The 57,671-nt window shown below is 50.4% G+C and carries 54 protein-coding genes and 2 riboswitches (2 of these 56 only partly in view); of the genes, 41 read left to right on the top strand and 13 right to left on the bottom strand.

The features are described 5' to 3' along the window. A protein-coding gene (locus PGL01S_RS07830; protein ID WP_127493164.1) for an NAD(P)/FAD-dependent oxidoreductase crosses the window boundary here: on the bottom strand, positions 1 to 414 show its 5' end (the start). The gene continues 588 nt to the left of window position 1, outside the view; the window shows 414 of its 1,002 coding nt (coding positions 1–414); it begins with the start codon at positions 412 to 414; its stop codon lies beyond the left edge, outside the window. 355 nt (positions 415 to 769) lie between these two features. Between PGL01S_RS07830 and PGL01S_RS07825 the strand changes: the two genes are divergently transcribed. The 3 genes from PGL01S_RS07825 to PGL01S_RS07815 all read left to right on the top strand — a co-directional run bounded on the left by PGL01S_RS07825 (position 770) and on the right by PGL01S_RS07815 (position 3,193). Further along, positions 770 to 1,963 (top strand): NAD(P)/FAD-dependent oxidoreductase, encoded by a 1,194-nt coding sequence (locus PGL01S_RS07825; protein WP_015846384.1) that lies wholly within the window; start codon positions 770 to 772, stop codon positions 1,961 to 1,963. Next, positions 1,963 to 2,223, top strand: coding sequence for a hypothetical protein (locus PGL01S_RS07820; RefSeq protein ID WP_127493161.1), 261 nt, complete (start codon positions 1,963 to 1,965; stop codon positions 2,221 to 2,223). Before PGL01S_RS07825 ends, PGL01S_RS07820 begins: the two co-directional genes overlap by 1 nt. Before the next feature lie 481 nt (positions 2,224 to 2,704). Beyond that, positions 2,705 to 3,193 carry an NUDIX domain-containing protein gene (locus tag PGL01S_RS07815; RefSeq protein ID WP_127493158.1) on the top strand — a complete coding sequence of 163 codons (489 nt, stop codon included), beginning with the start codon at positions 2,705 to 2,707 and terminating at the stop codon, positions 3,191 to 3,193. A 239-nt stretch (positions 3,194 to 3,432) separates the two neighbouring features. Here PGL01S_RS07815 and hemQ read toward each other — a convergent pair whose 3' ends face one another. Further along, positions 3,433 to 4,179 carry a hydrogen peroxide-dependent heme synthase gene (gene hemQ / locus PGL01S_RS07810; protein ID WP_127493155.1) on the bottom strand — a complete coding sequence of 249 codons (747 nt, stop codon included), beginning with the start codon at positions 4,177 to 4,179 and terminating at the stop codon, positions 3,433 to 3,435. A 158-nt stretch (positions 4,180 to 4,337) separates the two neighbouring features. Here hemQ and PGL01S_RS07805 point away from each other — a divergent pair, with 158 nt between their 5' ends. The 12 genes from PGL01S_RS07805 to PGL01S_RS07750 all read left to right on the top strand — a co-directional run bounded on the left by PGL01S_RS07805 (position 4,338) and on the right by PGL01S_RS07750 (position 16,876). Further along, positions 4,338 to 4,625 carry a YuiB family protein gene (locus PGL01S_RS07805; RefSeq protein WP_127493152.1) on the top strand — a complete coding sequence of 96 codons (288 nt, stop codon included), beginning with the start codon at positions 4,338 to 4,340 and terminating at the stop codon, positions 4,623 to 4,625. Between the two features lie 209 nt (positions 4,626 to 4,834). Further along, a complete protein-coding gene (locus tag PGL01S_RS07800) occupies positions 4,835 to 6,355 on the top strand; it encodes a replication initiation and membrane attachment family protein (protein WP_127493149.1) in 1,521 nt (506 codons plus the stop codon). Between the two features lie 23 nt (positions 6,356 to 6,378). Continuing rightward, complete coding sequence (dnaI, locus tag PGL01S_RS07795) at positions 6,379 to 7,335, top strand: primosomal protein DnaI (protein WP_127493147.1); 957 nt, start codon at positions 6,379 to 6,381, stop codon at positions 7,333 to 7,335. 357 nt (positions 7,336 to 7,692) lie between these two features. Beyond that, positions 7,693 to 9,435 carry an ABC transporter substrate-binding protein gene (locus PGL01S_RS07790; protein ID WP_127493144.1) on the top strand — a complete coding sequence of 581 codons (1,743 nt, stop codon included), beginning with the start codon at positions 7,693 to 7,695 and terminating at the stop codon, positions 9,433 to 9,435. A gap of 143 nt (positions 9,436 to 9,578) precedes the next feature. Beyond that, positions 9,579 to 10,550 (top strand): ABC transporter permease, encoded by a 972-nt coding sequence (locus tag PGL01S_RS07785; RefSeq protein ID WP_127493142.1) that lies wholly within the window; start codon positions 9,579 to 9,581, stop codon positions 10,548 to 10,550. Further along, the gene (locus PGL01S_RS07780; RefSeq protein WP_127493140.1) at positions 10,547 to 11,518 is read left to right on the top strand and encodes an ABC transporter permease; all 972 of its coding nucleotides are present in this window, start codon (positions 10,547 to 10,549) and stop codon (positions 11,516 to 11,518) included. The genes PGL01S_RS07785 and PGL01S_RS07780 overlap by 4 nt, the downstream gene beginning before the upstream one ends. Continuing rightward, the gene (locus PGL01S_RS07775) at positions 11,485 to 12,510 is read left to right on the top strand and encodes an ABC transporter ATP-binding protein (RefSeq protein WP_127493138.1); all 1,026 of its coding nucleotides are present in this window, start codon (positions 11,485 to 11,487) and stop codon (positions 12,508 to 12,510) included. The genes PGL01S_RS07780 and PGL01S_RS07775 overlap by 34 nt, the downstream gene beginning before the upstream one ends. After that, positions 12,507 to 13,496 carry an ABC transporter ATP-binding protein gene (locus PGL01S_RS07770; RefSeq protein WP_127493136.1) on the top strand — a complete coding sequence of 330 codons (990 nt, stop codon included), beginning with the start codon at positions 12,507 to 12,509 and terminating at the stop codon, positions 13,494 to 13,496. Before PGL01S_RS07775 ends, PGL01S_RS07770 begins: the two co-directional genes overlap by 4 nt. 220 nt (positions 13,497 to 13,716) lie before the next feature. Continuing rightward, positions 13,717 to 14,829: a sulfate ABC transporter substrate-binding protein gene (locus PGL01S_RS07765; protein ID WP_127493134.1), complete on the top strand. Its 1,113-nt coding sequence runs from the start codon at positions 13,717 to 13,719 to the stop codon at positions 14,827 to 14,829. Between the two features lie 35 nt (positions 14,830 to 14,864). Next, positions 14,865 to 15,704, top strand: a complete 840-nt coding sequence (gene cysT / locus PGL01S_RS07760) for a sulfate ABC transporter permease subunit CysT (RefSeq protein ID WP_127493132.1) — start codon at positions 14,865 to 14,867, stop codon at positions 15,702 to 15,704. 14 nt (positions 15,705 to 15,718) lie between these two features. Further along, complete coding sequence (gene cysW, locus PGL01S_RS07755) at positions 15,719 to 16,603, top strand: sulfate ABC transporter permease subunit CysW (protein WP_127493130.1); 885 nt, start codon at positions 15,719 to 15,721, stop codon at positions 16,601 to 16,603. Positions 16,604 to 16,657: 54 nt separating this feature from the next. Continuing rightward, positions 16,658 to 16,876 carry a YezD family protein gene (locus PGL01S_RS07750; protein WP_127493128.1) on the top strand — a complete coding sequence of 73 codons (219 nt, stop codon included), beginning with the start codon at positions 16,658 to 16,660 and terminating at the stop codon, positions 16,874 to 16,876. 59 nt (positions 16,877 to 16,935) lie between these two features. Here PGL01S_RS07750 and PGL01S_RS07745 read toward each other — a convergent pair whose 3' ends face one another. After that, positions 16,936 to 17,082: a hypothetical protein gene (locus PGL01S_RS07745; RefSeq protein ID WP_015846369.1), complete on the bottom strand. Its 147-nt coding sequence runs from the start codon at positions 17,080 to 17,082 to the stop codon at positions 16,936 to 16,938. A 360-nt stretch (positions 17,083 to 17,442) separates the two neighbouring features. On the opposite strand from PGL01S_RS07745, the gene uvrC reads away from it, so the two are divergent. Beyond that, complete coding sequence (uvrC, locus tag PGL01S_RS07740) at positions 17,443 to 19,323, top strand: excinuclease ABC subunit UvrC (RefSeq protein WP_127493126.1); 1,881 nt, start codon at positions 17,443 to 17,445, stop codon at positions 19,321 to 19,323. Positions 19,324 to 19,350: 27 nt separating this feature from the next. On the opposite strand, the gene PGL01S_RS31025 is transcribed toward uvrC, so the two are convergent. The 3 genes from PGL01S_RS31025 to PGL01S_RS07725 form a co-directional block, all read right to left on the bottom strand. Beyond that, positions 19,351 to 19,869 carry a hypothetical protein gene (locus PGL01S_RS31025; protein WP_174806535.1) on the bottom strand — a complete coding sequence of 173 codons (519 nt, stop codon included), beginning with the start codon at positions 19,867 to 19,869 and terminating at the stop codon, positions 19,351 to 19,353. Between the two features lie 104 nt (positions 19,870 to 19,973). Further along, positions 19,974 to 20,462 (bottom strand): hypothetical protein, encoded by a 489-nt coding sequence (locus PGL01S_RS07730; RefSeq protein WP_127493124.1) that lies wholly within the window; start codon positions 20,460 to 20,462, stop codon positions 19,974 to 19,976. A gap of 168 nt (positions 20,463 to 20,630) precedes the next feature. Beyond that, positions 20,631 to 22,226 carry a CPBP family intramembrane glutamic endopeptidase gene (locus PGL01S_RS07725; protein WP_127493122.1) on the bottom strand — a complete coding sequence of 532 codons (1,596 nt, stop codon included), beginning with the start codon at positions 22,224 to 22,226 and terminating at the stop codon, positions 20,631 to 20,633. Positions 22,227 to 22,475: 249 nt separating this feature from the next. Then, positions 22,476 to 22,637, top strand: a riboswitch (cyclic di-AMP (ydaO/yuaA leader). Positions 22,638 to 22,707: 70 nt separating this feature from the next. Here PGL01S_RS07725 and PGL01S_RS07720 point away from each other — a divergent pair. Both PGL01S_RS07720 and PGL01S_RS07715 read left to right on the top strand, forming a co-directional pair. Further along, positions 22,708 to 24,048, top strand: coding sequence for a TrkH family potassium uptake protein (locus PGL01S_RS07720; protein WP_127493120.1), 1,341 nt, complete (start codon positions 22,708 to 22,710; stop codon positions 24,046 to 24,048). A 17-nt stretch (positions 24,049 to 24,065) separates the two neighbouring features. Continuing rightward, complete coding sequence (locus PGL01S_RS07715; RefSeq protein ID WP_015846363.1) at positions 24,066 to 24,728, top strand: potassium channel family protein; 663 nt, start codon at positions 24,066 to 24,068, stop codon at positions 24,726 to 24,728. Positions 24,729 to 25,094: 366 nt separating this feature from the next. On the opposite strand, the gene PGL01S_RS07710 is transcribed toward PGL01S_RS07715, so the two are convergent. Next, on the bottom strand, positions 25,095 to 25,973 hold the full coding sequence (locus PGL01S_RS07710) for a LysR family transcriptional regulator (protein WP_127493118.1): 879 nt from the start codon (positions 25,971 to 25,973) through the stop codon (positions 25,095 to 25,097). Between the two features lie 331 nt (positions 25,974 to 26,304). On the opposite strand from PGL01S_RS07710, the gene PGL01S_RS07705 reads away from it, so the two are divergent. From PGL01S_RS07705 to sdhB, 3 genes are read left to right on the top strand one after another with little or no spacing between them, the layout of a single operon-like run. Further along, positions 26,305 to 26,976 (top strand): succinate dehydrogenase cytochrome b558 subunit, encoded by a 672-nt coding sequence (locus tag PGL01S_RS07705; RefSeq protein WP_015846360.1) that lies wholly within the window; start codon positions 26,305 to 26,307, stop codon positions 26,974 to 26,976. Positions 26,977 to 27,003: 27 nt separating this feature from the next. Next, positions 27,004 to 28,761, top strand: coding sequence for a succinate dehydrogenase flavoprotein subunit (gene sdhA / locus PGL01S_RS07700; RefSeq protein ID WP_127493115.1), 1,758 nt, complete (start codon positions 27,004 to 27,006; stop codon positions 28,759 to 28,761). A 2-nt stretch (positions 28,762 to 28,763) separates the two neighbouring features. Then, positions 28,764 to 29,522 (top strand): succinate dehydrogenase iron-sulfur subunit, encoded by a 759-nt coding sequence (sdhB, locus tag PGL01S_RS07695; RefSeq protein ID WP_015846358.1) that lies wholly within the window; start codon positions 28,764 to 28,766, stop codon positions 29,520 to 29,522. A 171-nt stretch (positions 29,523 to 29,693) separates the two neighbouring features. Here the strand turns inward: sdhB and PGL01S_RS07690 are convergent, their stop codons facing one another. Then, positions 29,694 to 30,002, bottom strand: a complete 309-nt coding sequence (locus tag PGL01S_RS07690; protein WP_236013489.1) for a winged helix-turn-helix transcriptional regulator — start codon at positions 30,000 to 30,002, stop codon at positions 29,694 to 29,696. Positions 30,003 to 30,197: 195 nt separating this feature from the next. Here PGL01S_RS07690 and PGL01S_RS07685 point away from each other — a divergent pair, with 195 nt between their 5' ends. Beyond that, positions 30,198 to 30,596 carry a DoxX family protein gene (locus tag PGL01S_RS07685; protein ID WP_127493112.1) on the top strand — a complete coding sequence of 133 codons (399 nt, stop codon included), beginning with the start codon at positions 30,198 to 30,200 and terminating at the stop codon, positions 30,594 to 30,596. A gap of 75 nt (positions 30,597 to 30,671) precedes the next feature. On the opposite strand, the gene PGL01S_RS07680 is transcribed toward PGL01S_RS07685, so the two are convergent. The 3 genes from PGL01S_RS07680 to PGL01S_RS07670 form a co-directional block, all read right to left on the bottom strand. After that, on the bottom strand, positions 30,672 to 31,517 hold the full coding sequence (locus tag PGL01S_RS07680; RefSeq protein WP_127493110.1) for an EamA family transporter: 846 nt from the start codon (positions 31,515 to 31,517) through the stop codon (positions 30,672 to 30,674). Positions 31,518 to 31,730: 213 nt separating this feature from the next. Continuing rightward, a complete protein-coding gene (locus PGL01S_RS07675) occupies positions 31,731 to 32,540 on the bottom strand; it encodes a histidinol-phosphatase (protein WP_127493108.1) in 810 nt (269 codons plus the stop codon). A gap of 41 nt (positions 32,541 to 32,581) precedes the next feature. Further along, entirely contained in the window at positions 32,582 to 33,484 is a 903-nt protein-coding gene (locus PGL01S_RS07670) for a LysR family transcriptional regulator (RefSeq protein ID WP_127493105.1), read from the bottom strand. Positions 33,485 to 33,671: 187 nt separating this feature from the next. Here PGL01S_RS07670 and PGL01S_RS07665 point away from each other — a divergent pair, with 187 nt between their 5' ends. Together PGL01S_RS07665 and cysK are read left to right on the top strand one after the other, a co-directional pair. Then, entirely contained in the window at positions 33,672 to 34,988 is a 1,317-nt protein-coding gene (locus PGL01S_RS07665; protein WP_127493103.1) for an MFS transporter, read from the top strand. A 62-nt stretch (positions 34,989 to 35,050) separates the two neighbouring features. Next, positions 35,051 to 35,986 (top strand): cysteine synthase A, encoded by a 936-nt coding sequence (gene cysK, locus PGL01S_RS07660; RefSeq protein WP_127493101.1) that lies wholly within the window; start codon positions 35,051 to 35,053, stop codon positions 35,984 to 35,986. A 949-nt stretch (positions 35,987 to 36,935) separates the two neighbouring features. Here cysK and corA read toward each other — a convergent pair. Continuing rightward, positions 36,936 to 37,871 (bottom strand): magnesium/cobalt transporter CorA, encoded by a 936-nt coding sequence (gene corA / locus PGL01S_RS07655; protein ID WP_127493099.1) that lies wholly within the window; start codon positions 37,869 to 37,871, stop codon positions 36,936 to 36,938. Positions 37,872 to 38,233: 362 nt separating this feature from the next. Next, positions 38,234 to 38,336: riboswitch (SAM riboswitch) on the top strand. A gap of 103 nt (positions 38,337 to 38,439) precedes the next feature. Between corA and metA the strand changes: the two genes are divergently transcribed. The 10 genes from metA to PGL01S_RS07610 all read left to right on the top strand — a co-directional run bounded on the left by metA (position 38,440) and on the right by PGL01S_RS07610 (position 49,560). Continuing rightward, on the top strand, positions 38,440 to 39,357 hold the full coding sequence (gene metA / locus PGL01S_RS07650) for a homoserine O-acetyltransferase MetA (RefSeq protein ID WP_127493097.1): 918 nt from the start codon (positions 38,440 to 38,442) through the stop codon (positions 39,355 to 39,357). Between the two features lie 45 nt (positions 39,358 to 39,402). Next, the gene (locus PGL01S_RS07645) at positions 39,403 to 40,563 is read left to right on the top strand and encodes an aminotransferase class I/II-fold pyridoxal phosphate-dependent enzyme (protein ID WP_127493095.1); all 1,161 of its coding nucleotides are present in this window, start codon (positions 39,403 to 39,405) and stop codon (positions 40,561 to 40,563) included. A gap of 6 nt (positions 40,564 to 40,569) precedes the next feature. Continuing rightward, positions 40,570 to 41,742: a trans-sulfuration enzyme family protein gene (locus PGL01S_RS07640; RefSeq protein ID WP_127493093.1), complete on the top strand. Its 1,173-nt coding sequence runs from the start codon at positions 40,570 to 40,572 to the stop codon at positions 41,740 to 41,742. Between the two features lie 153 nt (positions 41,743 to 41,895). Continuing rightward, a complete protein-coding gene (gene mqnC / locus PGL01S_RS07635; RefSeq protein ID WP_127493091.1) occupies positions 41,896 to 43,035 on the top strand; it encodes a cyclic dehypoxanthinyl futalosine synthase in 1,140 nt (379 codons plus the stop codon). 127 nt (positions 43,036 to 43,162) lie between these two features. After that, positions 43,163 to 44,182, top strand: coding sequence for an FkbM family methyltransferase (locus PGL01S_RS07630; protein ID WP_127493089.1), 1,020 nt, complete (start codon positions 43,163 to 43,165; stop codon positions 44,180 to 44,182). Positions 44,183 to 44,853: 671 nt separating this feature from the next. Next, positions 44,854 to 45,801: a putative sporulation protein YtxC gene (locus tag PGL01S_RS07625; protein ID WP_127493087.1), complete on the top strand. Its 948-nt coding sequence runs from the start codon at positions 44,854 to 44,856 to the stop codon at positions 45,799 to 45,801. A gap of 372 nt (positions 45,802 to 46,173) precedes the next feature. Then, a complete protein-coding gene (gene thrS / locus PGL01S_RS07620; RefSeq protein WP_127493085.1) occupies positions 46,174 to 48,111 on the top strand; it encodes a threonine--tRNA ligase in 1,938 nt (645 codons plus the stop codon). A 60-nt stretch (positions 48,112 to 48,171) separates the two neighbouring features. After that, positions 48,172 to 48,762 (top strand): 3D domain-containing protein, encoded by a 591-nt coding sequence (locus PGL01S_RS07615; RefSeq protein ID WP_127493083.1) that lies wholly within the window; start codon positions 48,172 to 48,174, stop codon positions 48,760 to 48,762. A 76-nt stretch (positions 48,763 to 48,838) separates the two neighbouring features. Then, positions 48,839 to 48,970, top strand: a complete 132-nt coding sequence (locus PGL01S_RS31435; RefSeq protein WP_268960382.1) for a hypothetical protein — start codon at positions 48,839 to 48,841, stop codon at positions 48,968 to 48,970. A 212-nt stretch (positions 48,971 to 49,182) separates the two neighbouring features. Continuing rightward, on the top strand, positions 49,183 to 49,560 hold the full coding sequence (locus PGL01S_RS07610; protein ID WP_127493081.1) for a hypothetical protein: 378 nt from the start codon (positions 49,183 to 49,185) through the stop codon (positions 49,558 to 49,560). 52 nt (positions 49,561 to 49,612) lie between these two features. Here the strand turns inward: PGL01S_RS07610 and PGL01S_RS07605 are convergent, their stop codons facing one another. Next, positions 49,613 to 50,908, bottom strand: a complete 1,296-nt coding sequence (locus PGL01S_RS07605) for an ammonium transporter (protein ID WP_127493078.1) — start codon at positions 50,906 to 50,908, stop codon at positions 49,613 to 49,615. A 315-nt stretch (positions 50,909 to 51,223) separates the two neighbouring features. Here PGL01S_RS07605 and liaF point away from each other — a divergent pair, with 315 nt between their 5' ends. The 7 genes from liaF to PGL01S_RS07570 form a co-directional block, all read left to right on the top strand. Further along, a complete protein-coding gene (liaF, locus tag PGL01S_RS07600) occupies positions 51,224 to 52,333 on the top strand; it encodes a cell wall-active antibiotics response protein LiaF (protein WP_236013565.1) in 1,110 nt (369 codons plus the stop codon). Positions 52,334 to 52,339: 6 nt separating this feature from the next. Continuing rightward, a complete protein-coding gene (locus PGL01S_RS07595; protein ID WP_127493076.1) occupies positions 52,340 to 53,386 on the top strand; it encodes a sensor histidine kinase in 1,047 nt (348 codons plus the stop codon). Then, a complete protein-coding gene (locus PGL01S_RS07590) occupies positions 53,373 to 54,038 on the top strand; it encodes a response regulator (RefSeq protein WP_127493074.1) in 666 nt (221 codons plus the stop codon). Before PGL01S_RS07595 ends, PGL01S_RS07590 begins: the two co-directional genes overlap by 14 nt. A gap of 91 nt (positions 54,039 to 54,129) precedes the next feature. Next, positions 54,130 to 54,543: a YugN-like family protein gene (locus PGL01S_RS07585; protein WP_127493072.1), complete on the top strand. Its 414-nt coding sequence runs from the start codon at positions 54,130 to 54,132 to the stop codon at positions 54,541 to 54,543. Between the two features lie 220 nt (positions 54,544 to 54,763). Further along, positions 54,764 to 56,398, top strand: a complete 1,635-nt coding sequence (locus PGL01S_RS07580) for a S1C family serine protease (RefSeq protein ID WP_127493070.1) — start codon at positions 54,764 to 54,766, stop codon at positions 56,396 to 56,398. A 78-nt stretch (positions 56,399 to 56,476) separates the two neighbouring features. Then, a complete protein-coding gene (locus PGL01S_RS07575; protein ID WP_127493068.1) occupies positions 56,477 to 57,169 on the top strand; it encodes a response regulator transcription factor in 693 nt (230 codons plus the stop codon). Positions 57,170 to 57,175: 6 nt separating this feature from the next. After that, positions 57,176 to 57,671 carry the 5' end (the start) of a sensor histidine kinase gene (locus tag PGL01S_RS07570; RefSeq protein WP_127493066.1) on the top strand. 1,022 nt of this gene lie beyond the right edge of the window, so only the first 496 of its 1,518 coding nucleotides appear in the window; it begins with the start codon at positions 57,176 to 57,178; its stop codon lies off the right edge, out of view.

The following is a 57,671-nucleotide window of genomic DNA, read 5'->3' as shown; positions in this document are numbered from 1 at the left end:
CACGGCTTCGGGCAGCTCCAGCTTGCGCGGCTCGAAAGCGCCCACGCCCCCCGTAATAATAACGGCTTTTGCATAATGTACGGCTTTATTGGTAATGACTTCAAATAAACGTTCGCTCTGTTTGTTCACTTCAACGACTTTTTCTTCTAATAATATTTCCGGCTGAAAAAGACTGATTTGCTCAATTAACCGATCAACAAGCTCTTGGGCTGTAACTTTCGGGAACCCGGCCACGTCATATATGTACTTCTCCGGATAAAGGGCTGCTAGCTGACCGCCTAGCTGAGGCATGCTCTCGATAATTTTAACGGATGCCTGGCGCATTCCGCCATAAAAGGCTGCAAACAGGCCGGCAGGCCCGCCGCCAATAATGATAATATCTGCAAGGTTATTCGGCTGCTCTACGGATGACATGGAAAGCACCTCCAATATATTGATGATCTGCTTTCTATTATATGCCTGGCGTTTCCAAGAAGGAAATATTAATTTGTATGCTGCTCTAAAGTTTTTCGTATATTTTGCTCTTGAAGTTTAAGTGAAAACTATGTAATATTTCTGATGTATTGTATGTATGGCGCCGAATTTGGACAGTCAACAGTAGATAAATAGGACTGCAACGCGGGTATTTATAGCGTACAATCGGAGCGATAAATCGGACCAAAAAATGACACAATTCGCTGGGGTAGAAATATAGATCCAGCACGGATTGTGTAATTTTTCACAAACAAAAAGACACATAAACAAGCTAAGGAATGGATGGGATCATACGATGAGCAACATACCCAAAATTGTCATCTTAGGAGCTGGCTACGGCGGTGTGCTTACTGCGCTGCGGTTGCAAAAAGAACTTAATTATAACGAGGCCGACGTCACTTTGGTGAATAAGCACGACTATCATTATATTACAACGCATTTGCATATGCCTGCTGCGGGAACGGATAATCCTGAGAATGCGCGCGTCAGCATTTCCAAGCTGATTGACGAATTCAAGATCGACTTCGTGAAATCGACGGTCGTTCAAATTCGTCCGCAGGACAAAAAGGTTATTCTCGAAGATGGAACTCTTTCGTATGATTACTTGGTCATCGGTCTTGGCGGCGAGCCGGAAACCTTCGGCATTCCTGGGCTTGGCGAATATGCAATGAATATTAGAAGCATCAACTCCGTCCGCCTCATCCGCGAGCATATCGAATATCAATTCGCGCGCTTCAAGCGCGAACCGCATCGTACCGACTACCTGACCTTTATCGTAGGCGGAGCGGGCTTTACCGGCATCGAATTCATTGGTGAGCTGTCCGACCGTATCCCTGAGCTGTGCAAGCAGTTCGACGTCGATCCCGCACTCGTGAAAATTTATAATATTGAAGCTGCTCCAACCGCGCTTCCGGGCTTCGATCCTGAACTCGTGGAATACGCGATGGACGTATTAACCAAAAAAGGCGTAACGTTCCGCATCGGAACGGCGATCAAAGAGTGCACGCCGGACGGCGTCGTCGTTGGCGAAGGCGAAGAAATCAAATCGCAGACGGTTATTTGGACCGGGGGTATCCGCGGCAATCGTCTGATTGAGGATGCAGGCTTTGAAACGATGCGCGGACGCGTAAAAGTGGACGACAACCTGCGCGCGCCAGGCCATGAGAATATTTACATCGTGGGCGACAATTCTCTGATGTTTAATCCTGAGGGCCGTCCATACCCGCCAACCGCTCAAATCGCCATGCAGCAAGGCGTCGTATGCGCGCATAACCTGATTGCTTCGATCCGCAACCAGCCTTTGAAGGCCTTTGTCTTCAGCAACAAAGGCACGGTGGCGTCGCTTGGCAAAGGCGAAGCGATTGGCATCGCCTTCGGCAAGAAATACAAAGGCCGCACGGCTGCTTGGCTGAAAAAGATGATCGATCTCCGTTACCTGTTCATTATCGGCGGTATTCCGCTTGTGCTGCGGAAAGGGAAGTTCCTGTAATGCGCCACTGCAGCGTTCAAGTCCGGGGATTATTGACCCGGGATGAGCTCGACCGATACAATGCGTTGATGGAGGTGGGCTCGTTCCTCGAGTCCCAGCAGCGTTATGATCTGTCGTATACGGTGCAAAAAGAAGTGGATATTCTCATTCTGCCCGCCATCGAGCGGCTGAAGGAGAAAGGCCGCGAGCGCGACCGAGCGACCGAGCTCTATCTCGAACAAAAACGCCTCGGCCTCCTGGACGAGGACGACGAAGATTAATAAAAAGCTTTCGCTTCGGCGACAATGTCATTAAGTTAAGCAAACTTAACGACATTGCGCTTCGGTGAAAGCTTTTTTGTTTTGTATCGGACGTTTGTCAGATCCGCGACTTCGCCCCGGCTTCGCTTCGCGATCTAACGAAACGTCGTATCGTTATTTGCCGCAAATAGGCCATTTTTCAAATCTAACAAAACGTCATATCGCTATTTGCCCTTTTTCGGGCATTATGATGCTTATAAGCGGTAAATAGCGATACCAGGTTTCGTTAGAATTCCCAAACCGCTAAATTCGAGCGAATAGCGATACGTAGTTTCGTTAGCTGAGGCTTTTTTTTGTGGAGGTTCCGGACTGTGTTCGATACACAGAGTTGCAGGAGTATTATTGTTATTAACTATAAGCTCTATCGAGTCTATATATTTCAGTTATTACCAAGGTTGGTCTTATGCTGTAACCAAAGCAGGAATGTTGGGAGGCGGCAAAGGTGACATATCCATTTTCGATTTCGGTTGGGGGAATCGTGCGCAAAGCGGATGAGGTTTTGCTGGTTCAACAAAATGATGGAGCTAATAAAGGATTATGGCTGCTGCCGGGTGGATTTGTTGAAGCAGGGGAATCCTTAGAGGAAGCTTTGATTCGGGAAGTTCAGGAGGAGACGGGGCTGTCCGCTGTCCCAACAAGAATTGTGGGCATCCGAAGCGGAGTGAGGCAAGTGGGGGATGTTAGGGAGACGGGGATTTATATTGTTTTCGAAATGGAGTATGTATCCGGCGAACTAATGGCATTGGATCAGAACGAGATCTCCGATCTGCGATTCCAAAGTCCGTCTCAGGCTTTAAATGACCCACAGGTCATTGATCTCGCAAAACAATTCATCCAATCAGCCAACGGTTCTAACCCTGGCCTGCTCAAATCATCCAGCCCAATAACCACCAAGACGAAATACCAGTCTTACGACGTCTATCTATCTTAAAAAAATAACGCCACCGGAATTACCCGGTGGCGTTATCGGTCTTATAAAAAGGTTAAGCGAGGATGGAGCAGCTCAAATGATTCTGGAGAAAGATTTATGCTTCCGAAGTAGCTTTCTTTCAGAAAGCTTTTAAGTGTTCGCCTTTGTTCACGGATTCCAACCTATTAACCATTAATCAAGGAATCCGTGAACAACAGCGATCGGAAGAACATTTGACTGTGTAGGCTCGCTCTAACCTATTACAGCGAGAGCATCGCCTTAAACTTCTCGTCCGTCAGCAGATTCCCTACAAAGAATTCGCCAAAATCGCCGTAACGCGCGCTGACTTCGTCAAAGCGCATTTCGTATACGAGCTTTTTGAACTGAAGGGCATCGTCGGCAAACAGCGTAACGCCCCATTCCCAATCATCGAAACCAACGGAGCCGGTGATAATCTGTTTCACCTTGCCGGCATATTTGCGGCCGATCATGCCGTGGCTGCGCATCATGTTGCGGCGGTCTTCCATGCTCAGCATGTACCAGTTATCGTTGCCGGAACGGCGTTTGTTCATCGGGTAGAAGCAAATATGCCTTGCTTTTGGAAGGGATGGCTTCAGACGCGCCACAACCTCCGGATTTTGCATCGGGTCGCTGCCCGGGGAATTGACGTAGTTGCTAAGCTCAACAACGCTCACATACGAGTGAGCCGGCTGCGTGAACTCGGCGAACAGCGTTTTGTTAAACGCGGTTTCGATCTCGTTCAGCTCTTCCAGCGTTTCGCGCAGGTGCATAAACACGAAATCGGCTTTTTGGCCAACGATGGAATAAACAGCCGTGCTGCCTTGCTTGTTTTCGTCAACGCTGCTCCATTCCTTAAGGAAGGATTGAAGCTCGTCCAACGCCTGGCTCCGTTCTCTATCGCTTGCAAGCCGCCATGCCGCCCAATCCATCGAACGGAAATCATGCAGCGCATACCAGCCTTCTAATGTAATGGCTACTTCACTCATGGGTAAATTCTCCTCTCGTCACATTGCTTTTAACATTGTATCGTAAATAAATCAGCTAGAGCAAATGGCGGACTTGTGACAAATGGACAGCTCCGATTGACTTCCTTATTTCCATTATTTAAACTGAAAAGCGAGACTTTCCATAAGGAGAAGAGGACATGCTTCAATTATTTGTAGCCACCGTGCTGTTCCTGGTCATGATGTTCGGCATCGGCTTTATTCTCAACATGCTTCTCAAAACAACGTGGTTTCCTATTTATGTCTTTATAATCGTACTGCTGCCTATCGGCATATGGTCGACATGGGATCATTCCGTTTCGTTTGTCGACAATTTCACAGAGTTTACATATGTAGATGTTATCCCGGTAATCGGCGCCTTGGCGGGTGCTTATATCAGCGGATGGGCCATTCGCGCGCTGCGCCGCGGCGGCTATAAAATGTTCTAAATCATTCAACGGCTTCCGTTATTCCGAAGGGAATCACGGAGCCGTTTTCCGTTTCTAAGAAAATTATTAGTTTCCTCGTATACCGCGTTCTGCCAGGGATAGCGACGGCTGCTTGCCGCGTCACCTCATATTTCTAGTTTTGTATTCGTCCCCGGCCCTTCTTTTTATGTTAGAATAATAGAAAGTACGAATGAGATGGAGAGATGCAATTGCGCATCGGTAATCTACTGCAATATACAGAACATCACCGTTATTACATTTTTCGAGATTTTTCGCTAAGCAGCTTGGACTATAAAATGTTGTCGCTTATCTATCAGCCGATGATAGGCGCATTTGCTATTGCTTTATATCAGCAGCTTTATCATGGCATTGCCGAAGGAACGTCCGGTTATTCCGCCATTGAAACGCAGCGCAAGCTGTTCTTGGGACTTGGACTGGACATGAACGAACGCGGCAGAAAATATTTGATCGATCAGGCATCGCGCCTCGAAGCGGTTGGGCTTCTGCAGACGTCGCGGGTAGGATTGCCGGATCAGGCGGATGTCATGTACGAATACGAACTGTCGCAGCCGCTAACGCCGGGGGAATTTTTCCGCAATCAGCATTTGACCCTGCTTCTTAGGGACAAGATCGGCAAGTACGCGGTTATTTCGCTTCGCGAATCGTTTGGGGCGCAAGAGCCGGACGAGCTGGCGCAGAAGCAGTTGACCAAAGAAAACATATCGGTGCCTTTCTATGAGCTCTTCCAACTGAACACGCATTCGGTGGATCAGGAGCTCGAACAAGCTTTAACGGAAGTAGCGCCAACCCGTCAGGCTGCGCCTCGGGCACAGCTTGAGACGGCAGGTATTCCTTACGGGGAAATTATCCTTCGTTTTCCGCGAAATTCGGCGAACCGAAGTTATGTGGAGCGAATGCGCGGCAATTCCGAGCAGCTCGCGCAAGTCAATTATGTTGCTTACAAATACAATCTATCCGTTGCGGACATTTGCCGTTTATTGGATGAAGACGGCATTTTCGCTTCGAATGGCGATCTGATCGTAGACGAAATTCAACTGCGCGCGAATCAACTGTACCGCCAGGATAAGAAGCGCGAAGGAGAACGGCAAAGAACGATTGCCCGCGTGCAGGCAGCAGCCGTTCAACCAAACGAGACGGAGGAAGAGCTTGTCGAGTTTGGCGTTCAGGAAGAGTATTACATGCTTGTGCCAAGTCAATTGGCGGGCAGATGCGACGTGCAGCAATATAATATGCTCATGCGGAACGAACCGCATACCCGTTTTTTGCAGCGGTTTTTCCCTGGGGCCGTACCGGATTGGATCGAAAGATCCTTTGAGCGGATTGATCTGAATTACAAGCTCCCCGAACCGGTAATCAACGTACTTATTCATTATGTAATAGGCATGAACGATGCGCAACGCGTAACGAAAACATTCGTGGAGGCCGTTGTGTCCAACATGCTGGTAAAGCAGGTGGATACCTTCGAGAAGGCCGTTCTTTACGTCAGAGAACAAGCCGAGGTAGAGGCCGACAAGGAACGCCGGAATGCCAGAGCGGCAGCAGGTCTTCCGGGCACGAGAGGAACGTCGCGCAACAGCTCGCGCGGAGGTATTTCGCGTAAGCCTTCAATCCCGATTGTACAGGATGAAGGAGCGGGAGATACGGCAATTTCGCCGGAGAAGCTGGAACAAATGCGAAAGCTGGCCAGAAAGCTGGACGGCAAAGGTTAAACCATAAAGCGGGGTGAATACGAATGGAATCGCTTGGTGAAATGTTAAAAGCATGGCCTGGCGGTAAGTCAATGAACGATCAAGCGGAACAAAAGCTTAGAGAGCTAATGGCGGACCCTCTTGTTGAGCGTCTGTTCGTCAAGCACCCTGAGCTGGATGAACGTGCGGTACGGATGAATATGAACCGGGTTTATCAATATGTGAATGAATACCGGAATTGTTCGAACTGCCCGGGATTAAACAATTGTCCGAATGATTTCGAAGGCCATTATACATTGCTTTCTTGCGAAACGGTAAATGATCAGGTTCAATTGATTGACCGGAAGGTATCCTGCAAGAAGTTCCTCGCGCGGCGCAGCGAAGAGCAGATCAAGAGCCGGATTCGCAGCTTCTATGTGGACGAGACTGCGCTGAATAACGGTTATTCGGCCGATGAAATATTGTTCAACGATCCGAAGCGGACCGAGGCAGCCTATCAGATTCTCGCTTATATCGATAAGACGAAGGAAGAAGGTTTGCAAAAGGAAGGCTTGTACCTCGCCGGCAAGTTCGGCACGGGCAAGACGTTTCTTATGTGTTATCTGCTTCACGAGCTTGCGAAGGCGGGATACTCGGGAGCTATCGTTTACATGCCGGAATTCGTGGAAGATTTGAAATCGATGATGCATGACCAGACTAAGCTTCGCGAGACGGTAGAGATGATGAAGGAGACCGATCTTCTCATCTTTGACGATATCGGGGCCGAGAACCTGAATCCGTGGGTTCGGGACCATGTCCTTGGATCGATTCTCAATTACCGGATGAACCGGAAGCCTACCTTATATACTTCCAACTATGAGCTGGATGCTCTGGAGAGACACTTTAGCTTTACGAGCAAAGACGGCGATGAGCAGCATAAAGGAGAACGCCTGATGAACCGGATCAGGCCTTATGTTGAGGTTGTTATGGTCACGGGAGAGAATAAGCGGGGACGCAAATAAAAAAAGAGGCTGCACATTTGTTCAAATGTGCAGCCTCTTTTTTTGAACATACTTTAACTATTTACCGCGTTAATAACTTATAGTATACTCTCTTCATGGGGAGGTGAGAGAATGTTACATACTTGGAAAAATAAAGTTCAAGATGTACATCTATGGAAGACGGAATCGGTGAGCAGAAGTTTAGAATGAGTTTGCTATTAATGCCTTACTAGTAAATTATGTAGGCGACGTAAACAGAATGCAATACTTACGTTCAAAATAATCAGAAAAATTAAAAGATTTGAACAAATGAAAAGGCAGCGATGTTTAAACAGAGCATATGGACGATATCACGTTCAATTTAAAGGAGGAGATAGGATGATTACACGAAAGAAATCTATGAAGTTTTTGTTCCTATTAAGTATTCTGGTTATCCTAATCGCAGGCTGTTCCAATAAGAATACTAATAACAGCTCGAATTCCCCTTCGCCTTCGGCAACAACTGCCGATGAATCGGCTTCTCCTTCCGCGGAACCTTCAGAGGATCCCAATGCGCCTAAAGTAGGCGGAACGTTAACGGTAAGCACATTCTCCGATATTGTCTCGGTCAATCCGATTTTTGTGAATGATACGGCTTCCGGAGATATGCAATATTTGTTATTCGCCCAATTGTACGATCTGGACCGTGACGGCAACCTGGTTGTACAGCCATGGTCTCTGGCTGCCGAACTTCCGCAAATTTCGGAAGACAGCAAAACCTATACCGTAAAAATGAAAAATACGGCCAAATGGAGCGACGGTCAACCAATTACCGCAGATGATTTGGTCTTTACTATTAATACGATCATCAATCCAAAAGCGGGTGCGCCAGGCATCAGCACGTTTGACAAAGTTGGCAGCGTCGAGAAAGTCGACGACTACACCGTCAAAATTACGCTGAAGCAAGTATACGCGCCATTCCAATATTCCCTGATGCTTAATCCGGTGCCAAGCCATATCCTCAAGGATGTGAAGCCTGAAGATTTGCAGGCGAATGCATTCGGTAAAGACCCTGCCAAGACGGTGACAAGCGGTCCTTGGAAATGGTCGGAGTGGAAAGCCGGCCAGTACGTAAGCCTTGAAGCCGATCCGAATTATTGGGGCGAAGTAAAGCCTAATATTCAAAAAGTCGTTTACAAAATTTACGCCGATCAAAATACGGAGGTTCAAGCGCTGATCAAAGGCGATGTGGACACGACGCTGGCGATTCCGATCACGCAGCTTGAAGCGGTTGAGAAAAACGACAAAATCAATGTCATTAAAGGATCAACCTCGACCTACGAGTATATCAGCTTTAACTTTGACGCCAACAACTTCCCGGATAAGTTCATTCCGTTCTCTTCGCAGAAGAGCCGTCAAGCCATTGCTTACGCTCTGAACCGCCAAGGCATGGTCGATAACGTTCTGAAAGGTACAGGCGCTCTAATGAATGCACCGTTCCTTCCAGGCTCCTGGTCAGATCCGGGCGACAAAGCGGTTAATTACAATTACGACGCCGAGAAAGCAAAAGCGTTGCTGGCCGAAGACGGCTGGGTTGCCGGCAAAGACGGCATTCTCGCGAAAGACGGCCACCGCTTCTCCTTCGAGCTGCAATACAACGCCGGCAACAGCCGCCGTGAAGCGGTAGCGCAAATCATTCAGCAGAACCTGAAGGACGTAGGCATCGAAGTGAAGCCGACGGCGATCGATTTCGCAACATGGATCGATCAGAACATTACGCCTGGTAAATACCCTGCCATTCTGCTTGGCTGGTCGCTTAGCAATCCGGATCCGGACGGCGAAAGCATCTTCTCGTCGAAATACTTCCCGCCGGCAGGTCAAAACAGCGGTTGGTATAAGAACGAGAAGCTCGACAAGCTGTGGGTAGACGGTTACTCCGTCGTGGATCAAGCAGCCCGTAAAGAAATTTACAACCAAATCGCAACCGAAATTTCGACTGACTTGCCTTACGTATTCCTGTACCAATACGGCAACCCTCAAGGTATCGGACCTAAAGTGAAATTCGCGGAAGAGGATGCGCCTGTACCAACGCAGCAAACCGGATATTTCTATCATATGATCAAATGGTGGCTGGCCGAATAAGCGGCGTAATCAATCGTTTGCAGGAGAAGAGGGCGTGGCCCTCTTCTTCCTTGTAAACCAATCCGCGGCAATTCTTAGGTTTACGCTTACGAAGTAAGAATTACCTCAAAAGGCGCGGTAATTCTTTTTAGGAGGATGGGCAAATGACCGAGTTTATTATTCGCCGAACACTTCAGTCCGTCTTGGTGCTATTCCTGATTACGCTCGTGACATTCGGGCTTATCCATGCCGCTCCGGGAGGACCTTTTCAAATCATGCTGGCGCCCGGCTTATCGCCGGAAGCCATGGAAATACAGGCCCATAACATGGGTCTTGATAAACCACTTCCCATGCAATATTTAAGTTGGTTAGGTAATTTGCTGCAGGGCGACCTGGGTTATACGTTCAAGAATCATGTGCCGATTGGCGAGATTATTTGGCCAACCGTTAAAAACACTTTTATTCTGATGAGTGTCGCTTGGCTGCTGACACTGGTTATCGCTATTCCATGGGGCATCTACAACAGCACGAAGGAATACAGCCTCTCCGATCAAACGGCCTCCTTTATTTCGTATATTGGATTTGCGATGCCGACCTTCTGGTTCGGGATCATTCTTCAGCAGATCTTCTCGATAAAGCTGGATCTTCTGCCGCTGGCCGATATGTATTCCATGGATAAAGAAGGTCAATTCGGCGACTTGATGCTGCATCTTGTTTTGCCGGTGACCGTTCTTACTCTCGGTTTTCTGGCTGCTTACGTGAAATATTCGCGTTCCAGCATGATGGAAGTGCTTAATCAGGATTATATCCGTACGGCACGGGCAAAAGGGGTGCAGGAAGGGAAAGTCATCTACAAACATGCTCTCCGCAATGCGCTTATTCCGATTATTACGATTATTGCGCTTGACCTGCCGCTGCTCGTTGCCGGCGCGGCCATAACCGAAAGTGTCTTCAATTGGCCGGGAATGGGCCGTTTATTCGTACAGATGGCGGTTGCGCGAGAGTACTCCGTTCTTATGGCTATTACTCTATTGACGGCTGTTATTGTCATTTTCGGTAATCTGCTCGCTGACTTGTTGTATGCCGTCGTTGATCCACGGGTGCAGCTTGGCAAGAGAGGGGGAAGGTCGGCATGAGCGAAGCCAATTTGCAAACCTCAACGGTTATCCCGCAAGTTGAAGTACAGGCGAGTAAGCCGCTTAAGCGCCCTCCGGGCCCTTGGCGTACGGCTTGGTCCAAATTCAGGCGCAATCCTTATGCGGTCACCGGTCTTGTTGTCCTTCTGATTTTTATAATCGGCGGGGCGGCAGCGCCTTGGCTTACGAAATACGATCCGGCAAAAATCGATATGATGTTTGTAAATGTAAAAGCGGGTACGGACGGGCATTTGCTCGGCACGGACGAGTTAGGCCGGGACATCTTCGCGAGATTGCTCTATAGCGCTCGGATTTCTTTGACGGTTGGATTCTCCGTAGCTGCCGGATCTGTCATTATCGGGGCTATTATCGGATCCATATCCGGTTTTTTCGGCGGATTTATCGATACCTGCTTTATGCGGCTTGTAGACGTGATGAATTCGATTCCGTTATTGTTCCTTAATATTCTGGTGCTTGCGATCTTCGGCACCGAATTCCGTTACATGATTATCGTGCTGATCCTAACGAGCTGGATGAGCGTGGCGCGGCTTGTGCGGGGAATGTTCCTGCAGCTTCGGGAGATGCAGTACGTAGAAGCGGCAAGGGCCATCGGGGTATCGAATCTCGGCATTATTTTCAAACATTTGCTCCGCAACGCAAGCTTTCCGATTATCGTAAACGCTACTTTAATGGTGGGGTCAGCGATTTTGAGCGAATCGGCATTATCCTATCTCGGCTTAGGCATTCAAGCGCCGAAAACAAGCTGGGGGCTGATGCTGAGCAACGCGCAGGAGTTTATGCTTGTTGATCCGCTGCAGGCCGTCTATCCCGGCGTTTGCATTCTTCTGGTTGTGCTAGCCGTGAATTTTATAGGTGACGGCATTCAAGACTCCCTGAACCCGCGGCAGAAAATGTCCGAGAGGAGGATTGACAGATGGAGGAAAAGCTTCTTGAAATCGAAAATTTAACGGCCGGATTTCTGACGGTGGGCGGTACGGTTAAAGCAACCGAGCATCTGTCCATCTCCATTGAAAAAGGGAAAACCGTCTGTCTGGTTGGAGAATCGGGCAGCGGCAAAAGCGTCACTTCATTGGCCGTCATGCGGCTGATTGATTATAACGGCGGCGCGATTCTGGAAGGGAGCATCAAATTTCAAGGCGAGGATCTGGCGAAAAAGAGCCAGGATGAAATGATCCGGATTCGCGGCAACAAAATCGCAATGATTTTCCAGGATCCGATGTCCTCTCTCAATCCGGTCTATACCATAGGGGATCAGATCGCCGAGAGCATTATGCTTCACCGGAAAAAAGGGAAGAAGGAAGCCCGTAAAATGGCGGTTGACATGCTGCGACTGGTGGGCATTCCGGCTCCTGAAATCCGGGTCAAGCAATATCCCCATGAGCTGTCCGGCGGGATGTGCCAGCGGGTTGTTATCGCGATAGCCCTAGCTTGCGATCCCAGCCTGCTTATCGCAGACGAGCCAACCACGGCACTGGACGTTACGGTACAGGCGCAAATTCTCGACTTGCTCCGCAGCCTGCAGAAGGAGCTTGGCATGTCCATTCTGCTCATTACGCATGACATGGGCGTGGCCGCCGAGATGGCAGACCGCATAGCGGTTATGTACGCCGGCATCATCGTGGAGGAAGGGAGCGCAAACGAAATATTCGCACGCCCTAGCCATCCTTATACGGAAGGCCTCCTGAAATCGGTGCCGGGCTTGGAAGGCGCTCGCGGCGAAGAGTTGTATACGATACGGGGCAATATCCCCGGGTTAAGCCAGCTCCCTGAGGGCTGCCGCTTCCATCCCCGCTGCCCGTATGCGAAGGATATTTGCCGGGAGAAGGCACCACCTGTTATGGCCGTAACCGAGGATCATTACGCTTCCTGCTGGATGTATTCGGAGGAAGGCGGAGCCGCAGCATGGAAAAATGAAACGAAGCCCGAGGTGAGCCGATGAACGCGGAATACGTATTGGAGCTGCGCGGAGTGAAAAAATATTTCCCGATCCGGTCGGGTCTCCTGAACCGGGTAGTTGGCCAGGTCAAAGCGGTGGACGACGTGTCGCTGTCCATCCGCAAGGGAGAGACGTTTGGGCTTGTTGGCGAGTCGGGCTGCGGCAAATCAACGCTTGGCCGGGTTGTGCTTAATCTACATAAGGCGACGGAAGGCGAGGTTAACTTCAACGGGACGGATGTCCAGAAGTTAGCAGGATCGGAGCTGCGCCGGCTGCGGAAGCAGATGCAGATTATTTTCCAGGATCCGTTCGGATCGCTGAACCCGCGGTTTCTGGTAAAGGATATTATCGGGGAACCGCTGCGGCTGCACGAGAGGATGACGGAGCGCGAGATCGACAAGCGTGTCGTTGAGCTGATGGAGCTTGTTGGCCTCGACGCTACTCGCCGCAACCGGTATCCGAACGAGTTCTCCGGCGGTCAGCGGCAGCGGATCGGTATCGCAAGGGCAATCGCTTTAAATCCCGAGTTTATTGTCGCGGACGAAGCGGTATCCGCCCTTGACGTATCGGTGCAATCGCAGGTTATTAACCTGCTGATGAAGCTTCAGCGCGAGCTGGGGTTAACCTTTCTTTTTATTGCCCATGGTCTTAACGTGGTGCGGCATATCTCCGACCGGGTAGGTGTTATGTATCTGGGAAAAATCGTCGAGATTGCGCCAACGGAGGAGCTGTTCGCGAAACCGCTCCATCCGTATACGGCAGCTCTCTTATCGGCCATTCCAAGGCCGGACCCGACGCGGAAGCGGGAGAGAATCGTGCTGCAGGGCGATGTGCCGTCGCCGGCTAACCCGCCGTCCGGCTGCCGTTTCCACCCGCGCTGCCCGGCGGCGAAAGCCAAATGCAGCGTGGAAGAACCGCTTCTGAAGGAGCGCGAGGATGGAAGGCAAATCGCCTGCCATTTCCCGCTGGATGAAGGTTTAGCTCAATAACGCAATAAAAGCCGGGCTGCTGCCCGGCTTTTGTTGCGTCTGTTTATAAGTTTGCCTTATATAGTCAATAAATAATTTCCAATTTTCTATTGACAGATGATTGGGCGGACTGGTAATATTCATCCATAACCAACTAAACAGGTAGGAATAATATTATCTACCCGGACCACCGGATGCTAATCATTATTCGTCTGTCAATAAAAATAGGGGTGTGTTGACAATGAAGAGATTAGCTATTATCCGCTCGTTCGTACTTATTCTTACTTTTACGCTGGCCCTCGCAGCATGCGGCAATAACTCCAACTCCAATTCGAATTCCTCGAGCAGTGGAAATAAAGAAACTCCTGCAGCATCCAATGCGGGCACTGCATCGGAAGCTCCAACCGAAAAACCTAAAGATGTTGAACTCCTGAACGTATCTTACGATCCAACCCGTGAGCTGTACGTTAAATATAACGAAGCATTCTCGAAATATTGGCTGGACAAAACAGGCCAAAAGGTTACCGTTAAGCAATCCCACGGCGGCTCCGGCAAACAAGCGCGTGCCGTTATCGATGGTCTGGAAGCAGACGTTGTAACGCTGGCACTAGGTTACGACATTGACGCACTGGTAGAACCGGGCCTGATCAAACCCGACTGGCAGACAAAATTCGAACATAACAGCGCACCTTACACGTCCACCATCGTATTCCTTGTGCGCAAAGGCAATCCAAAAGGCATTAAGGACTGGAACGACCTGATCAAGGATGGCGTTGAAGTGATTACACCAAGTCCGAAAACTTCGGGCGGTGCGCGCTGGAACTATCTCGCGGCTTGGGGTTACGCGCTCAAACAAAACAATAACGATGAAGCGAAAGCGCAAGAATTCGTACAACAATTGTATAAACATGTTCCTGTACTTGATTCCGGCGCACGCGGCGCTACCACAACGTTCGTAGAAAAAGGCATTGGCGACGTATTGCTTGCTTGGGAGAATGAAGCTTACCTGTCCGTGAAAGAACTTGGTCCGGATAAATTCGATATCGTATATCCTTCGCTCAGCATTAAAGCGGAGCCTCCCGTTGCCGTCGTTGACAAAGTGGTAGACAAACGCGGCACGCGTGACGTAGCTACGGCTTACCTGCAATACCTCTACTCCGACGAAGGCCAAGAAATTGCGGCGCAAAACTACTACCGTCCAATCAACGAAACGGTTGCAGCGAAATACAAAGACCAATTCAAAGATCTTGAACTGATCACCATCGATGACTTCGGCGGCTGGAAGACGGCTCAAGAGAAACACTTTAACGATGGCGGCATCTTCGACAAGATTTACACGCCAGGCTCGAAATAATGATGGTGACCACAGATGAACGGAGCTGACTTCACATGAAAGGTTCCAAAAGGAAGTCCAAAAACGTATTGCCGGGCTTTGGCTTGTCGATGGGCTTCACGATCGCTTACCTCAGCTTGATCGTTCTTATCCCTCTCGCCGGTGTGTTTGTGAAAACAACCGGCCTGAGCTGGAACGAATTCTGGGCGATTATTACGAATCCAAGGGTAATCGCTTCTTATCGGATCAGCTTTACGACATCGTTTTTCGCCGCGCTGACCAATCTTGTATTCGGGCTGCTAGTAGCCTGGGTGCTTGTCCGATACCGGTTCCCGGGTAAAAAGATTATCGACAGCCTCGTCGATTTGCCGTTCGCTCTTCCGACGGCGGTAGCAGGCATTTCGTTGACTGCGATTTATGCCCCAAATGGCTGGGTAGGCTCGATTCTCGCGCCGCTGGGGATAAAGGTTGCTTATACGCAGCTAGGCATTACGATTGCACTCATTTTTATCGGAATTCCTTTTGTGGTCCGTACCGTGCAGCCTGTCTTGCAGGACTTCGAAAAAGAAACCGAAGAAGCGGCGGTTATGCTTGGCGCATACCGGCTGCGCACCTTCTGGAAGGTTATCCTGCCGGAGCTGATGCCGGCACTATTAACCGGGTTCGCGCTGGCCTTCGCTCGGGGAATCGGGGAATATGGCTCCGTCGTGTTTATCTCGGGCAATATGCCGATGAGGACGGAAATCGCTCCTCTCCTCATTATGTCGAAGCTGGAACAATTCGATTACGAAGGCGCAACGGCGATTGCGCTGGTTATGCTTATTGTCTCCTTCCTGCTGCTGCTGCTTATCAACTTTATGCAATGGCGGATTAACCGCCGTACGATAGCGGACTAAGGGGAGGAATAACAATGGCTGGAGCAGTTACCGCGCATTTGTCTCAAGAAGCGTCCAAAAGACCGAAGCATATTACCGAATCGGCTGGCGTAAAATGGACTTTAATCAGTATCGCCATGTTATTTCTAGGGCTGGCCGTAGCGATGCCTCTTATCTCGGTGTTTGTCGAAGCCTTCAAAAAGGGCTTTGATGTGTACAAAGCGGCAATCACCGACCCGGATGCTTTATCCGCATTGCGATTAACTTTATTGGTTGCTCTGATTGCCGTACCGCTAAACGCTGTGTTTGGGATAGCGGCTGCATGGGCGATCAGCAAGTTCCGCTTCAAAGGCAAGAACCTTCTTATTACGTTAATCGATCTACCGTTTGCGGTATCACCTGTCATTTCAGGAATGATTTATATTTTACTGTTTGGTGCGCAGGGCTTTCTTGGTCCTTGGCTCGACGAGCATGATATTAAGATCGTTTTTGCTCTTCCGGGCATTGTACTGGCTACCATTTTCGTTACCGTTCCGTTCGTAGCCCGCGAGTTAATTCCGCTCATGCAGGCGCAAGGCGTACAGGAAGAGGAAGCGGCTGCAAGCCTTGGGGCAAAAGGCTGGCAGATCTTCTGGCGCATCACGCTTCCGAATATCAAGTGGGGCTTGCTGTACGGCATTATTCTCTCGAATGCCCGGGCGATGGGGGAGTTTGGCGCCGTATCCGTCGTATCCGGCCATATTCGGGGGGAGACAAATACGCTGCCGCTCCATATTGAAATTCTGTATAACGAATACCAGTTCTCGGCATCCTTTGCCGTAGCTTCCCTGCTTGTTATGCTGGCCGTCCTGACTCTACTCGTGAAAGCCTTGTTCGAATGGAAAACGAATCAAAACGCATCGCGCGAAAAGGTTGAGTGAAAATTTTTTTAAACCTAATACCGAGTAAATCGGTTGATTATGGAGGGGTTAATAATGGCAAAACCGTTGGAAGTAGATCAATTGTGGTTGGACCGTATTCTTGAGCAAGTTAATGGGCTGCAGTATGGTTCTGTCAATATTACCGTACATGATGGACGTATTGTTCAAATCGACCGTACCGAACGTACACGTTACGATCAACCTTCCCATAAGCAGGCGCAGCCGGAGCAAAAGGCAGCTAACGGCGATAACCTTCGCGCCGTTGCCCAATAATAATAAAGCGAAAAAAGCTCCGTACCGGATATCCGGTACGGAGCTTTTCTTGTTTGTGGTTACGAAATGACGAATTTAATGATGACGGCTGCAGCAAAAATGACGGTCATAAAGCCCAGCATTCCGCCAAAGCCTGTCATAACGTCCATCAAGTCGTGGCGCGGTTCTTCATTCACATGTTCGCGCGGATCACGTACATTTTCCATTAGTGGATTACGCCTCCCTTGAAGACCATTCAAGCTTATAATAGTATACCCAACTTTACGAATAATTGTAAAGCAATTCATTGACAATTATAAAGCGAAACATGCGTTCGATATGCTAATATAAAGGAATAGATAAACAGCGCGAAGCTTACGCTTACGAAGTAAGAATTACCACAATTGCCGAGGTTCGGCCAATAGTATGGTAATTCTGAGTTTACGCTTACGAAGTAAGAATTACCACACAATTGCCAATGTCCGGCCATTCATATGGTAATTCTAAGCTTACGCTTACGAAGTAAGAATTACCACAATTGCCGATTCTCGGCCAATAGTACGGTAATTCTTTTTAGGAGGGACAAAATGGATCAGCAACAACAAAATACACCCGCCAGCAGGGCGGAAGCCGAAGAACTAATCCGCAACAAATTAGCGCTGCTTCCAGACCAGCCCGGCTGTTATTTAATGAAGAACGGGGAAGGCACCATTATATATGTAGGCAAAGCGAAGGTGTTGAAAAACCGCGTCCGCTCCTACTTCAACGGAAGCCATAACGGAAAAACGCAGCGGCTCGTATCGGAAATCCGCGACTTTGACTATATTATTACCTCGAGCAATATGGAAGCACTCATTCTCGAATGCAATCTGATCAAGCAATATCATCCAAGATACAATGTTCTTCTGAAGGACGACAAAACTTTTCCGTATATTAAGATTACGAACGAAAAACACCCGCGCCTTGAAGTTACGCGGCGTGTCGTAAAGGATAAAGGCAAATATTTCGGACCGTACCCGAATGCCTTCGCGGCTCAGCAAACCAAGAAGCTGCTGGACCGGCTTTATCCGCTGCGCAAATGCGGAACGCTGCCTGATAAAGTATGCTTGTACTATCATATCGGCCAATGTATTGCCCCTTGCGAGTACGATGTGGAGCAGGGCCAATACGATGCGATGATTCAGGAAATTACCAAGTTTCTTAACGGCGGCCATGATGCCGTAAAAGCGGAAATTCAGCGTAAAATGGAGGCTGCTGCCGAGGAGCTAAATTTCGAGCGTGCCAAGGAATACCGCGATCAGATCATCAGCATCGATGCGGTTATCGAGAAGCAGAAGATTACGATGAACGATGCCCTCGACCGCGACATCTTCGGCTACGCGGTAGAGAAGGGCTGGATGTGCGTGCAGATTCTGTACATGCGCCAGGGAAAAATGATTGAACGGCGCGGCACAACATTCCCTTATTATGGGGAAGAATACGATGACTTTATGACTTTCGTTACCCAATATTACAGCGATAACCCGGCATTGCCGAAGCAGATTTTGCTGCCGCTCCCGGCCGATGAGGAAGAAGGGACGGCTGAGTCGTCCACGGCTGCCGATGAGTTCGCAACGATGCTGCATAACTGGCTGAAGGTGAAGGTGCTGATGCCGCAGCGCGGACGGAAAAGCGAAGCCGTATCCATGGCTATCGATAATGCCAAGATTGCGCTGGCGGATAAATTCCGCCTGATCGAGCGGGACGAAGAGAGAAGCGTCCGCGCTTCGGAAGGACTAGCCGAATGGCTTGGACTGCCCGAGGTCCGGCGAATCGAGGCGTTCGATAACTCGAATATCCAAGGCACAAATCCGGTCTCGGCGATGGTTGTCTTTACGGATGGCAAGCCGGACAGGAAAGAGTACCGCAAGTATAAGGTGAAAACCGTTGTTGGCGCGGATGATTACGAAACGATGCGCGAGGTTGTGAGGCGCCGTTACGAAAGAATGCTGAAGGAGCAGCAGACTCCTCCGGATTTAATCGTAGTCGACGGCGGCAAGGGACAAATCTCCGCAGCACTGGATATTTTGCAAAATGAGCTGGGGCTTTATATTCCGGTATGCGGACTTGTGAAGGATGCAAAGCATAAGACGGCCCAATTGATGACCGGCGATCCGCCGGAAGTCGTGCCGCTGCCCCGCGACAGCCAGGAATTTTATCTGCTGCAGCGGATTCAGGATGAAGTCCACCGGTTTGCGATTTCTTTCCATCGCGAACAGCGCGGCAAATCCATGATCGCTTCCCAGCTGGATGCGATTCCGGGAATCGGAGAGAAGCGCCGCAAGCTGCTGCTTAAGCATTTTGGCTCGATTAAGAAGATAAGGGAGGCTTCAATCGAGGACTTCAAGCCTCTGTCTATTGGCGAGAAGCTGGCTTCGCAAATTTTAGCTGCCTTAAATGAAGAGGTAAAAGAAAAAGAAACGGAATGATATCCTCATTCCGTTTCTTTTTTTAATTTACTTGTCTTTACCTTTGCCTTTGCTTTTATCTTTGCCTTTGCTTTTATCTTTGCCTTTGCTTTTATCTTTGCCCTTGCCTTCGTCCTTGCCTTTTTTGCCCGATTTGTTTCCCGCTTCGGATTCGGCTGCAGCGCCAGTGCTGCGGCCACCGCTTTTGCCGCCGGGACCACGTCCGCCAAGCTGGTTGCCGCCGCCAGGAACTTGGTTGCCGGCCGTACGGTTGCCGCCGCCAGGAACTTGGTTGCCTGCCGTGCGGTTGCCGCCGCCAGGAACTTGGTTGCCTGCCGTACGGTTGCCGCCGCCAGGGCCTTGGTTGCCTGCTGTGCGGTTGGCGCCGCCAGGGCCTTGGTTGCCTGCCGTGCGGTTGGCGCCGCCAGGGCCTTGGTTGCCTGCCGTGCGGTTGCCGCCGCCAGGGCCTTGGTTGCCTGCTGTGCGGCCGCCAATGCTTTTGTTGGCTGCATCGGAGTTTTGTTTTTGTTGCTTGTCATTATCGTTGTTCTTGTGTTTGTTAGGCAAATCTATCACTCCTCTTAAACGGTAGTACTAGATTATATGACGAATGATAGATTTGCTCCTGTACGAGAGTGGATAAAAGAGCGAAATGGTTCCTTGTCCAGTCCTTACAGTGCAATGCTTGTAATTTTGTTTAGCGGTACATAGACGATATAGGTTGTTTTGTAACTGACGGCCGAGAATGCAGCGTTCCCGTTCTGAAAGCCTGCCCATTTCGCTCTATCCAGATCTTTGCCGTTATCCAGCGTTATGCGATGAATAACTTGTCCGAGCGACAGCTTGCTAAGGATGCCATAGGCATATTCAGCATTGCTTTTTCCGCCGTATTTTTCTTCTTTGTGGTAAGGAATTGCCGAATTATCGCTGTAACCCGACGATTTGTGCTCGTATTTGCAGCCATTTGATTTTTGCGGATAACAGTACGATTTTTTCCCGGAGGATTTGTGTTCATGGCAGTCGTTTTTCTTGCCGCCTGATTTGCTCTTTTTCCCGGACGATTTGTGATGGCCGCTTGACTTTTTGCATGACGACTGTTTCTCATAGCTTTTGTTGCATGAGCTCTGTTTGCGGTCATAGCCGCTGATTCTTGCAATCAATCCTATCACACTCCACATATGTTGGTTTAATAGATTATATTAAGTTGGACAGGATTTCTCTTGGACAAAATGACCGTTTCTATTAAATGGGCGGTGTGGAGTGCCGTTATTGCGAAAAAAAGGAATGTATCTTCGAAGAGATACATTCCTTTTTTATAAGGAGTCCTTTCAGACCCGTATTGGAGTGCGCCGTTTATGCCAGGATTTGATAACCCAAGCGATAATAACAGGCAGAATAGCATAGATAAGGGCTGCGGTAATATTAACGCCTCCTCCAACGCTGACCAGCTCGAAGCCCATAATAAGGCTGTCCAGGATTGCGTGGGTGAACACGGCCGTAATAAAGCCATAGCGGAGGAAAATAAGACAAAATACCGTTCCCAGAATAACAAGCTCCACGATACGCGTATAGAACGGGAAGATCGGATAGCCGACATGTCCCAGCGCCCACATGATCGTGGGAATAAGCGTAGCGATAAACGTATTTTTGAACCATTTTTTGAATAAAGCAATGCCGAACAACCGGAATATCGCTTCTTCGGATATGGCAGCGCACCAGGCCATCATCGGCATAAGCCACAGCATATCCGTATTGTAAGGCGACTGCGTAGCATCGCTGGTTGCCCAGGAGCCTGCAAGAAACTTCATGGCGACCATAATGATCGCTTGCGCGCCAAGGATAATCGCTGCAAAGAGATAGGAGAGGCCAACGCTGCGCCATACATGCTCGCCATAGCCTCGCTCGCGGAATCCCGGCCATAAGGGGCGTTTTTGCGAGCGCCACATCCCGTCACCGGCGACTAAGGCGAAGTAAACGGCGAGGCCAACCGGAATGAGCAGCACGACCGTAATCAAAACGGTAGCCTTCATCTCGGCATCCGACCGGCTCTGCTCGCCAAAGGTTGCCATGATGCCATCAAGAACGTTCAGATTGTTATAGATGTAGAATACGATAAACACCAAGCTGATAAATATCCCGCGTTTAAAGGTCGTGTGTCCCCTGTAAAGAATCGCGTAAATAAGCGATAAAACGAGGGAGATGAAGCACATGTACGCCAGGCTGACAACTGACAGCGCGCTGCCCGTCTTTTTCTGGCCTTCCACGTAAGAGACGTAATCCGCCGGTGCTTGGAAAGCTGGCTTGTACCTGGTGATCACTGCTTTATCATCAACAAGACCTACTCCGATAATCAGCTCAAGTGAAGCGTCACCAAGCGTATAACCGGTGGGGTGAAGCACGGCGTCTCCTTGGTCATTGATGTACAGGCTGTCCAATTCTTCCGGCCGGAACCCTTTCGTTTCGGCAAAAGCCTTCGCTGACGTTTGAACCGATTGAGCATTGCCGGCAGATTGACCGCCAAGCCAATGCCAGCCTGTAATACTGCCGTTAGTCATATGGACGTAGACATAAGCTTTTGTGCCGTCCTCCAGATCCAGATTGACCTGGAACGTATCGGTCGGGAACTTAGCGTCATATTTATCTTCGAACTTGCCCAGCAGCTCTTCCTTGGAGAAATAACCGTTTGCCAGACTGTCGGTCTGATAAATCGTATGGGCGGTTACGGCTGATTTGCCGAACTGTTCCCGGACGAACTTTTTCGCGGTCGACTCGGCTTCGCTTTTTGCAATAACCTTAGGAGTTGAGCTTGAGAACAGCTGGTCCCCGGCTGCAGGGCCGAACTGGGTAAAGATGAAAATAATTGCGCCTGCGACAGCAGCCCACAGGAATCTTTTCCAATCATGAGGAGCGATGGAAGGGATCATACAAAACCTCCATTTCGAATTCAGACGATGCTTCGCTACAGTAACAATACCATTATTAACCTCATTTATCCAATGCGGGCGAAAGTAGAGGATGCAAACGGAAAGCGGTGAAATAAGGACTTGCAGCCAGCAAGCAGCCAATTGTTTTGTAGGATTGCCCGTTTTTGAACGAATTCCGCTTAATTATCGCTTAGGCTCATTTTGATCGTTTCCGCAGTTTGGGCGTATAATCGTTACGTCATATTAATCGAATCGTATCAGCCGAATTTCGTTTTTGAAAACGGGGGAACCAAACCGCTGTCCGGAGCAATCCGCCAGCATGGGGTGAATTTCGAGCATTCCGCTTGAATAGGGCTGCCTTTCCAGGCCCGAATCCGTCAGCTAACCTCGTAGGCTGCGTGGAACAGGACTCATTTGCATGGGAGTTCCCGTGCTTTTTTTTATGCCCAAATGTTGAAAGATCTATTAAAAGGAGAGAAGAATGGCCAAATATCTCAATATCCTGAAATGGTCGCCGCCAAGGATTCTGGTCTTTGGTTTTGCCATGATTATCGTGATTGGAGCCGTGCTGCTGTCGATGCCCTTCGCCTCAAGCGATGGCTCGCGCCTGCCCTTTATCGATGCGTTGTTCACGGCAACCTCGGCGACCTGCGTGACCGGACTTGTTGTCGTCGATACGGGTACATACTTCTCTACCTTTGGCAAAATCATCATCCTCTCTCTTATCCAAATTGGCGGATTAGGCTTTATGACCATGGCCACGCTGATTGCGCTTGTGCTGCGCAAGAGGATTTCGCTTAAGGAACGGCTCATTCTGCAGGAAGCGATGAACCAGACGAGTATGGAGGGCATCGTCAGACTAATCCGTCGAGTGATCTTCTACTCTTTAACGATAGAGCTGGTTGGCGCTGTTCTGTTTGCCGTCCGATTCGCCTTTGACATGCCGTTTGGGAGAGCGGTATGGTTTGGGCTCTTTCATTCGATATCCTTCTTCAATAACGCAGGCTTTGATATCTTCGGCCATTTCAGCAGCTTAACGATGTACGTAGGGGACCCGCTCGTTAATATCGTGTCGATGCTGCTCATTATTTTTGGCGGATTAGGTTTTGTGGTGATGGCGGATTTGCTGGAGTTCCGGAAAAACAAAAGACTGTCGCTGCACAGCAAGGTTGTTCTCTCGACAACCGGCATCCTGATTGCCGCTGGCGCTGTTGTTATTTTCGTTTTCGAGTTTTCGAACAGCAATACGCTTGGTTCCCTCAATTGGGGCGAAAAGATTCTGGCTTCCTTCTTCCAGTCCGTAACGCCTAGAACGGCGGGGGCCAACACGCTGGATTATACCCAGCTTCGGCAGGCGACCGTCTTTTTCACCGTTATTCTGATGTTTATCGGCGCTTCGCCAGGCTCTACAGGCGGGGGAATCAAGACGACAACCTTTACCACGATGGTCGGGGCGGTTATCGCGATGATCCGAGGGCGGGAAGATATCGTTCTTTTCCATTACCGGCTTGGGAAGGACCGGATCTTCAAGGCGCTGACGATTACGATGCTGTCGCTCACGCTGGTCCTATTGGTAACGATGCTGCTGTCCACGACGGAAGACCAGCAGTTCCTGAAAATTTTATTCGAAACAACGTCGGCGTTTGGCACCGTTGGCCTAACGACGGGCATTACGCCCGAGCTGACGTTCTTCGGCAAAATAGTCATTGCGGTAACGATGTTCGCCGGACGGCTTGGTCCGCTGACGCTTGCTTACGCGCTAGGGCCAAAAACAGAGAAAGAGCTGTACCGGTATCCGGAAGGCAAAATTACGATTGGATAGGGGAATAGAGAGCAAGAATGAAAAACAATCAATTCGTGATCGTAGGCTTGGGGAGGTTCGGCTCCAGTCTTGGAAGAGAGCTTATTAAGCTGGGCTATGAGGTGCTTGGAATCGACCGGGATGAGGAAGCCGTTCAGGAGATGAGCAATGTGCTGACCTATACGGTGTCGGCGGATTGCACGGACGAAGAGACGCTGCGATCACTAGGCGTTCGTAATTTTGACTGCGGAGTTGTGGCAATTGGCGATGACATTCAGGCCAGCATACTGACGACTATATTATTGAAGGATTTGGGCGTGAAGCGGGTAGTAGCCAAAGCGATGAGCGAGCTGCACGGACGCGTGCTGGAGAAAATTGGCGTTGACCGCGTTATTTATCCGGAGCGGGATATGGGCATCCGGGTTGCCCATCAGCTTGTCTCCCCGAATCTGCTTGATTATATCGAGCTGTCGAAGGAGTATACCATTGCCGAGCTTTCGGTGCCGAAATGCCTGAACGGCAAGTCGCTTCAAGACATGAATTTGCGCGCCCGGTTCGGTTGCAGCATCGTAGCCATTAACAAGCCTTCCGGTATTATAATTGCTCCTACGGCGACGGATGTGGTGACGGAAAAGGACGTTATGGTCGTGATCGGAACAAACGACCAGATTGAACAGTTTGAAGAAACCATAATCAGGTGATGATAAGGACAGTGGGCGCCGTTAGCGTTCATTGTCCTTTTGTTTGCTCGCTGCTGAGGTGGGGAATGGATGGGGCGGGATGGCTCGGCGGGACGGGGTATCTCTTCCGGCCGCTGTTGTCATTCCTTTGCTCTGAACAGGTTTACATAGGGGTAGCAAAGGAAGTGACAAAGGCGAACGCTGCGCTCCTCCAGAGATACCCCTTTCCCGCCTCGCGCCGCACCCATCCATTCCCCCTGCGAGGGAATGAAAAAGGACAGTGAAGCGCTAAAAAGCGCTACCACTGTCCTCCCTTGCGGGAGCGAGAAGAGCGGAGAGCACAAGGGCGAAAAGCACAAGAGCGAAAGACACAAGAGCGAACCCTCTTTACTGACCCAACTCCGAGATCCAACGCCGGACCGCCGGATGAAGATCGGAAGGGTCATTGTGGATGAGACAAGTCGTTCGCTTGGTCTCTTCCAGCTCGCGGATGGGGACAACGACAAGCTCGTTGTCGGCGAGTAACTGCTTGCGCATATAGGAATGCGGGAGCAGGGTTGCCGCTCGGCACGTATGAAGAAGACGGACGATAGCCTCGAAGGAGTCGATCTCCATCCGGACATCCGGCTGAAGATGGTATTTGGCGAATACTTCGTCGGTCAGCTTGCGGTACCAGGTGCCTTTGGAGAACAAAATCATGGGCAGCCCGTTTAAATCTTCTATTGAAAGAGGCTCCTCATGCGTTACGGTTACGCTGGTCGGGATAACGAGCAGCAGATGATCGTCAAACAGCGGCACGCAGTGAAGCTGGGAATCTTCAATCATGGAAGCAACGATGGCGATATCCGCTTTGTTGTCGCGGACAAGCGTGACAATCTCGTGGGTTTTGCCGGTTACAGCTTTGATATCGAATTCCGGATGACTGGCGTTTAACGTCTTTATGAAGTCGGGTAATGTGGTTTGAAGCGTCGTTAAGCTTGCCCCGATCGTGATGGAGGTCCGTCCCGCAGCGGTGTACTCGGCAACGGAATCCATGTAACGACGGTGCAGCTTGCGGAGGTTCACGGCATACTCGTAAGTCAATTGACCGACGCGGGTCAGCTCAAGCCGCTTGCCAACGCGTTCGAACAGCTTGGCGCCTATTTCTTCTTCAAGCTTTGCTATTTTGCGGGACAAGGCCGGCTGGGATAAATTAAGCAGGCTAGCTGCTTTATTCATGCTGGAATGTTCCACGATGGCAGCAAACATATGAAATTCTTCGATCATTTTGGTCTCCCCGATCGCTTATGTGAATTGGTTATAATAAATTATAATAAATATGCAATTCCATTATAAGCTCAAAAGGAGTAGGATTAAAAGGGTGGCATACACGGAACGTTCACAATTTGAATAACGCCCACGAAGTGAAGCGTAAGCTTCGAAATTTAATCCTAGTACTTTGCGGGGACCCCATTGCAATAAAAGTCGGGAAATGAAACTTTCGCAAATGGTGTCGACTTTTGTTGACGGACTTAAAAGCCGGGGGTACAATGTAGAATGGTTTGTCAACAGCAAAAAATGTCATGGAGCGACCACAGTCTGGAAAGGAGAAGTATTAATGAAAGGAAATTCGTACTACTGGCGCAAGCTGCACTCTCTGCTTGGGGTGATTCCGCTGGGTGGTTTTATCATCGTGCATGCCCTGGCCAATTTTCAGGCGTATGAGCGTGGGCCGGAAGGCTTCACCAGAGCGGTTAATTTTATTAACGGCCTGCCTATCGTAACGCTGCTCGAAATCTTCGGTATCTATCTGCCGATTTTGTTCCACGGTGTTTACGGTTTGTATATGGCTTATCAATCGAACCTCAACTCGGGACGTTTCAAATATGAGCGTAACTGGGCATTTACGTTGCAGCGTATTACAGGGGTAATCACGTTTATCTTTATTATCTGGCACGTGTTCGAGACTCGCGTGCAGGTAGCGCTTGGCAATGTAACGCATGAAGAGCTTGGCTCGACTATGCATAATATTGCAACCAGCCCTGCTTTGTTCATTCTGTACCTCATCGGTATTCTCGCTGCCGTATTCCACTTCAGCAACGGCCTCTGGGCGTTCCTGATCAGCTGGGGTATTACGGTATCTCCGAAAGCTCAACGGGTTTCGGCGAATATCTGCATGGTAATCTTTGTGCTTGTAGCTGCGCTGTTCATCCTGTCCCTCGTAGCGTTTATGGGCGACGAGTTCAAGGAAACGGCAAGTGCCGCATTGGCATTGACCAATATCGGTTAGTAGTATTTAGACAAGGAGCGAAACGTTATGGCTAAAAATAAAATTATCGTCGTTGGCGGCGGTCTTGCGGGCCTTATGGCAACCGTTAAAGCGGCGGAAGCGGGCGTGCATGTGGATCTGTTCTCCCTCGTGCCGGTGAAACGTTCCCATTCCGTTTGCGCGCAAGGCGGCATTAACGGCGCTGTAAATACAAAAGGTGAAGGCGACTCCCCTTGGGAGCATTTTGACGATACCGTATATGGCGGCGACTTCCTCGCGAATCAGCCTCCGGTAAAAGCAATGTGCGAAGCCGCACCTGGCATTATCCACTTGATGGACCGCATGGGCGTTATGTTCTCCCGTACGCCAGAGGGTCTGCTTGACTTCCGTCGTTTCGGCGGTACGCAATATCACCGTACGGCATTCGCTGGCGCTACAACCGGCCAACAGCTGCTGTACGCATTGGATGAGCAAGTTCGCCGCTGGGAAGCAGCCGGTCTCGTAACGAAATACGAGCATTGGGAATTCCTTGGCGCCGTACTGGACGACGAAGGCATCTGCCGCGGTGTTTCGGCACAAAGCCTGCGTACGATGGAAGTACATACTTTCGTCGGCGACGCCGTTATTCTCGCATCCGGCGGTCCTGGTATCATTTTCGGTAAAACAACGAACTCCGTTATCAATACAGGTACTGCCGCATCTGCTGTATACCAGCAAGGCGTACATTACGCAAACGGCGAATTTATCCAAATCCATCCAACGGCTATTCCCGGCGACGACAAGCTGCGCCTGATGTCCGAATCGGCACGCGGCGAAGGCGGCCGGATCTGGACGTACAAAGACGGTAAGCCTTGGTACTTCCTTGAAGAGAAATATCCGGCGTACGGCAACCTTGTTCCGCGCGATATCGCAACACGCGAAATCTTCAGCGTCTGCGTTGACGAGAAGCTTGGCATCAACGGCGAGAACATGGTTTACCTTGACCTGTCGCATAAAGATCCGAAGGAGCTTGACGTTAAGCTTGGCGGCATCATCGAGATTTACGAGAAGTTCATGGGCGACGACCCGCGTAAAATCCCAATGAAAATCTTCCCTGCGGTTCACTATTCGATGGGCGGCATGTGGGTTGACTACAACCAAATGACGAACATCCCTGGTCTGTTCGCGGCAGGCGAATGCGAATACCAATACCACGGCGCGAACCGTCTCGGCGCAAACTCGCTCCTGTCCGCTATCTTTGGCGGCATGGTTGCCGGTCCTAAAGCCGTTGAATACATCAAAGGCCTTAAGAAATCGTCCGAAGACGTTTCCTCTTCGGTATTCGACCGCGAGAAGAAACGCCATGAAGACAAGTACAACAAGATCCTCGGCATGAACGGTACCGAGAATGCTTACGTTATCCACAAAGAGCTTGGCGAGTGGATGACCAACAACATGACGGTTGTACGCTTTAATGACAAGCTGCAGCAAACGATCGATAAGATCAAAGAGCTGAAGCAGCGTTACCAAAACATCAACATCAACGACTCGCTCAAATGGAATAACTCCAGCGTAGCGTTCACGCGCCAGCTGTGGAACATGCTTGAGCTGTCCGAAGCGATGACTCTGGGTGCTTTGCTCCGTGACGAAAGCCGCGGCGCGCATTACAAGCCGGACTTCCCGGACCGTAATGACGAGGACTTCCTCAAAACAACAAAAGCAACCTGGACGCCTGAAGGTCCGCAAATCTCGTATGAGGATGTTGATACTTCCCTCATCAAACCGCGTAAACGCGACTATACAGCCAACAAGAAGAAAGGAGAATAACAATGGCTCAAACGACAGCAACGAAAACCGTAAAATTCGTTATTACCCGTCAAGACGGTCCGGACTCCGCACCTTATACCGAAGAGTTTGAGATTCCTTACCGCGCCAACATGAACGTCATCAGCGGCTTGATGGAAATTCAGCGTAATCCGAAAAAATCGGATGGCGGAAACACGGCTCCGGTATGCTGGGAATCCAACTGCCTTGAGGAAGTGTGCGGTGCCTGCTCGATGGTCATCAACGGCAAGCCTCGTCAGGCCTGCAGCGCGCTGATCGATAAGCTGGAGCAGCCAATTCGCCTCGAGCCGATGCGCACATTCCCTGTCGTGCGTGACCTTGTTATTAACCGCGAGCGCATGTTCAACGCGCTGAAACGGGTTAAAGCATGGATTCCGATCGACGGTACGTATGATCTGGGCCCTGGCCCTCGTCTGGCTGAAGAGAAGCGCCAATGGGCATACGAGCTGTCCAAATGCATGACTTGCGGCGTTTGTATGGAAGCCTGCCCGAACGTTAACGATCGCAACAGCTTTATCGGCCCGCAAGCGATCTCCCAGGTCCGCCTCTTCAACGTTCACCCTACGGGTGAAATGAACAAGGCTGAACGTCTGGAGACATTGATGGAAGACGGCGGTATCGAAGGCTGCGGCAACTCGCAAAACTGCGTGCGTTCGTGCCCGAAAGGCATTCCGCTTACGACTTCGATCGCTGCGATCAACCGCGATACGACCAAACAATTGTTCAAAAAATGGCTTGGCTAAGAAGGACGCCCTCCGCAGCAGCGGGGGGCTTTTTCTTGCTCTTATTTGATAATGATAACTATTATCAATAATAGTAATGGAGTTGGCGATGAAAGTCAACTCATGCAAAAAAGCTGCGCCGGACAGGATAGGGATATCCTTAGTCCGGCACAGCTTTTTTGTTGTACAGCTTTACATCCAATGCTCGCCCCAGCTTTGAATCGATTCGATTACGGGTTGGAGCTCGCGACCCTTCGGCGTTAACTCATATTCGATTCGAACAGGCATTTCAGGATAGACAGTTCGTTTCACGATGCTTTGACTCTCTAGTTCCTTCATCCGATCCGTTAACATTTTGTCGCTCATCTCGGGGATCTGCTCTTTAATTTCCTTGAACCGTTTAGGTCCGCCAAGCATAACCCGGATGATAAGCCCTGTCCATTTCTTACCAAGAATGTCGGCCGCAGCTTCATACTTTGGGCACATAGTTGAATAATCCAACGCGATCACCCCTTTTTCTACCTATATTGTAGCATATGTTCTAAGGAAAAGTAAGTTCGTTAGCATAGCCAAATTTGGGTATTCGCTAATTTTTATTTATATACTTGACTAAAGTAAGTAACATACATTATGATAAGTGCATCAAATAGAGCGGCCGCTCAACAAACGAGAAGAGATAAAGGGAGAGGTACTATTATGATGGATACAGGATTATTGATTATACGGGTTATTATTGGTTTATTGATGATCGGACACGGCGCGCAGAAGCTGTTTGGCTGGTTCGGCGGATACGGTCTGAAAGGTACTGGCGGATGGCTGGAATCGATCGGAATGAAGCCTGGCGTATTGATGGCAGCCGGTGCAGGTTTGTTCGAGGTATTGGGCGGCGTACTGTTCGGAGCGGGGCTTTGGGTGGAAGTGGGAGCGGCATTGTTGATCCTTACCATGATTGTTGCGATTGCGAAGGTGCATGGCGCTAACGGCCTTTGGGTTACTCAAAACGGTTACGAGTACAACCTGGTTCTGATTGCCGTTCTTCTTGGCGTAGCCTTCACGGGCGCCGGTGATTTCTCGATCGACGCATTGCTGAAATAAGGCAAATTAGCAAAAGCACCTCGGGGTTCTGCGCGGGCAGACTCCGAGGTGCTTTTGCTTTGTAAGGGATAACGGTCAAATCCGGATAATAATAAGCCCTGAGATCGTCAAAATAAAAGCGGCCCATTGGGCACGGTTCAGCTTTTCCTTGTAGACGAGTATGGAGCCAGCTGCGACAACAAGGCTGTTCGTCGCGAAGATTGGCGCAGCCAGATTGGAGGGACCGGTCGCTAATGCAACGGCATACAGCTGAAGCCCGCCGTATGAGAATACGCCGGCTAGAAGTCCCAGCTTGAGGCCTGTTCGGAACGCTGCTGAGCTGCTCGCTTTGCGAAGAGGAATCGCAAACCAGATTAGAGATAAGGCGTAACCGATAAACAAAATGGGGGCGCTGGATAGACCCAGCTCTTCGGTTACTTTTAATCCGGCATTGCGAAAGGTAAAGAACAAGATCGCAGCGGTTACGTACAGGTACCATCGCGATTGCACGGAAGAGGGAGCCGATTGTTTTTTATACGAAATCAAAACCACGGCGGCAAGCAGCAATGCAATGCCCGTTGCTTCCGCATAATGCAGCTTCTCGCCGTAATACAATGTACCAAGCGCAATAACAAGCACGATATTCATGTTCGTAAGCGGGGATGTCAAGGCAGCGGGGCCATAGTCCAGCGCCTTCATAAATAAAGCATTGCCAAGAGCAGAGCCTGCTCCGATAATGATTCCGGCCAGCCATATCCGGTAATCGCTTAATTGATGAATCGTTCCTTCTACGGCTGCATGCATGCCAAAGCCCGCCGTTCCCGAGGCGTACAGCCCAAACAGCATGACCGAGACATTCCCCCGGCGCATTTGGCTTACCTTCATCCACCAGCCTGCCAGTCCAAACAGCAAGGCGCTGCCGACTGCGATTGCCAGCCACATCCGTTTGTCATCTCCTACCTGAATTTGTTACACAATTGAAATAGTTCTGTTACGGTACAAACATATTATTAGGCTATTATAATAAACAAGACCCCCTTTTAATATATCGATTTTGGACCTGTGAGCGCACAGGTCCACTTTTTTTGTCCGGAAACGGAAAATCACGAAACAAAAAAAGGCTCTGCCAGTTGGCAAAGCCGGAATTTTCATTTATTACAACGGAACGATGATTTGCTGGCGCTTTCGGTAGAAGACCCACTGCGAGAAGCCGATTTCCTTCAGGCGTTTGCGCACCAGCTCGAAATCCTCGCCTATGCGGCTTGGCTTGTGAGCGTCGGAGCCAAACGTAACATTGACGCCAAAATGAAGCGCTCTCTCGAGAATCGCATCGGAAGGGTACCAGCCGCCAACATCCTTCGTGCCGCCCGACGTATTGATTTCGATGGCAACGTCGCAATTGGCGATAACGCGGAGCGTATCGTCGATAACGTCATTCGCCGGAATATCGGAGAAGGCAGGGTAATAGCCCTTCATCGCATCGATATGGCCCAATATGTCAAACATGCCGCTGCGGGCGGATTGCTGGATCAGCTCGTAATACGCCGTTTTTTCCGAAATCTTCTTCTCGTCGGACAAGCCTTTCCAGCGGTTGCGGTTAAAGATGCTCACTCCGCTTACCTGATGGACCGAACCAATCAGGTAGTCAAACGGGATATTGCGGTAGGCATCCCGGTAAGTATCGGCATGCTGCGGGAAGAAATCCGACTCCATGCCAAGGAGTACTTCAATGCGGCCTTTATATTTCTCCTTGAGGCGCAGCACCTCGTCTACATAGCTCTGAAAATCGCTTCGGGCCATTGCGATGCCGGGAAAAGGCTGGTCCTGCTCGCTTCCGAAATACGGCGAATGGTCGGAAATGCCAATGACCTCAAGGCCAGCGTCAAGCGCGGCAATGATGTAATCTTCGATCATGCCGTCGGCGTGGCCGCAACGTTCGTGATGAGTGTGCAAATCGAATTTCATGATGAGTTCCTCCTGAAAACGAAATGATTCGTAAGTTTGGTTTACTCGCTGCCAAGAAACGATTGCTCAGGCATGCCTTTTAAGTCGCTTAAAAACTGCTGCATGGCTGTATTTAAATATCTGCCGGATTTATAGACGACAGCTACCGGGTGCTCTGGCTCAAGCTCTGCCACTTTGATGATCTTCAGTGAGCCAAGCTTCAACTCATTGGCAATGGACAGTTTGGATACGACGGCAATGCCAAGATTTATTTCAACCATTCGTTTTACTTCTTCGCTGCTCGACAGCTCCATAATAATATTCGGCTGGATATTGTTCTTCTTGAAGATTTGATCCAGGAAGCGGCGGCCAAGCGTGTCGGGCGCAAGCATGATAAAGGGGAAGTCCTTGATCATATCTATCGTAGTATGTACTACTTGGCTTAATGGATGAGCGGGAGAAGCAACGAGGACAAAGGAATCGTAATAAAGAATGGATGTGTCCATGTTCGGATTTTTTTCCGAGATGTAAGTAATGCCCATATCGACAGAACCGTTCTCTACGCTGGCTAGAACTTGAGAGGACGGCATCGTGTGGATCGTCGTTTTGATCAGCGGATACTGGTCCTGGAAGTAAGATAACACCCGGGGCAATATTTGAATGGCCATGGATGAGGTTGTTCCAAGAACAATATGGCCTTGAGGTATCGCATTCAGATCGGACAGCTTCTGCTTTAATTCTTCAACAACCGCAAGTATTCTCTCCGCGTGCTCCAAAAAAACTTTTCCGTGGTCGGTCAGGGTAACGGGCTGATTGCGATCGATGAGAACTGTCTTGAACTCGTCCTCCAGCGTCTTGATTTGAGCAGAGACGGCCGGCTGTGTCAAATTCAGCAGCTCGCCGGCTTTGCGGAAGCTCATCGTCTTGGATATGGTGAGGAGCGTTTCAAGCTGGCTAATATTCAATTCAATTCCCCCTCGAACATGATCACTATATATTATAAAGCAAATGGATGATTACAGCAAAAAAGCGAGCAAGCTTCAAAAATTCTTAAGAAGATGTTTTCGAAGCATCATGGCCGCCTACGGTTAATGTTAATTTTTTGTAGGGCAATTCATTTTTAAAAGGAATAAATGGGGGACCGTCGAACTATTGCTGAAGTATGGCCAATACCTAAAACGGGGGGCGTTTGTTCTGGATCATAGAGCATTGCGTGGCTGGAAAATGTACGACTGGGCAAACTCCGCCTTTGCCACTACGATGATGGCAGCGGTGCTGCCGGTTTATTATTCCGATGTCGCAGGCGTTCATCTGGCGGGCAACCGGGCTGAGACCTATTGGGGCTATACCCAAAGCATTGCGATGCTGCTGGTGGCCGTGTTATCGCCGATTCTTGGGGCCATTGCCGATTATACGGGCTCCAAGCTGAGATTTCTGTCCGTATTTATGCTGCTTGGCGTCTTGTCCTGCGTATTTATGGCGTTTGCCGGTGAGGGAGACTGGCTGCTGGCCTCAAGCTTGATGGTGCTGGGCTCCATAGGCTTCTCCGGAGGAAATACCTTCTATGACGCGATGCTGGCGGATGGCGTGCCGCAGGAGTCGAGGGACCGCGTTAGCTCGCAGGGCTATGCTTACGGTTATGCCGGAGGCGGCCTGCTGCTGCTTATTAACGTTATCATGATTCAAGGCTGGGAGAAGCTAGGTTTCCCAAGCAAAACGTTTGCTACCCAAATGGTCTTTATTACGGTAGGGATTTGGTGGCTGCTGTTCTCCGTTCCGATTCTTCGCTGGGTGAAGGAAACCAGGAGGCCGACTGACCATCTGGGCAAAGGTGAAATCATTCGGGCGGGCTTTGTCCGGATTGGAAAGACCTTCTCGGTTATTAAGAGATATCCCGAGCTGCTGAAATATATGGCTTCCTTCTGGTTTTTCAACGATGGCATCAATACGGTTATCGTCATGGCAACGATTTACGGAGCGGGTATCGGCATTGAGACAAGCGATCTGATTATTGCGCTGCTGATTACGCAGTTTGTCGGATGGCCATGCACGATCCTGTTCGGCAGGCTGGCCGGACGTTTCGGTTCGAAGCGCATGCTGTATTATTCCTTGATGATCTATGTCCTTATCGTTTGCCTTGGCTTCTTTATGACCAGCGCCATCCATTTCTATGCGCTTGCCATCATGGTTGGCCTTGTTCAGGGCGGAAGCCAGGCGGTAGCCCGTTCCATCTATGCCAATCTGGTGCCGCCTTCGCGGACCGGCGAGTTTTTTGGTTTTTTGGCGCTGTCGAGCAAGTTTTCCTCCTTTGCGGGTCCGTTTGTATTCTCCGTGGTAGGGACCATTACTGGTTCGAGCCGGGTCGCGATTTTGTCTCTGATTGCTTTTTTTATCATCGGAATCGTTTTATTGTGGAAGGTGAATTTGGAAAAAGGTGCGCGCGAAGCGGCAGAGGAAGAGATGGCATAAGCAGGCTTCCGCAGCTAATGCTATAATGTATAGTGATCCAATATAGAAAGGTGCGATGATGAATGCCACGCATTTACAGTAATTTGACGGAGCTGATCGGCAACACACCATTGCTCGAGCTTACTCATTACAATAAGAGTCAGGATTCGCTTGCGAAAGTTATCGCCAAGCTGGAGTATTTCAATCCGGCCGGCAGCGTAAAGGACCGGATTGGCTTTGCGATGATCAAGGACGCGGAGGAAAAAGGCAAGCTTGTGCCAGGCTCCGTTATTATTGAACCCACAAGCGGCAATACCGGCATTGCGCTTGCTTTTGCGGCGGCGGCTTTGGGCTACCGGATAATCATTATTTTGCCGGAGTCGTTCAGTATCGAACGCCGCAAGCTGCTGGAAGCGCTTGGCGCGGAGCTTGTGCTTACGCCTGCATCTGAAGGCATGTCGGGCGCAATTCGCAAAGCCGATGAGCTCGCCGCTCAAATCCCGGGCTCCTACATACCGATGCAATTCAGCAATCCCGCGAACCCCGAGATTCATAAGACAACAACCGCCGAGGAAATCTGGCGCGACACCGACGGCCAGGTGGATATCTTTGTGGCCGGCGTAGGTACGGGCGGCACGATCTCAGGCGTAGGCGAACGCTTGAAGGAGCTTAATCCAAACGTAAAGATTATTGCGGTTGAGCCGTTTAGCTCCGCGGTGTTATCGGGCGGCGAAAGAGGCCCTCACCTGATCCAAGGGATTGGCGCGGGCTTTGTGCCGGACAACTATAACGCATCCGTCGTGGACGAGATTATTACGGTCAAAAACGAAGACGCGTACCGCACTTCCCGTATGCTGGCTCGCAGCGAAGGCTTGCTGGTCGGTATCTCTTCCGGCGCGGCGGCATTCGCGGCTTCGCAATTGGCGAAGCGCCCCGAGAACAAGGGCAAAACGATCGTAGTCTTGCTCCCCGACACGGGCGAACGTTACCTGTCGGCGAATTTGTACGACGAAGCTTAATAGGGCGAGGAGCGTGAGCTCTTCGCATAGCGCAATAAGACCCCGCGAGGGTCTTATTGCGCTATAAGGGGGCTGAAGTCGCCGTGATAAGACCCTGTCAGGGTCTTATCGTCTAAGCGAGCGGCGTGAAACTGGCGGAAACGGTCAGTTGGCGATGAAATAAGACCCCGTGAGGGTCTTATTGCGCTATAAGGGGGTTGAAGTCGCCGTGATAAGACCCTGTCAGGGTCTTATCGTCTAAGCGAGCGGCATGAAACTGGCGGAAACAGTCAGTTGGCGATGGAATAAGACCCCGCGAGGGTCTTATTGCGCTATAAGGGGACTGAAGTCGCCGTGATAAGACCCTGGTAAGGTCTTATCGTCTAAGCGAGCGGTATGAAACTGGCGGAAACAGTCAGTTGGCGATGAAATAAGACCCCACGAGGGTCTTATTGCGTTGTAAGGGGGTTGAAGTCGCCGTGATAAGACCCTGGTAGGGTCTTATCGTCTAAGCGAGCGGCGTGAAACTGGCGGAAACGGTCAGTTGGCGATGCAATAAGACCCCACGAGGGTCTTATTGTGCTACGAGGGGGTTGAAGTCGCCGTGATAAGACCCTGCAAGGGTCTTATCGTGCTTATTGTATTGTGAAATCGGGCTCGTGCGCAGCACCTGAGCCCCTTTCGGCCCTCTCCCCAAAGCCGCCGGGGATTGTGGGCGGCGGTGCTGGGAGCGCGGGGCGGTCGGGGAGGGGCGCAGGGGTAAGGGGGAGATCTCCATTGAAGAGCGGAGCGTCCGCCTTTGTCTACACTTTGCAACCTTGGAATACTAATTCAGGCAAAGTGTAGACAACAGCGGCTGAAAGGAGATCTCCCCCGTCCCCGGAGCACTCCGCCCCGACCGCCCCGACCGCCCCGCAGCAAAGCAGACAGCAGCAAAAAGCCGCCCCAACACTAGGGCGGCTCCACACACTCACAACCATTTTTTCTTCCTAAACACAACCAGCATTCCTACACCCAGCGCGAGCATGATGCCAAGCAGAATGATCGATCCGCCCCGCACATGCATCCCCGGAATAAAATCGAAGTTCATCCCGTAAATCCCGGTAATAAAGGTCAGCGGCATGAAGATCGTGGTCATCGCGGTAAACACACGCATGATTTCGTTCGCCCGGGCGGAGATGGTCGACTGATAAGCTTCTCGTAAGTTTCCCATGAGCTCTCGGTACGTATCGAAGGACTCGGCGATTTTTACGGCGTTCTCGTAAATGTCGCTGAAGTATTTTTGCAGCTGGTCGTCGATCAGCTTCAAATCCCGCTTGTTCAGCGTGGCGATGAGATCCTTTTGCGGGCCAAGCACTTTCTTCAGCCACAAAATCTCGCCGCGAAGACCGATGATTTCGTTCAGATGCGTTTTTTTCGTATTCATTAATATATCTTCTTCCAGCATCTCGATCCGGTTGTCGATCCGGTCGCCAACGAGGAAGTAATTGTCGACCACGATGTCGACGAGATGGTATAAGAAATAGTCCGGCCGGTTAACTTCCTGTTCCCACAGAACGGGTTTTAGCGTGCGCAGCTCGTTCAGCTTTTGCTTCGTAATCGTAATAATATAATGACGGCCTAGAAAAATATTCAGCGCACGGAGGAAAATTTCCTCGTCATCGAACCGGATACTGTTAATAACGATAAAATATTGGTTTTCATAAATTTCGATTTTCGGACGCTGCTCTTCTTCGCTCAGGCAGTCTTCGACGGCCAGATCATGCATGCCGAACAGCGGCTGCAGGATCGCGAGGTCTTCCACGTCGGCATCAATCCAATAGAAGCCTTCCGCTGCCGGAACCAGCGTTTCATTAATGTCTTCGATCAGGGTAAATAACCCGTTGTTTACATGACGAATTTTCATCCGAGCTTCTCCTCTCTTGTGACGAGCTGCCGGATGAACGAGCAAAAGAACGGACTTAAAACGCAAACGCCCGCTTGAGCAACGATAGATCCGGCAGCTGCCGTATTCGGTTGTTGTCAGGCTTAGGTCGATCGCCTTCCATGTCTGTTTGCACTCCTTTACCCTTTATTCTTCATGAAAAATCGGCTTTTAATCCTTGTCTAGTATACTCCCCCATACACTTTACATTCAAGCGGAAAAATAGGCCGACCGCCTTCAAAAAACGCCTTCTACAGCATATGTCAATAACGTCCTTGACGCGAATGGCAGAATCCATTAAAGTTAAGAATAGAATTGGATTTCGACAACCGAATAGAACCACTTTCTTATCAAGAGCAGGCGGAGGGACTAGCCCGATGAAGCCCGGCAACCGGCGTAAGCACGGTGCTAATTCTTGCGGAAACATTAGTTTCTGAGAGATGAGGGAGGCGAGAGCTCTTTTTTTTGATGAGCGCACGACCTTTTCTCACGGCAGAAAGGGTCTTTTTGCGTTGAGAAGGCCGATATCGAAGCAAAGGAGTGAATCGCAATGCCGATTAAAGTACCTGATTCTTTACCAGCCAAAGAGATTTTGAACAATGAGAACATTTTCGTTATGGATGAAAGCACCGCTTTCCATCAAGACATCCGTCCATTACGGATTGCCATATTGAACTTGATGCCGACCAAGGAAACGACGGAAACGCAGCTTCTTCGCCTGATTGGCAATACGCCGCTGCAGGTGGAAATTGTATTGCTGCATCCGAAGACCCATACGTCCAAGAACACGTCGCACGAGCATCTGGAATCGTTCTACAAAACCTTCGATGACATTAAGGACCAGTATTATGACGGTCTTGTTATCACTGGCGCTCCGGTTGAGCATTTGAACTTCGAAGACGTGAATTACTGGGAAGAGCTGAAGGACATTATGGATTGGAGCAGACGTCAGGTGACCTCGACCTTCCATATCTGTTGGGCCTCGCAGGCCGGTCTGTACCATCATTACGGCGTACCGAAATACGAGCTGGACAAAAAGATTTTCGGCGTGTTCCCGCATACTACCGAGAAGCAGAACGTCAATCTGCTCCGCGGCTTTGACGAAATGTTCTTTGTGCCGCAATCCCGGCATACGGAAGTTCGCCGCGAGGATATCGAGAATATCGGGGATCTGGAAATTTTGTCCGAGTCCGAAGAATCCGGCGTATATATTGTAGCTTCCAAGGACGGCAGGCAAATATTCGTCAGCGGGCACTCGGAATACGATCCGCTTTCTCTGAAATACGAATATGACCGCGATAAAGCAAAAGGGCTGGAGATTGATCTTCCGAAGAACTATTTCCCGGGAGATAATCCGGAAAAGCTTCCTTATTCGACATGGCGCTCCCATGCGAACTTGCTGTTCTCGAACTGGTTGAACTATTATGTATACCAACAAACGCCTTATGATTTGGGCGCGGGTATCTAAATATTAAATTAGACATGACGAAGACGAAGGAGACGGACGAACTTTATGAAAATTGAAAGTCATCTTGCGCATATCGGTTCCGAGAAGGAGCCTGTAACGGGTGCGGTAAGCTTCCCGATTTATCAAGCAACGGCGTTCCGCCATCCTAAGCTTGGCCAAAGCACGGGGTTTGATTACGCCCGCACCAAAAGCCCGACGCGTACCGTTCTGGAAGAAGCAGCGGCTCAGCTCGAATCCGGCGACGCAGGGTTTGCCTGTAGCTCCGGTATGGCCGCTCTGACAACGATCTTCTCCTTATTCAGCCAAGGCGACCATCTGATCGTATCGCTTGACTTGTACGGCGGCACATACCGTTTGCTCGAGAAAATCATGTCCAGATACGGCGTTACGGCTTCGTACGTAGATACCAATGATCTTGACGGCGTGTCCGAGCTGCTTCAACCGAATACGAAGGCCGTTCTGATCGAGACGCCAACGAATCCGCTGATGATGATTACGGATCTGGAGCGGGTATCCGCTTGGGCGAAGTCTAAAGGTCTCCTTACTATTGTAGATAATACGCTGCTTACTCCGTTCTTCCAGCGTCCTATAGAGCTTGGCGCGGACATCGTCGTCCATAGCGCAACCAAATACCTGGGCGGTCACAATGACGTTCTTGCCGGCCTGATCGTAACGAAAGGCAAAGAGCTCTCCGAGCAAATGGCTTTCCTGCATAACTCGCTTGGCGCCGTTCTTGGGCCGCAGGACTCCTGGCTTCTGATGCGCGGCATGAAGACACTGGCGCTTCGCATGGAACGCCATCAGCTTAACGCAACGGCTATTGCGAATTATTTGCTGGAGCATGAGGCGATCGAAGATGTCTATTATCCTGCGCTGCCTCATCATCCCGGTCATGATGTGCAGAACAAGCAATCCTCGGGCAACACCGGCATTTTCTCCTTCCGTCTGAAGGATGCCCGTTACGTCGAGCCAATTCTTCGTCATATCAAGCTGATCGCTTTTGCGGAAAGCCTTGGCGGCGTAGAATCGCTTATGACTTACCCGGCCGTTCAGACTCATGCGGATATTCCGCTTGAAATCCGCCAGAAGATCGGCGTCGACGACCGTCTCCTCCGCTTCTCGGTAGGGATCGAGCATGCCGATGATTTGATTGCCGATCTGGAGCAGGCTTTGGCTGAGGCAAAACGCGAAATCGAGGGGGTTTAAAGCGCCATGAGCGACAGACATAATCCCGAAAAAATCGCCGGACGCCACTTTGCGACAAAGCTGCTTCATTTCGGCGCTGAAATTGATGAACAAACCGGCGCATCCAGTGCACCGATTTTCCAGGCGTCAACCTTCCATCAGGCGGATATTCAAAATCCGCCGCATCATGATTACAGCCGTTCGGGCAACCCGACCCGCGAGGCGCTCGAAAACTATATCGCCCTGCTGGAAGGCGGCACCCGCGGTTTCGCTTTCGCTTCCGGCATGGCTGCGATCTCGACGGCGTTTATGTTGCTGTCCGCAGGCGATCATGTTATCGTTACGGAGGACGTATACGGCGGTACATACCGTTTGCTTACGGCTGTGCTGACCCGTTTCAATATTGAAACCACATTTGTGGACATGACGGATTTCGAGCAAGTAAAAGACGCGATTAAACCAAACACGAAAGCCGTGTTTATGGAGACGCCGTCCAACCCGACGCTCAAGATTACCGATATCGCGCGGGTAACGGGCTGGGCAAAAGAAAACGGCCTTCTAACGATGCTCGACAATACGTTTATGACTCCTTACCACCAGCGTCCGTTCGAGCTTGGCGTAGACATTGTGCTTCACAGTGCTACGAAGTTCCTGAGCGGCCACAGCGACGTGCTGGCTGGACTGGCCGTAACGAACGACGAAGCGCTCGGACGCCGGCTGTATCAGCTTCAGAACGGTCTCGGCGCGGTTCTGAGCGCTCACGAGAGCTGGCTTCTGATGCGGGGCATGAAGACGCTGCAGGCCCGCATGGAGCATAGCGAGCGCAGCGCCCGCAGACTCGCCGAATGGTTGAATGAGCATCCGGAAGTTACGAGAGTGTACTATCCTGGCCTTGAGGATCATCCGGGCCGCGAGATTCACGAGAAGCAGTCGAAGGGCTACGGAGCTGTCGTGTCCTTCGATGTAGGAAGCGGCGAACGCGCTGCCTCGCTTCTGAGCCGCGTTCAGCTGCCGCTGGTTGCGGTCAGCCTCGGCGCGGTGGAAAGTATTTTATCTTACCCGGCCAAAATGTCGCATGCGGCAATGCCTAGGGAAGTCCGCTATGAGCGGGGAATTACGGATGGTCTCGTTCGTTACTCGGTGGGACTCGAAGATATCGAGGATCTGATTGCGGATTTGGACGCTGCCCTGCGCGGGTAATTTTCGTTCAAAATAAGCGAAAAATGCGGCTGTCGCTTGCGACAGACCGTATTTTTTCGTTTTTCCGTAACATACGAAAGATGACGGACAAGAACGAGATATGATAGGATTAGTTGATAGCTATTAAGAACGGAAAGATAAGGAGGTCTTGCGATGTCTACGTTGGACCAGATTTTGGATAAAGCGCTGCAGGGCGAACGGATTACGTTTGACGAATGCGTAACGCTGCTTGAATCCGATGAAATCGAAAAAATGGGCGAGGTTGCGAATCAGCTGATGCTGAGACGCCATCCTGAACCGATTACGACATTTGTCGTAGGCCGGAACGTCAACTATACAAATATTTGCGATGTGTATTGCCGGTTCTGCGCATTCTACCGCGCCCCGGGTTCGAACGAGGGTTATGTCCTCTCGAACGAAACGATACTTAATAAAATTCAGGAAACCATCGATGTGGGCGGCACGGAGATTCTGATGCAGGGCGGTACAAACCCGAATCTGCCGTTCTCCTATTACACGGATCTGCTCCGCGAGATCAAGCAGCATTTTCCGGATATTACGATGCACTCCTTCTCGCCAGCCGAGATTCAGAAGATGAAGGAAGTATCGGAAGGACTGTCGCTTGACGAGGTGATTCGCCAGCTTCACGAAGCCGGTCTTGATTCGCTGCCTGGCGGCGGCGCCGAGATTCTCGATGACCGCACCCGCCGCAAAATCAGCCGTCTGAAGGGCTCTTGGACCGATTGGATGGACGTCATGAAATCCGCTCACCGTCATGGCATGAACACCACGGCAACGATGGTATACGGCTTTGGCGAGACGGCGGAAGAGCGTGCGCTCCACCTGCTCCGCATTCGCGACGCGCAGGATGAATGCATCGCTAACGGTTACGATTCGAAAGGCTTCCTTGCGTTTATCTGCTGGCCGTTCCAGCCGGATAACACCAACATGAGGAAGGTGGAGAAGTCGAAGCCGGAGGAATATCTTAAGATGGTTGCGGTTAGCCGCATCATGCTCGACAATATCGATAACTTCCAGTCTTCCTGGGTAACGATGGGGCCGGAAATCGGCAAGCAGTCGCTCTCGTACGGCTGTAACGACTTCGGCAGCACAATGATTGAGGAAAACGTCGTATCCGCTGCGGGTACCACGCATAAAGTTAACATTGAACTTATTCTTCAGCTTATCCGCGAGTCCGGCAAAATCCCGGCACAACGCGATACGAAATACAACACGCTTAAGATGTACGATGACAACGAGCATGCTTCGAAAGACTTTGTCATGCAGAACTAATAGAGGTATAAGCATCCGGTCCCGGTTTAAGGGGCTTGGATGCTTTTTTTATTTCCGGCATGAAAGGAGGCCGAAGCCACATATTCTTTTCCATGAACAAGACAAGTGGAGAAGGATGTGTAGAGGGATGGACCAGCAGAAACTAATTGCCGCAATCAAGCAGATGGAGAATAGCCTTCACCGGGAAGGTATCCATATAAGGGAAGAGATAACGGCCCCCATATTGGATGCCGTCTTTGACGAAAACACCATTCTGAGGAAAAAAATCGCATGCGGGTTAACCTTCGATTTCTACTACCGGACCAAAATCGCGCGCGACTTTCTGCTGGCCGAACCGGATTGTCCCGACCATGTATGGGAGCCGCAGACGACCAAGCTGCTGAAGATTTTCTCCAGGCACGCTAAGGAAGTGCTGATTGGCGGAGCTTATTTTGGCGATCAGGCTCTAATCGTCGCGAAGGAGCTGCTGCCGCAAGGCGGGACGGTGCATTGCTTTGAGCCGAACAAGGACCAGTTCTACATGCTGCAGCATAATGCGGAGCTGAACGGTCTGGATAATATACTCGCGTGGCAGCTTGGTTTATGGAAAGACGAACAGGCCAAAATGAAGCTGGTCGGGGAAGATTCCTTCGCCCATGCGGAGCTGGTAACGGAGCAAGACGCCGGCGGGAATGCTGATGTTTTCCATACCATTTCCATTAATACATACGTGAAGGAGCAGGACATTGTGAGCTTGGATCTGATTCTTCTTGATATCGAAGGGCTGGAGCATACGGTCCTTCAGGGCGCTGAGAGTCAATTGAATTTGCCTCCGGACCATGCCCCCAATATTATCTTCGAGGTACACCGCAATTACGTTGACTGGAGCAATGGGCTGGATAAGAGTGACATCGTCCAATACCTGCAATCCTTCGGCTACCATATCTATGCCTTGCGCGATTACAACACCAACATAGATATGTCCGGCAAGCCGGTAGAAATTATCCCTCCGGACCGGGTTTATCTCGAAGGACCTCCGCATGGCTTCAATATGATCGCTGTCAAAAATCTTTCTGTCCTGGATGATCCGCAAATCAAGCTTTGCTGCGACGTCAGTCCCAAGCTGCTGACCCATAAAAAAACTTATCTCCACCAGCCAACGGAGTAACGCCATAGTTTATGCTACGTTGGATTTACTCCAATTAATTAAGCGTTGTAAGCCGATTACAATCTCTACGTTGGATTTGCTCCAGTAAAATGCTCCAATTTAATCCATTTGCGCGCAAAATCGACAATTACGCTGGAGGGAATCCAACGTAAACTCGAAATGAGCCTGTTAAAGGCCTTCTTCGTTGGACTAACTCCAATGTAGCCTGATGCGGGGCTTCAGTGTATCCCGTCCTATGTCGAGTCACTTGTATCGAACAGAGCGAAGTATATTGCTCTGTTAAGTAATAATGCTGCCCGAGGAAACCGGGCGGTACACCAAGCCTCACCCCACCAGGAGTGGCGGGGTGAGGTCTGGCCTTGTTTGTGAAGAGTTGGCTGGTGTGAGCGGAGCGAAAGTAACGTACTGGAGAAGCGCAGCGTTCGCCTTTGTTCCCCGGATTTCAACCGCAGCGCGGCTTGAATCGAAGAAATCCGGGAACAACAGCGATCGGAAGAACGTTACTTTCGCGCAGCGACCACACCGCCATCACCGCCATCACTTGTCATCAACATCCGTTAAAAACAAACCAGCACGCACCAACGCCACTCCCCATCATCTCCCACTACTCCATTCGTATATACCCAACCCCCCAGCCATATACTTATAAGGGGAATGAAAGGGGTGAGCTCATGGAGCTGTTTACCGTAACGCTGCCTTCGAACATGGAGCAATCCGCTGCCCAATTAGCGGCGTTGATGGCGGAATACACTACCAATGATCTACATATCGCACACATCGAAGAAGATGCTATACAGTACACGCTGCTTTCCGACAAGGAAATCAGCTGCCAAGCAATCCTGCCGTATTTTCAGCTGGCTGACCATAGCCAATCGGTGCTTCAAGCGGCATCCAAAGCGCTTGCCGAATTCATCGTAACCGATATGGAACCGCTCATACTGGCAGCCATCATTCGGAGAAAATACAGGAACAACCACGCCATCGATGCGCCTGTCATCGAAAAATATTGCCACGAGCTGCTTCACGGAACCGAATGGGACGGTCTGGGAACGAGATTTCTGGATGCGGACCGGCAGCGACGCAAAACGAAGGTAGCCGAGGAGATCGACCGTTACCTGCAAGAAAATTCCGTTTTGCATTTGGATGGCTTAACGTCTTTCCGGTTGTTGCCCTACCGGACGGAATTAGCCGAAATCGTAGACTACGCTTTGGACGAATACGTACTGGATAAACAGTACCAGGAGTTTATTTCGCTGCTGAAATATTTTGTGGGTTTGCAGGAATCCAAGGTGCCGATTGTCCATCTCGTGCATAAGGGCAGCCATGATTTTGTCCTTTTCAACGAGAAATTTCAGCCTTTTGAACCGAAGCCCCACTCGGACAAGTTAGTGGCCGAGATGCTGGAGACCGAGATGAATATCGAAGATATGGTCATCAGTTCGCTCATTGCCGTCTCGCCTAAGCATATTATGATCCACACGAGACAGGATGATATGCAGGTCATCCGGACGATCGAGACGATTTTTGACAACAGGGTATCGATTTGCACCCAATGTCCGGCTTGCAGCCCATGCTTTGAAGGAAACGGAACCATCCAGCCTGACAGCCGCATCTATTGACCAATGGGGGACAAAGCGGTTATAATTTTCTCATAACTATGCAAAAAGCAATGACAAAGCCATGTATTTGCCCGCAATGTCGGTTCAGAGAGAGGAAACTCGGCTGCAATTTCCTTCGTGACATAAGCAAATATACCCCTTTGTAGCTGTGCCGTTGAACGTGGGTTATGACGAATAGGCCCCTATTAAGCCGCACCGGATGTCTCCGTTATCAGATCAATACAAGGATTGCTCATGGTCTGAATTCAGATGCAAGAGAGCAGTCGAAGTAGGGTGGAACCACGGGTAATCAAGCACTCGTCCCTTTGCGGGATGCGTGCTTTTTTTGCGTTCATCCCGCCTGCTATCTCAACTTTCTCAGGAGGGAAATCCATGTCTATCAAAGTTACTTTTCCAGACGGCGCGGTTCGCGAGTATGCGGCTGGAACAACAATCGAAGAAGTAGCAGGCTCGATCAGTCCGGGTCTGCGCAAAAATGCAATTGCAGGTAAAATCAACGGCAAAGTCGTTGACGTATACTCGCCAATCGAATCCGATGCGGCAATCGAGATCGTTACCGTTGATTCGGCGGACGGCCTTGAAGTGTACCGTCACAGTACGGCCCATCTGATGGCCCAAGCCATCAAACGCCTGTATGGCAACGCCAACGTGAAGCTTGGCATCGGTCCCGTGATCGAGGATGGCTTCTATTACGATATCGATATGGACCAGTCTCTGACTCCGGAGGATCTGACCAAGATCGAGAAAGAAATGCAGCGCATCGTTAACGAGAACCTCGATATTCGCCGCCGCGTTGTCAGCCGCGAAGAGGCGCTTGCGATTTTCACCGAGCTTGACGACAACCTGAAGCTTGAGCTGATTCGCGACCTGCCGGAGGATTCGGTTATTACGATGTATGACCAAGGCGAATTCTTTGACCTTTGCCGCGGACCGCATCTGCCATCCACTGGCCGTATCAAAGCGTTTAAACTGCTTAGCGTGGCTGGTGCATACTGGCGCGGCGACTCCAAGAACAAAATGCTGCAGCGTATTTACGGAACAGCTTTCGCGAAGAAAGCCGAATTGGACGAGCATCTGCATTTCCTCGAGGAAGCGAAGAAGCGCGACCACCGCAAGCTGGGCAAAGAGCTGAAAATGTTCACGTTCTCCCGCGAGGTTGGTCAAGGCCTGCCGCTATGGCTGCCGAACGGCGCGAAGGTTCGCCGTACGCTGGAGCGTTATATCGTTGACCTCGAGGAGCGCCTTGGCTACGAGCATGTGTATACGCCGGTTCTCGCCAACGTGGAGCTTTATAAAATTTCCGGTCACTGGGAGCATTACAGCGAGGACATGTTCCCGCTTATGGCACTCGATAACGAAGAGCTTGTTCTTCGTCCGATGAACTGCCCGCATCACATGATGGTCTATAAGAGCGATATGAGAAGCTACCGCGATCTGCCGGTTCGTATTGCCGAGATGGGCACTATGCACCGCTATGAGATGTCGGGCGCTTTGACGGGTCTGCACCGCGTACGCGCGATGACGCTGAACGATGCACATATCTTCTGCCGTCCGGATCAGATCAAGGAGGAATTCGCTCGCGTTGTTAATCTGATCCGTAAAGTCTACGAGGATTTCGGCATCAAGGAATACCGTTTCCGCTTGTCGTACCGTGATCCGCAGGATACGGAGAAGTACTTCCAGAACGACGAGATGTGGGAAATGTCGCAGCGTATGCTGCGCGAGGTAGTCGAAGAGCTTGGCCTGCCATTCTTCGAGGCGGAAGGCGAAGCGGCGTTCTACGGTCCTAAGCTTGACGTTCAGATCAAAACGGCGCTTGGCAAGGAAGAGACTTTGTCGACTGCTCAGCTCGATTTCCTGCTGCCTGACCGCTTCGAGCTTGAATACATCGGCGAGGACGGCAAAAAGCATCGTCCGGTCGTTATCCACCGCGGTATCATCAGTACAATGGAACGGATGACTGCCTTCCTGCTCGAGAACTTTGCGGGCGCGCTGCCGCTGTGGCTGTCGCCGGTTCAAGCGAAGGTTATTCCGGTATCCACGGCTTACGAAGCTTACGCGCGCGAAGTGGAAGAGAAGCTGCAGCTGGCCGGTATCCGCGTTGAGAGCGATCTGCGCAACGAGAAGCTTGGCTATAAAATCCGCGAAGCTCAGCTGGAGAAGCTGCCTTACATGCTTGTCGTAGGCGAGAACGAAGCGCAATCGGGCTCCGTATCGGTCCGTAAGCGCGGGGAAGGCGATATCGGCGCTAAGCCAGTAGCAGAGCTGGTTGAGCTGCTGCAAAACGAAATCGCAACAAAAACAATCTAAGTCTCTTGCATAAAGCTTGGACCGTTTGGGAAATATTCTTCTGAGGAGGAAGCTGCCCAAATGGTCACAAGCTTTTTTACTTGCACAAAAATAATTTCAAGCCTGGCTATAGCTGCCGTGCTGACAGGAGGAGTTGTTGCTCCAAGCCTTGCAGCAGCACCCGCAGCCAAGCAAGAAATTCATGAAGGAACAAAGAAGAACAAGAACGGCAATGCAGCAGTCGAAGCCATTGCGGAACAGGCCCTGTCAACGGTTCAGGTCGTAGCTACCGGTTATACGGCTGGTTATGAGTCAACCGGCAAGCGTCCGGGTCATCCGCAATACGGAATCACTTATTCCGGAGTAAAAGTCAGAAGGGGGCAAGTATCGACCGTCGCGGCGGATACAAAGCTGTTCCCGATTGGTACGCTGCTCTATATCCCGGGCTATGGCTACGGCGTAGTGGCGGATACCGGTTCGGCTATCAAAGGCCACAGGCTCGACTTATACTTTGAGACGATAAAAGATGTATACAAGCAGTGGGGGAAAAGAACGGTTGATGTTCAGGTGCTCCGCAAAGGCAACGGCAAGCTGTCCCAGTCCTGGCTGAACCAGATTAATCGCGCCGTGGAAGCGGGAAAACCAATCCCGCAAACCTATTTGGAGTCGTGATCCCTCTGCTTTCGTACCTGCATAATACGCCTTCGCTCAGCCATACTAAGGTTGGACGGGGAGGTGAATGACTACCATGGCTAAAAATAAAAACAACAAAGCTCAAAGCAGCAAGTACAATGCAGAGTTCGCTGAAGAATTCAACCAAAACCAGAACGCTACAGCTGGTAAAGCAGCTAACCAAGCAACTCAAAAAGCACAGAAGTAACTACTTAAACCAATCAACAAGAGGGACCGTCACTGGTTCCTCTTTTCTTCAATTTCCAAGATTGCCGCAAGTGCAACGAAAGGTTGTTGATTTGAAAATATTGTTTATGTCAATTTTTCTAATGTTACATAAATTGAGTTTTCAAGAGCGAATCTTTGTTGTATGATTAGGTATGTAATAAATAATCACGCAATGAAGACAGGTGAGTTGACATGACCGATCCAATTATCCATACGAATCATTCTTCGACCCATCATCGCAAAGCAGCTGAAGTGCTGCCCTTTATCGATGCGTATGTAACGAAGAAGGAGCAGGAAATCGCGGAAATCGAGCAAATGGTTGAACGTTATGAGAAACGGCGTCTGAAGGAAGAACGGGCTTACCAGTCGATGTCCACGTTGCGCCGGTTATTGCATGGCAGGAAGCCGGATCATCATTTGGCCGTTGAATACATCCATTTCGTGAAAAAACCGATGGAGCAGGTTCGCGCGCTTCGGCTAGAGATTGAGCATGCAAGATCTATTCAGGTATCGTCGCCTACAGATATCGTAGCAGTCTCCGGAGACCTGGTTAATGAACTATATCGATAATCCTTATACTTATAAATAAACGGCGTTCCCCTTCGGAGGAACGCCGTTATTTTTATGGTTTTCTCGTGATATGGTCTACATCGATAAAATCATTCTCCTGGCTGTATGCAGGGACGCCGTGGATCCCGACATCAAGGCCCACAAGCTCTTCGTCCTTGGATACGCGAACGGGCATCGCTTTGCGGATCAGCCATAATACAGCCCATGTCAGGCCAAATCCCCAAATCGCGATCACGACAAGTCCAAGGGCTTGCGCGCCAAGCAGATGCCAGCCGCCGCCGTACAAAAGGCCGTAGTAGCCGTTCCCCACGCCTTTGGTCAGCTCGGGAATCGCGCATAATCCAACGGCCAGGGTACCGATGCTGCCGCTTATACCATGCACGGCGAAAGCTCCGACCGGATCGTCGATTTGTTTGCGTTCCATGTATTCCGTAACCAGAACCATGGCAATCCCGCAAATAGAGCCAATCCAGATGGCAGCGCCGTCGGATACAAAGGCGCAGCCCGCTGTAATCCCGACAAGGCCGGCGAGAGAGCCGTTAATCACCATTGGCGGATCCGCTTTGCGGTAACGGAACATCGTAAACAATATACAGATTGCGCCGCCCGATGCCGCGGACAGCATGGTTGTTATGGCAATGTGGCCGATTGCCGCGTTGGTTGCGCTAAGCGTACTGCCTGCGTTAAAGCCGAACCAGCCGAACCAGAGAATAAAAGCGCCAACCGATGCGAGCGGCAGATTAGATGGAGATACGATATTTACTTTGCCGTCAGGCGAAAACTTGCCGATCCGCGGACCGATAAACAAGGTTGCGGCAAGCGCAGCGAATCCGCCAAGAGCATGGATTGCCGCCGATCCGGCAAAATCGATCATGCCCAGCTTGCCTAACCAGCCGTTCACCGCCCATACCCAATGTCCGGACAAGGGGTAGATCAGCCCGGTCATGGCGATGGTAAGTAAAATATAAGCCCGGAAATGAATTCGTTCCGCAACGGCTCCGGATACGATGGAAATAACGGCGATAACAAAGGCGCATTGGAACAGCCAGTAGGTTTCGTGGGAAATATTTAGATTGATGTGAGACAAGTCTCCGTTAAGCATGAAACCGGATGAGCCGAACAAGCCGCCGACGTCTTTGCCATACATGATGGCAAAACCGAAGAAGTAAAAGACAAGTGCACCAAATACAATGTCGACAAATACCTTCATAATAATGCTAACCGCATTCTTCTGCCGGACAAATCCGGCCTCAAGCAGGGCAAATCCGCCTTCCATCAGCAAAATCATTGCTGCTGTCAAGACAACCCATATGGTATCCAGCCCTCTCGACAGTTCTGCTACATCCATTGATTCAACTCCCGTTGTTCATAGTCTAATTTGATGTAAGGTTTCTCTGTCTCTATGAATCCGCTAACCATTATAAATAGCCGAAGTAAGTAATGTCAACGTATTAGCGTGATGTTTTATGACGTAGTCTAACTTTTTTTTACAGATTTATAGAATTCGGACTCGAAAAGTTGGCAAATGACCTGACAAACCTTTTTGAACTCCGTCTCGAGACCGATGCCAAGTTCAATCGGCCGTCCCTTTATATCCCTTCTTTCATTAGCTATACTAAGTAGCAATAAGACATTTTGAAGTACAGGCAGGGAGTTGACTAAATTGAATGGAAGCTTTCTAAACCGGCTGTTTTCTGGTCTTGTCATCATTTCCGTTGGCGTATTCTTCTTATTGAAACAACTGGGCATGATTGATTACGACATTAGTATTGGCGAGATTATCTCCAATTATTGGCCGGTCGTGCTGCTCTGGATCGGATTGCACGGACTGCTTGCGGGCCGTCAGGGTCACGGCTCGGGCTGGTGGGCAGGGATAATGATCATACTCGGCTTTCTGTTCCTGGGTCATAATCTGGAATGGTTCGCCTGGTCGTTCAGCGATATCATTTCCTATGCATGGCCGATCATCATCATCCTGGTGGGCATTAACTTCTTGCGCCGTCCGCGGCACCGTCACCAGGAACCTCCGCAATACGAAGACGAGTGGAAATCGTACAATGCTTATACCGATTATAAAGGCGAAGTGCCGTCGGCTCCTCCGCTTCATCCGGATCCTACGAAACCGGGCAGCGCGGACGGAAGCCAGGATTCCGCCGGCGAAGAAGATTCCTCTGCTTTTAATGGAAGGAATGAACGCGGCGAGCCGGCCGGGGATTTCCGCGAAGAACCGCTGCATCGCATGAGGCATCATGACATGAGACAGCAATTTCGCCGTCAGCTTCATGAACAAAAGCGTCATATCCGGGAGCATAAGCAGCAAGTAAGGGAGCATATCCGCGAGCATCGTCACCGGGCGAAGCATGGCTCTTTTGAATACTGGAACCACGATCCGCATGCGCAATCTAGATCGGGATTTATCGGGGATATTCACATCGGTCAGGATTATTGGGAGCTGAAGCCGCTTAATATTTCGCATTTTATCGGCGATACCATTGTAGATTTAACGAAAGCTCAGATACCGCTTGGCGAGACGAAGATTTGCATCTCTTCCTTTATAGGCGATGTCAAGGTCTATGTGCCTAACGATTACGAGGTAGGCGTACAGGTCGTGTCGAGTGCTTTTGTGGGAGACGTAAAGATTCTGGGCCAGAAGGAAGGCGGAATGTTCAAGAGCATCCATATTCATTCCCCTTACTATGAGGAGACGGATAAAAAAATCAAACTCGTCGTTAGCACGTTCGTCGGCGATGTTCGTGTGACGAAGGTGGGATAGACGGTTATGATCGTACGATTATTCCGCGGCGGCAAATGGCAGCTGCTCACGATGTTTGTGGCTTCTTCCGTAACCGCGCTGCTGCTTGGAATCGCCGTGTGGGTTGGATTGGCAGACGGAGACAATGTGCAGACGGAAGTGCGCTATGGCGCAGTGTCCGTCTTTCTGCTTGTCAGCGCAGGCTTCGGCTACTGGACGGGCCAGCATATTCAGAGACGGATCGATACGCTTCAGCTTGCGCTTAAGCAGGCGGTCAACGGGAATTTCCAGGTTCGGATTACGGAATCCGGCGATTTTTCCTTTTCGGAGTTGTACCGTGAATTTAACGATCTTGCCGAGCTGATGGAGGAGAGAATGAAACGTCTCCAGATGACCGGGGAAGAACAGGTGATGTCGCAAGCGGCTTCCAATGAAGCTGCGGTTCAGGAGGAACGCAAACGGCTTGCCCGGGATTTGCACGATACGGTCAGCCAGCAGCTGTTCGCCATGCATATGTGCGCTTCCTCGCTGCCGAAGCTTCAGGAAATCGACAGGGAGCGGGCTGCTTCCGTTCTGGAGCAGCTTATTCAGATGTCAACGCTCGCGCAGAAGCAGATGCGGATCTTTATCGCGCAGCTTAGGCCGATGGAACTTGAAGGGCGTACGCTGCTGGAGGCGCTTGATAAATGGTTTCCGGATTATTGCCGGCAGAACGGTCTGCAGGGCGTATTCGACTGGCGGTTGACAGAACCGCTTACGGAAGCCAAGGAGCATCAGCTGTTCCTGATCGTTCAGGAGGCAATGGCGAATGTCGTAAAGCATTCCGGTGCGCAGAGCTGCTCGCTAAGTCTGACGGAGAATGAGCGGCAGGTTGTGCTTAGTCTGCAGGACGACGGAGCGGGCTTCCGGGCCGATCAGGTAAGACGCGGATCGTACGGATTGTCTACGATGCAGGAACGGGCCCAGCAGCTGGGCGGTCTTGCCGAGATTATAAGCAAGCCGGGCAGCGGCACCAGAGTGAAGGTTACGATACCGAAAATGTGGCGGAGGAATGAAAACGATGAGCGGGACTAATACGTTAAAAGTTATGATTGTGGACGACCATGATATGGTGAGAACGGGCTTGCGCACGTATTTAATGCTGGAACCCAAATTTGAAGTCGTAGCTGAAGCGGGCAGCGGGCAGGCAGCGATTTCGCTGCTGGAGGCGGGTCTGCCTTCCGGCATACCGGATGTTGTCCTGATGGATTTGATGATGCCGGGCATGGACGGAATCGAGACGACCAGGCAGCTGATTGCCAAATATCCGAATCTGAAGATTATCATGCTTACAAGCTTCCTGGAAGACGACAAGGTTTACGGGGCCATTGAAGCGGGAGCGGTAAGCTATGTTCTGAAGACCGTATCGGCGGAAGAATTGATCTATGCGCTTCACGGGGCAGTCAAAGGAATGCCGGTTATGACAGCGGATGTGTCGCAAGCTCTTACAAGGGGTCTTCGCCAGCGTACGGCCCAATCGGGGGACGAGGAGTTGACGGAGCGGGAGAAGGAAGTGCTTTTGCTGATCGCGGAAGGACGCTCCAACAAAGAGATTGGCGAAGAGCTTCATATCAGCGTAAAAACCGTCAAAACCCATGTCAGCAATCTGCTGATGAAATGCGAGCTGGAGGACCGGACGCAGCTGGCGGTGCTCGCCCATCGCAAAGGCTGGGTCAAAAACACATAAACGGTCAAACGGTGGGACATATTATCCTTTAGTGGTTATATATGCATGAGAGTTATTCACACTCTACACGCTAAAGGAGAGATGAACGGTCATGATTCCATTATCCTCATCGCTGGAAGCCCGTCAGCAAGCATTTACCGATTCCAGAGACTGGCTGGAGCAGCATCAATTCTCGCTCGGGGGCAACTGGGACTACACGAACGGTTCCTTTGACCGGGCGCTTGATGAAGAGAATAAAGTCTGGCTTCGTCTGCCGTTTCAAGTGACGAATGGCAGCGTAGTGGATATAAACGCGGATACGAATGCCGTTATTACGTTTGCGCAGCCCTACGTGCTAAGGCATGAGTATCAAGAGGGCAATGATCCGGAGGCAAGCGCCCGCGTAGTAGGAGCGTTATTCGACCAGTTCCAGGCGCCTTCCGATCCGGATGCCCATGTCGACCAGAAGTGGATAGGCAAGGCGAAGGAAGTTCTGAAAGAGGTCGAAAGATTGTTCCCCCAATAGAATATCGCACGCCAAACTCCCTATTGAGAAATGGGGAGTTTGGTAGAGTCATACGAAAAGTGCATAGAAATAACGTCGTCAGGCGTTTTTTTTATGTTCGTTTTAATTCATTTTAAGTTTGTTTTAAGGTAGAATGTGCATGATAGGAATACAGGATTTAAGCGCCGATGAATGAAAGATTCGGCTGCTTTAACGGAATAGATCAAGGAGGAGAACGGAAATGGACGATCAGAACAAAAAATACGACGATTTCTTTCAAAATCGTGCTAATGGTGATGATGACAACAATCCGCGCGAAGAAGACAACACGGCATCAACGGCTGAAGGATCGGAAGCTCCGGGTAAAACTTCCTACTATTATTCATACGGGCCTTTCAAATCTTCGGCGCAAGACGATAACGGAGCGAACGTTCCGTCCCGGTCTAATCCTCAGGATTATTACACGGCGGCATCCGGCGACAGCGAGCCTGAGCTGGAACAGCCCAAGGTTGAAGTAACGCCTCCGGTGCCGATGAGACCTTTTACTTATAATCAGCAATCCGGCAAAAGCGGTTGGCAGAACCGCGAACCGCGCAAGAAAAGCCCGATTAAAGGAATGTTTGTTTCTTTCCTCGCCGGCGTTGTGGTGGTTGGCGGCTTGATGGGCGGATTGATGTACGCTTCGGATACGAATAACTGGTTTACCAGCAACTCGGTATTTTCCTCCAAGCAGGACAGCACGGCTAACGCGGGCTCTGGTTCAACGGCATCCGGTTCGCCTAGCGGCAACGGAGGCGCTTCCGTAGCGGCGGCAAGACCGGACAACATTGCTTCTCTATTCGAGAAAGCGAGCCCTGCTGTTGTAAAGATCGAGACGTACGTGAAGCCGCAAACACGCAGCAGCAGCGGCGGCGGCAGTATTTTGGACGATCCGTTCTTCCGTCAGTTCTTCGGCGAGGATGCACCGGACGCGAATCAGCAGCAGGATAATAACAAGAAAGACGACAGCAATCTGCAGGCTTCGGGAATCGGTACAGGCTTCTTCTTTGAATCCGACGGTTACATTCTGACGAACCAGCACGTTGTTGCGGATTCCGATAAAATTGAAGTAACGGTACAAGGCTATGACAAGCCGTTTACGGCAGAGCTTCTGGGCTCCAGCTTTGATCTTGACCTTGCCGTACTGAAGGTTACGGGAGAAAAAGCGTTCCCTACACTGCCGCTTGGCAGCTCGGACAAAATCAACATCGGCGACTGGGTCGTTGCGATCGGCAACCCGTATGGATTTGACCATACCGTAACCGTAGGCGTGCTTAGCGCGAAGGAACGTCCAATCGATATTCAGGATACGGACGGTACACGGGAGTACAAACATTTGCTCCAAACCGATGCTTCCATTAACCCGGGCAACTCCGGCGGTCCGCTCCTGAATGTGAATGGCGAGGTTGTTGGGATTAACACCGCCGTCAGCTCGCAGGCGCAAGGCATTGGCTTTGCGATTCCGACAAGCACCATCCAGGAAGTTCTGGATACGCTCAAAAACAATAAGGAAGTACCGAAAGAGCCGGTTCCGTTCATCGGCGCAGAGCTTGGCGACGTAACGGATGCGATTGCGAAGCAGCTCGGCATGGATAAAGCGCAAGGCTCGATTGTCAGCAACGTATATTACAACTCTCCGGCTTACATCGCCGATCTGAAGCAATTCGACGTCATCGTAGGTATTGACGGCAAAACGTTTAATGGCACGCAGGCGCTGATTGACGAGATCAAGAAGCATAAAGTCGGTGATAAAGCCGTACTGAACATTATCCGCAGAGGCGAAAAAATGGATCTTAAAGTAGAGATTGGCGACAAAAACAAATTTAACGCCGAGTAAGCAGGTAAAGTAAGCGCAGAGGAAAGTCTCTGCGCTTCTTTTCTAGAAAAGATAAGCTATACAAGGGGAGAGTAGAAAATGAGACAACACATCATGGTCGTAGACGACGACGAGAAAATCACTTCGTTGCTCAGAAGAAGCCTTGCGTTCGAAGGTTATGAAGTATCAACGGCCGGTAACGGAATGGAAGGCTTGAAGCTTCTTTTAACAGCGGACCCGGACATGCTGATATTGGATGTCATGATGCCGCAGGTAGATGGCTGGGAAGTATGCCGCCGCGTGCGGGAAGGCGGAAGCACCGTGCCTATTCTTATGCTGACCGCGAAAGACGATATTTCGGACCGGGTAAAAGGGCTTGATGCGGGCGCGGACGATTATTTGATCAAACCTTTTGCGTTGGAGGAGCTTCTGGCCCGGGTCCGTGCTTTGCTGCGCCGCAAATCGGACAAGATTGACGAATCCAGCAGCAACAAGATCGTATTTGACGATCTGGCCTTGGATCTGGATTCCCGCGAAGCCATCCGTTCCGGCAGAAGAATCGAGCTGACCGCGAAGGAATACGATTTATTGCTCTTATTCATGCAGAATCCGCGCCGCGTATTGACGCGAGATGCCATTATGGAGAAGATCTGGGGCTATGATTTCAGCGGCGAGTCCAATGTACTTGAAGTGTACATAGCGATGCTGCGCCAGAAGCTGGAGGAAGGCGGGGCCAAGCGGATTATCCAGACCGTACGCGGAACCGGCTATGTACTGCGGGGAGAGGGTTGATTTCACATGACGATCAGGCTTCGTCTGACCTTATGGTTTTCCGGTATTCTTGCGGCAGCGCTAATCGTGTTATGCGTAGCGATTTATTTTTTCGTAAACATGAATACGTACGCTGATACAAAGACGCAGCTTCGAGATCAGGCCGATTCCTATGATATCGTGAAATACGAGAACGGATTAAATCAGATTGACCTGAACATTAAGAGGAATTCCCCTTTTTACGAGAAAGATTTTTACGTGCAATTAGTCAACTATAAAGAAGGCGTTATTAAAACCTCTGGTGAGCTTCAAATAAATGGAATTAAGTTCCCAATCCCAGAAGCCAAGACCAATCCGGATTATGGCTATAAAAAAGCGGTTCTGAACACAAATGCAGGTGAAGTTGCTTTTCTAATCTATCAAAAACCAATTTCCAACAATACGGACGGAACGTTAATTGGCCTGCTTCAGGTTGGTACTGTTGTAGCCAGCGAAGAGAACTACCTGGCCGGACTTCGGGTTA

It is taken from the genome of Paenibacillus glycanilyticus NBRC 16618 (genome assembly GCF_004000805.1).
Lineage (GTDB): Bacteria > Bacillota > Bacilli > Paenibacillales > Paenibacillaceae > Pristimantibacillus > Pristimantibacillus glycanilyticus.
This window is presented reverse-complemented; position numbering and strand designations above follow the sequence as displayed.

Excerpts from the sequence above, each read along its gene's own strand:
- PGL01S_RS07585 (WP_127493072.1), top strand. The coding sequence starts at position 54,130 with ATGATTCCATTATCCTCATCGCTGGAAGCCCGTCAGCAAGCATTTACC.
- PGL01S_RS07605 (WP_127493078.1), bottom strand. The coding sequence starts at position 50,908 with ATGGATGTAGCAGAACTGTCGAGAGGGCTGGATACCATATGGGTTGTC.
- PGL01S_RS07715 (WP_015846363.1), top strand. The coding sequence starts at position 24,066 with ATGAAAAACAATCAATTCGTGATCGTAGGCTTGGGGAGGTTCGGCTCC.
- sdhB (WP_015846358.1), top strand. The coding sequence starts at position 28,764 with ATGGCTCAAACGACAGCAACGAAAACCGTAAAATTCGTTATTACCCGT.
- PGL01S_RS07630 (WP_127493089.1), top strand. The coding sequence starts at position 43,163 with ATGGACCAGCAGAAACTAATTGCCGCAATCAAGCAGATGGAGAATAGC.
- cysW (WP_127493130.1), top strand. The coding sequence starts at position 15,719 with ATGGCTGGAGCAGTTACCGCGCATTTGTCTCAAGAAGCGTCCAAAAGA.
- PGL01S_RS07610 (WP_127493081.1), top strand. The coding sequence starts at position 49,183 with ATGACCGATCCAATTATCCATACGAATCATTCTTCGACCCATCATCGC.
- PGL01S_RS07710 (WP_127493118.1), bottom strand. The coding sequence starts at position 25,973 with ATGATCGAAGAATTTCATATGTTTGCTGCCATCGTGGAACATTCCAGC.
- PGL01S_RS07615 (WP_127493083.1), top strand. The coding sequence starts at position 48,172 with ATGGTCACAAGCTTTTTTACTTGCACAAAAATAATTTCAAGCCTGGCT.
- PGL01S_RS07595 (WP_127493076.1), top strand. The coding sequence starts at position 52,340 with ATGATCGTACGATTATTCCGCGGCGGCAAATGGCAGCTGCTCACGATG.
- PGL01S_RS07685 (WP_127493112.1), top strand. The coding sequence starts at position 30,198 with ATGATGGATACAGGATTATTGATTATACGGGTTATTATTGGTTTATTG.
- PGL01S_RS07725 (WP_127493122.1), bottom strand. The coding sequence starts at position 22,226 with ATGATCCCTTCCATCGCTCCTCATGATTGGAAAAGATTCCTGTGGGCT.
- PGL01S_RS07805 (WP_127493152.1), top strand. The coding sequence starts at position 4,338 with ATGCTTCAATTATTTGTAGCCACCGTGCTGTTCCTGGTCATGATGTTC.
- PGL01S_RS07625 (WP_127493087.1), top strand. The coding sequence starts at position 44,854 with ATGGAGCTGTTTACCGTAACGCTGCCTTCGAACATGGAGCAATCCGCT.
- PGL01S_RS07765 (WP_127493134.1), top strand. The coding sequence starts at position 13,717 with ATGAAGAGATTAGCTATTATCCGCTCGTTCGTACTTATTCTTACTTTT.
- metA (WP_127493097.1), top strand. The coding sequence starts at position 38,440 with ATGCCGATTAAAGTACCTGATTCTTTACCAGCCAAAGAGATTTTGAAC.
- PGL01S_RS07645 (WP_127493095.1), top strand. The coding sequence starts at position 39,403 with ATGAAAATTGAAAGTCATCTTGCGCATATCGGTTCCGAGAAGGAGCCT.
- PGL01S_RS07785 (WP_127493142.1), top strand. The coding sequence starts at position 9,579 with ATGACCGAGTTTATTATTCGCCGAACACTTCAGTCCGTCTTGGTGCTA.
- PGL01S_RS07820 (WP_127493161.1), top strand. The coding sequence starts at position 1,963 with ATGCGCCACTGCAGCGTTCAAGTCCGGGGATTATTGACCCGGGATGAG.
- sdhA (WP_127493115.1), top strand. The coding sequence starts at position 27,004 with ATGGCTAAAAATAAAATTATCGTCGTTGGCGGCGGTCTTGCGGGCCTT.
- thrS (WP_127493085.1), top strand. The coding sequence starts at position 46,174 with ATGTCTATCAAAGTTACTTTTCCAGACGGCGCGGTTCGCGAGTATGCG.
- uvrC (WP_127493126.1), top strand. The coding sequence starts at position 17,443 with ATGGATCAGCAACAACAAAATACACCCGCCAGCAGGGCGGAAGCCGAA.
- PGL01S_RS07705 (WP_015846360.1), top strand. The coding sequence starts at position 26,305 with ATGAAAGGAAATTCGTACTACTGGCGCAAGCTGCACTCTCTGCTTGGG.
- cysK (WP_127493101.1), top strand. The coding sequence starts at position 35,051 with ATGCCACGCATTTACAGTAATTTGACGGAGCTGATCGGCAACACACCA.
- PGL01S_RS07775 (WP_127493138.1), top strand. The coding sequence starts at position 11,485 with ATGGAGGAAAAGCTTCTTGAAATCGAAAATTTAACGGCCGGATTTCTG.
- PGL01S_RS07745 (WP_015846369.1), bottom strand. The coding sequence starts at position 17,082 with ATGGAAAATGTACGTGATCCGCGCGAACATGTGAATGAAGAACCGCGC.
- cysT (WP_127493132.1), top strand. The coding sequence starts at position 14,865 with ATGAAAGGTTCCAAAAGGAAGTCCAAAAACGTATTGCCGGGCTTTGGC.
- dnaI (WP_127493147.1), top strand. The coding sequence starts at position 6,379 with ATGGAATCGCTTGGTGAAATGTTAAAAGCATGGCCTGGCGGTAAGTCA.
- PGL01S_RS07790 (WP_127493144.1), top strand. The coding sequence starts at position 7,693 with ATGATTACACGAAAGAAATCTATGAAGTTTTTGTTCCTATTAAGTATT.
- PGL01S_RS07750 (WP_127493128.1), top strand. The coding sequence starts at position 16,658 with ATGGCAAAACCGTTGGAAGTAGATCAATTGTGGTTGGACCGTATTCTT.
- PGL01S_RS07720 (WP_127493120.1), top strand. The coding sequence starts at position 22,708 with ATGGCCAAATATCTCAATATCCTGAAATGGTCGCCGCCAAGGATTCTG.
- PGL01S_RS07575 (WP_127493068.1), top strand. The coding sequence starts at position 56,477 with ATGAGACAACACATCATGGTCGTAGACGACGACGAGAAAATCACTTCG.
- PGL01S_RS07680 (WP_127493110.1), bottom strand. The coding sequence starts at position 31,517 with ATGTGGCTGGCAATCGCAGTCGGCAGCGCCTTGCTGTTTGGACTGGCA.
- PGL01S_RS07675 (WP_127493108.1), bottom strand. The coding sequence starts at position 32,540 with ATGAAATTCGATTTGCACACTCATCACGAACGTTGCGGCCACGCCGAC.
- PGL01S_RS07780 (WP_127493140.1), top strand. The coding sequence starts at position 10,547 with ATGAGCGAAGCCAATTTGCAAACCTCAACGGTTATCCCGCAAGTTGAA.
- corA (WP_127493099.1), bottom strand. The coding sequence starts at position 37,871 with ATGAAAATTCGTCATGTAAACAACGGGTTATTTACCCTGATCGAAGAC.
- PGL01S_RS07770 (WP_127493136.1), top strand. The coding sequence starts at position 12,507 with ATGAACGCGGAATACGTATTGGAGCTGCGCGGAGTGAAAAAATATTTC.
- PGL01S_RS07825 (WP_015846384.1), top strand. The coding sequence starts at position 770 with ATGAGCAACATACCCAAAATTGTCATCTTAGGAGCTGGCTACGGCGGT.
- hemQ (WP_127493155.1), bottom strand. The coding sequence starts at position 4,179 with ATGAGTGAAGTAGCCATTACATTAGAAGGCTGGTATGCGCTGCATGAT.
- mqnC (WP_127493091.1), top strand. The coding sequence starts at position 41,896 with ATGTCTACGTTGGACCAGATTTTGGATAAAGCGCTGCAGGGCGAACGG.
- PGL01S_RS31435 (WP_268960382.1), top strand. The coding sequence starts at position 48,839 with ATGGCTAAAAATAAAAACAACAAAGCTCAAAGCAGCAAGTACAATGCA.
- PGL01S_RS07580 (WP_127493070.1), top strand. The coding sequence starts at position 54,764 with ATGGACGATCAGAACAAAAAATACGACGATTTCTTTCAAAATCGTGCT.
- PGL01S_RS07640 (WP_127493093.1), top strand. The coding sequence starts at position 40,570 with ATGAGCGACAGACATAATCCCGAAAAAATCGCCGGACGCCACTTTGCG.
- PGL01S_RS07590 (WP_127493074.1), top strand. The coding sequence starts at position 53,373 with ATGAGCGGGACTAATACGTTAAAAGTTATGATTGTGGACGACCATGAT.